We start from the raw sequence: 41,720 nt of genomic DNA on the forward strand, positions 1-41,720 counted from the left end.
AAACCACGCGGATCAAGCCACCGCTTCATTCGAGCGACCATGGCGATGACGGGGTCGGGCGGAGCCCGAGGGAACGAAGGGGCTGAGTGGGTGGGGAGAACCAGGCCTGGCAATCCCCACGTACCACTCAGGCTTCTCGGTGACCCTCGAAACGCATCGTTCTGGACACACCGATGCGGACGGTGGTGCCGGGGACTATGGGGACTGGCTCGTTGGGGGGAATGTCGTAGTAGTTGGGGTCGCCCGGGGGTTGGATTTGGGTGCCGTTGACGGAGCCGAGGTCGACCAGGGTGACGTCCCAGCCCTCCAGGGCCACGCGGAGGTGGCGGCGGGAGACCGAGCCGTCGGGGCTGGTGACCCTGGCCGGGCGAGCCTGTCCCGCCTGAACCTCGGACGCGCGTTCCGGATCCCGGCCGAGAATGTAGTCGGAGTCCAGCCGCAACGCGAGCCCATCGTCAAGCAGCAACACCCCGAGCGCGGGCCGGGTCCCCTTGTACGGCACCAGCGTGCTCTGCACCAAAGGCACCCCGCACACCGCGCAGTACGGCACCCGCGGATCGTTGAAGTGGTCGTTCTTGCAGTCCACCCCATGCACCATCGGCCCGGCCTCACGGTCCGGCGTGGCGTCCAGCTGGGTGCTCTCGCTCACGTCCCCGGTCCGGGTGACCGACCCGGCCTGGTGCCCGTTGGCCTGCCGGTGACTCTCATCCCTGGTCGCCACCGGCATCGGCTCCTCCATGGGGGAGGGCTGCGGACCGGTCGGCATGGGCGGCGGCATCGGCGGATTGCCCTGGGGCATCGGCTGCGGCATGGGCGGAGGCGGCGGCAGGGGATGCGGCTGCGGCCCGGACGGATGCCCGAGCGGACCGGGCTGCCCGGGCGGACCCGGCGGCATCGGGGGCGGACTCGGCGGCATCGGCGGCGGGCCGGGAGGCATGGGCGGCGGCCCTGGAGGCATCGGCGGCGGCATCGGCGGCCCCCCATACGGGGGCACGACGGGCTCGCGGGGCGCGATCGGCTCATGCGGCAGGATCGACTGGGCCGGTCCGGACTGGCCGGACTGAGAGGGCTGCGGCGGGTACGGATGACCAGGACCAGGCGGCACCGGCCGGTGCACGGTGTGACCCGGCGAAGTGAAGTCGATCTCCACTCCCGCGCCCGCCACCACGCCACCGTCCAAGCGCGCATACGGGCTCGACGCCCCAGAACCCGGCAGGCGGAGCTCCACCTTGGTCACCGGCCCGTTGACCAGCCGATCGGTCCACGTCAGCGAATCCTGGCCCGACAACATCACGTCGCCGTCCGGACCGCCGAGCACGGACGCCATGGCCGCCCCGCACACCAGGACCGCCACCCCGCCACCGGCGGAACCGGCCACCGCGCAGGCGATCGGATCCCCGTTCATGGAACGGGCCAGCACCTGGGCCACCCGGCGAGCCAGCACCCGCCCGTCACCCCCCGTGCCCGCAGTCTCCCGCAGCGCGTCGAGCAACTCCTCCACCACCGGGCCCGCGGGACCGCAGACCAGCAGCAACCCATTGAAGTGGGCCACCACGCCTTCACCCGGAAGCGGACGGACAACCCCCGCGCCCTGATCCGTCACAGACCTCTCCCTCCCCGCACGCGCCACCTGTCCGGCGGCGCCGACATCACACCGCGTCGACGAGTCCTCAAACGTGGCAAATAGAACACTCCTGATCAGCTGACCAGAACACTAGTGGCGGAACGCCAGTAAGACGAGTGGGACAAATGGGTTCGGCATGCCACCACACCCACCACCACGCCAGCCCGCGTCACCTACCGGTCACCTCGCGTCCACATCCCCAACGAGCCCGCATCGCGCCACGAGCACGAGCCCGCGCCCCGACGCCCCTTGCGGTCGCGCCCGAAGCCCGTACCCGAGGCGAAGCCATTGCCGTCACACCCGAAGCCCGTACCCGAGGCGAAGCCTTTGGCGACGCGCCCGGAACTCCACACCCCCCGCTGAAGCCCTGGTTGTAGCGCCACGAGCTCAAACCCTGGGTGAAACGCTCTTCGGCACGCTCGAAGCTCATGCCCCGGCGAAGCTCGGCAACCGACCAACCCGCGTCCGCTCCCGCCTCCACTCGTCGGCGCGCCCAAAGCGCGTACCTCGGTGAACCCTTTGGCGTCACGCCCGAAGCCTGTACCCGAGGCGAAGCCATTGCCGTCACGCCCGAAGCCCGTACCCGAGGCGAAGCCTTTGGCGTCGCGCCCGGAACTCCACACCCCCCGCTGAAGCCCTGGTTGTGGCGCCACGAGCTCAAACCCTGGGTGAAACGCTCTTCGGCACGCTCGAAGCTCGTGCCCCGGCGAAGCTCGGGAACGGACCAACCCGCGTCCGCTCCCGCCTCCACTTGTTGGCGCGCCCAAAGCGCGTGCCTCGGTGAGGTCCCTGTTGTCGCGCCGGAGTTCATACCCCGGTGAAGACCTTGTTGACGTCGGCGGTGACGAGGACGCCGTAGATCTCGCCGCCTCGCTCGACCAGCAGGTACTCCCCCGCCGGGTTGCCGCGCATGGCGTCGATGAGCGGTTCGCCCTCCAGGTCGGCGCCCAGCACTAACGCCGGTTCCAGACTACGCGCGACCGCGCCCGCGGTGACCCAGGGGCGGCGCTGCTCGGGGGTGGCGTTGACGGCGGCCTCGTTCACGATCGCGGTCGGCCGTCCCTCGTGGTCGACCACCACGATCGCGCCGGCGCCGGTCTCGCGCGCGCGGCGCAGGGCCTCCGCCAGGGGGACCTCGGCGGTGACCGGGAGCGCGCGGCGGGCCAGGGTTCTGGCCCGGACCTGGGGTAGCCGGGAGCGGACTTTGGCCACGCGCAGCGACTGGGAGGCGCCGATCCAGATGAAGGAGGCCAGCACCATCGACCAGAGCACCGTGGTGAAGTCCGGATCCTGCCCGGCCATCAGGGGCAGGATCAGCTGGGACAGCACCAGTGCCACGGCCAGCACGCGGCCCACCCAGGCGGCGGCGACCGTGCCGGAGTTGGGGCTGCTGGTGGCCTTCCAGACGCCCGCGCGGAGCATCCTGCCGCCGTCCAGGGGCAGGCCTGGCAGCAGGTTGAAGATGCCGACGATCAGGTTCGAGAACCACAGCATGAAGACCAGGACGCCGGCCACCGAGTTGCCGTCCATCACGCGGTCGGCCAGGAAGAACACCCCGGCCAGGCCGAGCGAGGCCATCGGCCCGGCGAACGAGACGAGGAACTCCTTGCCGGGGGTGTCCGGCTCCTTCTCGATCTCGGAGACGCCGCCCAGCAGGTAGAGCGTGATCCGTTTGACCGGCAGGCCGTAGGCCTTGGCGACTACGCAGTGCGCGAGTTCGTGCAGCAGCACCGACACATAGAGCAGCACGGCGAACATCAGCGCGATGCCATACTGCGCGAGGTCGGAGAACTCCGGCAGTCGATCACCCACCTGCGGCTTGAAGCTGATCGTGATGAACGCGGCGACGATCAGCCACGTCGGCGACACGTACACCGGGATGCCGAACGGCCGCCCCATGCGCAGCCCCGGAGATGGTGTGCTCATAGTGGTGGTGTTCCCCTTCCTTGGCGTCGATCCTACGCTCCGCCAGCCGATATGCGACGCCCCGCAATCATGACCTCCACCAGACCGCCCTCACGGTGCGGAACACCGGCCCCACCAACCACACGCCGACGACGCCGCCAGGACGGTACGCGTTCCAGGGGCTAGGCGAGGCCGGGCCGCGCATCCTGGCGGAGGCGCGGGAGCAAACCGGGCTGCCGATCATGACCGAGGTAAGGCGATCGGGCCGCTCGGTGTACGCCAAATCCCCGCCGATCCACCACGGACAGAAGCCGACCGGGCTGCCGATCATGACCGAGGTAAGGCGATCGGGCTGCTCGATGCACGCCGGATCCCCGCCGATCCACCACGGACAGAAGCCGACCGGAGTCCGGGGCTGACGATACGGCCGGGGTCCGGTCAGCGCTTACCCGACCACGCGGCCCGAGAACCGGCCACCGACGCGGCCCGAGAACGGCCAGCGCGTAGCCGACATGCGGGCCGGGGTCGGCGGTGCAAGCGGGGTTCTGTCGGTCGGAGTCCGGGCCTGACGATACGGCCGGGGTCCGGTCAGCGTGTACTCGACCCCGCGGCCCGAGAACCGGCCAGTGTGTACCCGACGCGGCCCGAGAACGGGCCAGCGCGTAGCCGACATGCGGTCGGGATCGGCGGTGCTGGCGGGGTTCTGTCAGTCGGGTGGCCTACAGTCTGGGCATGACCCTGACCGAGGAGCGCGCGATCATCGGGGCGCTTTCCCCCTCTCGTGCCGGCGATTTCATGACATGCCCGCTGCTTTACAGGTTCAGGGTGATCGATCAGCTGCCGGAGAAGCCGTCGGCGGCGGCCGTGCGGGGCACGCTGGTGCACGCCGTGCTGGAGCGGTTGTACGACCTGCCCGCCGAGGGGCGGACGGTCGTGGCGGCGCAGGAGTTGCTGGAACCGCAGTGGCGGCGGCTGCTGGCCGAGGAGCCGGAGTATGGCGCGCTGTTCGCCGACGACGGCGAGCGGGACGGGTGGCTGGAGCAGGCGCGGGGGATGCTCGGGCGGTATTTCACGCTGGAGGATCCGCGGCGGCTCGAACCGGCCGAGCGTGAGCTCTACGTGGAGGCCGTGCTGGACAGCGGGCTGATGCTGCGCGGGTATATCGATCGGCTTGACGTGGCGCCCACCGGCGAGGTGCGGGTGGTCGACTACAAGACCGGGAGCGCGCCGGGGCCCGACTTCGAGGCCAAGGCGCTGTTCCAGATGAAGTTCTACGCGCTGGTGTTGTGGCGGCAGCAGGGCAGCGTGCCGCGCATGCTCCAGCTGATGTATCTGGGCAACGGCGAGGTGCTGCGCTACCTGCCCGACGAAGCCGACCTGCGGGCGACCGAGCGCAAGGTCCAGGCCCTCTGGGAGGCCATCGACCGCTCGCTGCGCACCCGCGAATGGCGGGCCCGCCGCTCCCGGCTCTGCGACTGGTGCGACCACCAGGCCCTCTGCCCCGAGTTCGGCGGCACCCCACCCCCGGTCCCCGACCGGGAACCCCGCCCATCCCGCCGCCTCCCCCGCAGAGCCGCCACCGACGAACTCTGACGCCCCCACCCGAAGACACCGGACCCAAAGCACCCCCGCCCGAAGAGATCGCCCGAAATAGCGCGGGGGTGGGTGCGCGCATCGTTCGCGGGATCTCGCCGCGAAGACACCGGCATCAAAGGCGCCTCGCCCCGAGACACCGCCCGGTACGGGACTGGCGTGAGTGCGCGCATAATCGCGGGATGCTGGAAGACACCGGGATCAAAGGTGCTTTGCCCCGCAACACCGCCCGGAACGGGACTGGCGTGAGGGTGCGCATAATCGCGGGATCTCGAAGACACCGGGATCAAAGGCGCCTCGCCCCCAGACACCACCCGGACGGGACGGGCGGGAGGGGGCGCATCATTCGTGGGGATGAGGCAGGAGGGGTGGGGAGCGGCCTAAATTTGTTGGGTGCGTAGCAGCTTGCGGTCCTGGCTCCGGGCTTTTCCCCTGATCGGGGACTCAGTGCTCGCGGTCTCGCTGACGGTGGCGTCCACCGTTTTCATCCTGATCACCGACGCCGAGATGATCGCGGAGTGGGACGGGTTCGCGCCGGTCCCGATGCGCGAGCCGAACGCGGGCAGCCTGCTGCTGGCCGGGGTGATGACGATGTCGGTGGTGCTGCGCCGGCGCTGGCCGTTCGTGTTGCTGCTGGCCGTGGCCGTGCCGCAGTTCGCGCTGGACATGCTGCGTTTCAACGCGGGTCTGGCCAGCCTGGCGGCGGCCATCCTGCTCTACACGGTGGCCGCTTACCGGGGCCTCGCGCTGAGCGTGGTCGGCGCGGTGTACACGCTGCTCAGCTATCTGCTCACGGTGGCGCTCACCGACGACCAGTTCGGCTGGGCCGACCATGTCGTGGTGGTGGCCGTGGTCACGCTGTGCTGGGTGCTCGGGCGGAGCGTGCGGCTGCGCCGGGCGTACCTGGACGAGCTGGTGGATCGGGCGGACCGGCTGGAGCGGGCCAGGGAGGCCGACACCCGGGCGGCGCGAGCGGAGGAGCGGTCCAGGATCGCGCGGGAGCTGCACGACGTGGTCGCCCACCATGTCAGCGTGATGACCGTGCAGGCGGCCGCGGCGCGCAAGATGCTCGACAAGGACCTCCAGGTGGCCGAGGACGCGCTGCTGGCGATCGAGCAGATGGGCCGCACCGCGATGGCGGAGATGCGCAACATCGTCGGCGTGCTGCGCACCGACGGCCCGGCCGAGCGCGGCCCGCAGCCGGGCATGCACGATCTCCCGTCCTTGGTGGAGCAGATGCGCGAGGCCGGGCTGCGCACCCAGCTCTGGCTGGAGGGCGAGCAGCTCGACCTGCCGCCGGGCATCGACCTCGCCGCCTACCGCCTGGTCCAGGAGGCGCTCACCAACAGCCTCAGGCACGCGGGGCCCACGGCCAGGGCCTGGGTGACCGTACGGCAGGAGCCCAGCGAGCTCACCGTGCACGTCGAGGACGACGGCCGCGGGCCCGGTTTCGACCAGCGCCAGCCCGGGAGAGGCACGATCCCGGAGCGGAGTCATGGACCGGGTCAGGGGAAAGGGCATGGTTTGGTGGGCATCAAGGAGCGTGTCGCCCTCTATGGTGGAGTCCTGCGGATTGGCCCGCGCCAGGGGGGCGGGTTCGAGGTCCGCGCCCGGTTCCCCCTCAAGGACAGACGATGACGATCAGGGTGCTGCTGGTGGACGACCAGCCGCTGCTGCGCACGGGGTTCCGCTTCATTCTGGAGGCGGAGCAGGACGTCACCGTGGTCGGCGAGGCGGGCGACGGTTCCACCGCGATGGACCAGGCCCGCGCGCTGCTGCCGGACGTGGTCCTGATGGACATCCGGATGCCGGGCATGGACGGGATCGAGGCGACCCGCCGCATCGTCAGGGAGGCGGCGCCGAGCGCGCACGTCCCCCGGGTGCTGGTGCTGACCACCTTCGACCTCGACGAGTACATCGTGGAGGCGCTGCGGGCGGGCGCGAGCGGCTTCCTGCTGAAGGACGTGCCGCCGGACGAGCTGTTGCAGGCCATCCGGGTGGTGGCGGCCGGAGACGCGATCGTGGCCCCCAGCGTCACCCGCCGCCTGCTGGACCGCTTCGCCACCCACCTGCCCACCGCCCACCAGCAGGCCACCCCGGCCCGCCTGGACCGCCTCACCGAGCGCGAGCTGGAGGTCCTGCGGCTGATCGCGAAGGGCCTCTCCAACGCGGAGATCGCCCGCGAGCTGGTGGTGAGCGAGACCACAGTCAAGACGCATGTCGGAAATGTACTGACGAAGCTTGCGTTGCGGGATCGGGTGCAGGCGGTCGTCCTCGCGTACGAGACCGGCCTGATCACACCCGGCGCGCTTCCCTGACGACCGGTGCGGGGCTGACCCGCCCCGACGCCGAGGTCTGATGCCGCCCAGCCAACAGACAGGGCGCGCACGTTTGCCAATTTTTGGTCGTGGGTCTCCCCGTAGCCGGTAAGGAGTGTTTGGGGGGCGTGCGTCTGGTCGCGAGGGGGTGATCAGCCTGAGAGCGTGGCATCACTGGTCCATCCGGACCCGCTTCACCGTGGCGGCCAGCGCGGTCATGGCGCTGATCTGCACCGCCGTCGCGGTTTTCGTCCTGCTGGCCCTGCGGGACGACGCCATCGGACGCAGGACGGAACAACTCGTCGCCAACGCCGTGACCGTGGCCGCGGAGATACGCCACCACGGCGTATCCCCCCGGCCGCCGCCGTGGCGGCCGGATACGGCGGTTCAGGTGTTCGACGCGGCCGGCGCGCTGGTCGCCGCCACCCCGGACATGGCACACCAGCCGCCGATGACGACTCTGCAACCCGATGTCGACGCGTTCGCGACCGCCAGGCAGTGCGACGGCGTGTTCCCCGGCCAGTGCAAGATCGTGATCGAGTACCCCTTCCACACGACCAGCGGCGTCTGGCGGCTCGACATGGCCGTCTCCGATGTCCCCTGGTACGTGGGCCCTCAGCTGCTGCTCCCGCTCGCCGCCGGCTGGCTCCTGCTGGTCGGGGCGACCATGGTGGGCACCCACCGGACCGTGAGCAAGACCCTGGAGCCGGTGCGGGCGATCGGCGGCAAACTCGCCCAGATCACCGAGAGCGACCTCGGCCACCGGGTGCCGGTGCCGAAGTACCAGGACGAGTTGCGGGATCTCGCCGAGATCGCGAACAAGACCCTGGACCGGGCCCAGGCAGCGGTCGAACATCAGCTCCGGTTCGCCTCGGACGCCTCCCACGATCTGCGCAGCCCGCTGACGGCGATGCGAGCGGAGATCGAGGAGGCGCTCATGTACCCGGAGCTGAGCGACTGGCCGCAGACCGCCAACACGCTGCTGGACAGCGTGCAGCGCATGCAGGACCTGGTCACCGACCTGTTGCGGATCGCCCGGCTGGACGCGGGCGTCCGCGGCCGGCGCGAGCCCGTCGACCTGGCCGACCTGGTGCGGTGCGAGCTGGATCGGCGCCCGCGCGGAGTCGCCGTGATCCGCAAGCTCACCCCCGGCGTCGTGATCGACGGGGAGCCGATCGCCCTGGGCCGGGTATTGAACAACCTGCTGGACAATGCCGAACGGCACGCCGACGCCACCATCACGGTCACCGTCACCCGGCAACCGGGCGCGGCGGTGCTGGAGGTGTGCGACGACGGCGAGGGCGTCGCGCCCGGCCAGCGGGAGGTCATCTTCGAGCGGTTCGCCCGCCTGGAGGCCTCCCGGAGCAGAGACGCCGGCGGCACCGGGCTCGGCCTGCCCATCGCCAGGCAGATCGCCGAAACCCACGGCGGCACCCTCACGATCGAAGACAGCCCCCGCGGCGCGCGGTTCGTCCTGCGCCTGCCCGTCCAGTCCGATGCCCCGTAGCCTCAACGGCGCGGTCCCGCTCCGGCTGAGCGGGACCGCACCGGGCGGGAGGCGTCAGGTCTGAGCGGCCACCTCGGGTTCGGCGAGAGCCGGGGCGTTCTCCGGGAAATGGCAGGCGACCTGGTGGCCGGGGGCCAGCTGCAGCAGCGGCGGTTCCTCGGTCTTGCAGATCTCCTGCGCCTTCCAGCAGCGCGTGTGGAACCGGCAGGCGGGCGGCGGGTTGAGCGGCGACGGCACGTCGCCCTGCAGGCGGATACGCTCGCGCCCGGCCTTGCCCTTGGGGTCGGGGATGGGGACCGCCGACAGCAGGGCGTTGGTGTACGGGTGCATGGGCGACTCGTACAGACCCTTGCGGTCCGCCAGTTCGACGATCTTGCCCAGGTACATGACCGCGACCCGGTCGCTGATGTGCCGGACCACCGACAGGTCGTGCGCGATCACCAGGTAGGTGAGGTCCAGCTCGTTCTGCAGGTCCTCCAGCAGGTTGACCACCTGCGCCTGGATGGACACGTCCAGCGCGGAGACCGGCTCGTCGGCGATGATGAGCTTGGGCTTGAGCGCGAGCGTGCGGGCGATCCCGATGCGCTGCCGCTGGCCGCCGGAGAACTCGTGCGGGTAGCGGTTGTAGTGCTCGGGGTTGAGGCCGACCAGGGCGAGGATGTCCTGGACGGCCTTCTTGACGCCCTGCTCGGTGTGCACGCCCTGGATCTTGAAGGGCGCCCCGACGATCGCCCCGACCGTGTGCCGGGGATTGAGCGAGCTGTACGGATCCTGGAAGATCATCTGCATGTCGCGGCGAAGCGGGCGGATCTTGCCCTGCGACATGTGGGTGATGTCGTGCCCCTCGAAGATCACCTTGCCGCCGGTGGGCTCGATCAGCCGGGTGATCAGCCGCCCGGTCGTGGTCTTGCCGCAGCCGGACTCGCCGACCAGGCCGAGGGTCTCCCCCTTGCGCACGTCGAAGCTGACGCCGTCCACGGCCTTGACCGCGCCGACCTGGCGCTGCAGCAGGCCCTTGGTGACCGGGAAGTGCTTCTCCAGCCCCTGGACGGAGAGCAGTGGTTCGGTCATGCGGACTCCAGGTTCGGCTTGATCTCGGTCGCCCAGATGGCGCGCCGCTCCTCCCGCGGCAGGTGGCAGCGGACCAGATGGCCGCCCTCGGTCTCGACCAGATCCGGGACCTCGGTGTTCGCCTTCCCGCCGGTACGGCCCTCGAAGGCGCAGCGCGGATGGAACGCGCACCCGGCCGGGACGTTGATGAGCGAGGGCGGGGAGCCCTTGATCGGCAGCAGCCGCTCGGTGGGCTCGCGGTCCAGGCGGGGCATGGAGCCCAGCAAACCCCAGGTGTAGGGATGCTCGGGCCGCTCGAAGATGTCCTCGGCGGAGCCGTACTCGATGGCCTTGCCGCCGTACATGACGAGGATGTCGTCGGAGAGCTCGGCCACCACGCCCAGGTCGTGGGTGATGATGATGAGCGCGGCGTTGAAGTCGCGCTGCAGGTCGCGCATCAGGTCCAGGATCTGGGCCTGCACGGTGACGTCCAGGGCGGTGGTGGGCTCGTCGGCGATGAGCAGCTCGGGGTCGCAGGACAGAGCCATGGCGATCATCGCGCGCTGCCGCATGCCGCCGGAGAACTCGTGCGGGTAGCTGTCCACCCGCCGCTCCGGCTGCGGGATGCCGACCCGGCCGAGCAGGTCGACGGCGTGCTTGCGGGCGACCTTCTTGGTGACCTTGTTATGGATCCGGTACGCCTCGATGATCTGGGCGCCGACCGTGAAGTACGGGTGCATGGCCGACAGCGGATCCTGGAAGATCATCGACATCTTCTTGCCGCGCAGCCTGCGCACGTGCTCGGGGCTCGCGCTGACCAGTTCCTCGCCGTCCAGCCAGATCTCGCCGGAGATCCTGGCCCGGCCGCCCTTGTGCAGGCCGAGGATGCCGAGCGAGGTGACGCTCTTGCCGGAGCCCGACTCGCCCACGATGCCGAGCGTCCTGCCCCGCTCCAGCTTGAAGGAGAGCCCGTCGACGGACCTGACCAGGCCGTCGTCGGTCGGGAAGTGGATCTTCAGGTCCCGGACGTCCAGGAAGTGCTCGCTCATGTCAGCCTCACCCTCGGGTCCACGACCGCGTACAGCAGGTCCACGATCAGGTTGGCCATCACGATGAAGAAGGCGGCCAGCATGGTGAAGCCCATGATCTTGGGCAGGTCCTGGGTGGAGATCGCCTGGGTGGCGTACTTGCCGAGCCCGGGCAGCGAGAAGACGTTCTCGGTGAGGATGGCGCCGCCGAGCAGGATGCCGACGTCCAGGCCGAAGATGGTCACGATCGGGGTGAGGGCGGCGCGCAGGCCGTGCTTGGTGATGACCGTGGACTCGCGCAGGCCCTTGGCCCGCGCGGTGCGGATGTAGTCCTCCCCCATCGTCTCCAGCATGCCGGCCCGGGTGAGCCGGGCGTAGGCGGCGGCGTTGAGGAAGGCGAGGGTGAGCCAGGGCAGGATCAGGCTGTAGGCCCATTCCGCCGGATTCTCGGTCAGCGGCGTGTACGCCCCGCCGGGCGCGGTTATTCGCAGCCCGTAGCTGAACAGGGACAGCGCGATCAGGCCGGTGAAGAACGGCGGCAGCGAGACGCCCGACAGGGCGATCACCATCGCCGTCCGGTCGAAGATGGACCCGCGTTTCAGCGCCGACAGCACGCCGACGGCGACGCCGGCCAGCAGCCAGATGATCGACGCGCCGGCCGCGAGGGACAGGGTCACCGGCATCCGGTCGACCAGGTCCGGCCAGACCGGGTTCTTCGTGACGAAGGAGTAGCCGAAGCAGGGGGCGGGGCAGTGCTCGACGCCCGCGCCGTAGTCGTACTCGGCGCCGACGAAGATGCCCTTGATCCACCGGGCGTACTGGACGACCACCGGGTCGTTGAGGCCGAGCTTGTTCGCCACGGCGACGACGGTCTCCTGGGTGGCGGCCCGCCCGACGTAGCGGTTGGCGAAGTCGGTGGCGGTGACCCCGGCCAGCCTCGGCACCACGAAGAAGATCGAGAAGGTGACCATGCTGACCACGGCCAGCATGAGCAGGGCGCCGATCAGGCGCCGGATGATGTATGTGACCACTGTCCCCCCTCGGCTGGAGGGGGACCGGCTCGGTCGGAGCCGACCCCCCTTTTCGCCGCCTGCGGCTGGCTACTCGACGCCGAGCGCCAGGTAGTCGTACATGTCGAAGGCGCCGGTGATGAACTGGTTCGTCACACCCTTGCCGCGGAGCAGCAGGCCCTTGGAGTAGACGGTCGGGAGGACGTAGGCGCCCTCCATGACCTTCGCGTCCGCCTGACCCCAGATGGCGTCACGCTTGGCGGTGTCCAGCTCGGCGAACGCCTGGTCGACCAGGGCGTCCACGGCCGGGTCCTTGACGCTCAGGTTGTAGTTGCCGGCCTCGCGGATGGTGCGGCTGTCGATGATCTGGGACAGGAAGCCGAAGCCGTCGTTCCAGTCCGCGCCCCAGCCGTTGGTGGCCAGGCCGATCCCGTTGGCCTTGGTGTAGGCGGGCTTGCCGGCGTACGCGGTGAAGTACTCCGAGGTCGGGAAGCCCTTCAGGGTCAGCTTGATGCCGACCTTGGCGAGCGCCTGCTGCATCGACTCGGCCACGGCCTGCTCGCGCGGGCGGTCCGAGCGGAAGGTCATCGTGGTCTCGAAGCCGTTGGGCTGGCCGCAGGCCGTGAGGGCCTCCTTGGCCTTGGCCTCGTCGCCGGTGCCGAGCGGGAAGGTCTCGATCTTCTTCCAGCCGCCGATGCCCGGGGGCATCAGGGAGGTGGCGATGTCACCGGCCAGCGGGCCGCCCATGGCGGTCTGCAGGCCCACCCGGTCGGCCCCGTAGATGACGGCCTTGCGGCACTCGATGTTGTCCAGCGGCGGGTTGTCGTTGAGGATCGAGACGTACCAGGTGCGGGCCGAGATCGGGTTGTCCGCGCGGGCGTTCAGCTCGGGGTCCTGCTGGACGGTCGCGATGGCGGCCGGCTGGACGCCGCTGCCGGCGATGTCGACGTGCAGGTCGCCGGAGATGATCCGGTTGTCCAGGTCGTCGCCCTGGACGCCCAGGGTGATCTCGTACGAGTCCGGCAGCGCCTTGCGGATCGGGTCGGTCGCCGGGTCCCACTGGTCGTTGCGGATCAGCGTGTACTGCTTGCCCGGCTCGACCTTGTCGAACTTGTACGGCCCGGACGCGAGCACGTGGTCGCGATACTTGATGCCGGTGTCCTTGGCCTGCGGGATCGGCACGGTGGCCGGCAGCGCCGCGAAGTTGTCGAAACCGGCGTAGGCCTTGTTGAGGTGGAAGACGATCGTCTGGTCGTCCGGCGTCTCGATGGCCTGGTCGGTGTTGACGTCCGGCGTCTTGTAGACCGACTCGAAGTCCTTCGGCAGGTCCAGCCAGTCGTTGAAGTACGTCGGGCCGTTGACGAAGGTGGTCTTGTCAAGCTGGCGGAGCACGGCGTACTTCACGTCCTTGGACGTGATCGGCGTGCCGTCCTCGTACTTCAGCCCGGCCCGCAGCTTGTAGGTCCAGGTCTTGCTGCCGTCGCTGGACACGCCCAGGCTCTCGGCCAGGTCGGGGACCAGCTCGCGGCCCTTGGCGCCGGGCGCGGGGTTGTAGGTCACCAGGGGGCGGGCGTAGATCCGCAGCAGGTTCCACGACATGCCGTAGTAGGTGTCACCGGGGTCGACGGAGTCCCAGTCCTCGGTGACGGCCATCTTCAGCACGCCACCCTTCTTGTCGGACGGGTTCACCACGTTTTCCAGGCCGGCGTTGAAGCCGGTCGCCCCGGCGGCCGAGGCGGACGCGGCCGGAGCGGCGGTTCCGCTGGGCTCCGTGCTGTCACCTCCGCCACAGGCCGACAAGGCCAAGGCCAAGGCCGCGCCGGAGGCCACGACCGCCAGTGTTCTCTTCTTCATTTACGTAAACCCCTTGTTGGTAGGAGCTGGGGAACGGGACGAGACTCGGGTGGTTCAGCGGCTCGACTTGGGGTCCAGCGCGTCGCGCAGACCGTCACCGAACAGGTTGAAGGCCAGCACGGTGATGAAGATCGCCATGCCGGGGAAGATCATGAAGTGCGGGACGGTGTAGTACTTGGTGGCGGCCGAGAGCATGGCGCCCCAGGTCGCGGTGGGCGGCTGGATGCCGACGCCCAGGAAGGACAGCGCCGCCTCGAACAGCACGTTGGCCGGGACCAGCAGGGTGGCGTAGATCAGGATCGGCGCGATCAGGTTCGGCAGGATCTCCCTGAACAGGATGTACGGCCCGCGCGCGCCCAGGCTCCTGGCCGCGTCCACGAACTCCCGCTCCCGCAGGGAGAGCGTCTGGCCGCGGATGATCCGGGCGATGTAACCCCAGTTGAAGAAGCCGATGACGAAGATCAGGAGCAGGATGCGGAGGCTGTCGCCCTTGACTCCGAGCTGGGTCTCGAACTGGCCGAGCACGCCGACCAGGGCCAGCGCGAAGACCAGGATGGGGAAGGCCAGGAAGATGTCCATCAGGCGGCTGATGATGGTGTCCACCCAGCCGCCGAAGTAGCCGGCCACGACCCCCATCACGGTGCCGATGAGCACCGAGATCAGGGTGGCGAAGAAGGCGATGAGCAGGGAGATGCGGGCGCCGTAGACGACCCGGCTGAACAGGTCGCGGCCGTTCTGCGGTTCGACGCCGAACAGGAAGTCCCCGCTGATGCCGCTGCCGCCCTTGGGGCGCATCGTCATCGTGTCGATCATTTCCTGGTGGAATTCGTTCGGCGGGTGGCCGAACCAGCTCACGATGAGCGGGGCGAAGATCGCGACCAGGACGAGGAAGATGACGACACCCGCGCCGGTGAGGGCGACCTTGTCCTTCTTGAGGCGCATCCACGCGATCTGCCCGAGTGACCGGCCTTGGATCGCTTTGGGTCCACCCACGCCGGAAAGGACTGCCTCCGGCGTCGCCTTCGTCTCCTCTCCGGAGACGTCGAGCGGTGCGGTCATGCGTTGAGCCCCCTGGGTTCCAGACGACGTCGTCCTATGGGCTGCGCCCGTTAACGTCGCTCCCATATCTTGCGGGTCCGCGTTGTGAGCGGGTCCCGGAGGCAGAATCTATGGGCTGAACTGGGTAAACAAGACCTAGTAGGCGCTATGTGGCCCAACTGTGATTGACGCGCAATGCATTCGTATCGATCTTGTCAAGAATGTCAGAGGCCGGTTCCGGTTACGTCTCGGAACCGTGACATTGCACTGACAAGCGACTTAACATCCCATCATCCGAGATTTCGTGGCTTGGCCGCGCCTGTGTCTGGACTGAGGAACGCAGGTCGCGAAGCGGCCGGAGTGACGAGGGAAGACACAGGCTGAAGGCGGCCGAGCCCGCCGTGCCGGAGGCGCGGCCATGGACACAGTGCTCAGCTGATGCCGTGCTTCTTGAGGATGTCCTCGACGTCGGAGAAATCGTCGGAAGCGGGCTTGTTCGCGACGGGCTTGGGGGCGTCCTTCTTCGCGGCCGGCAGCGGGCGGGTAGGCGCCTCCGCGCCCGTCGCGCCGCCGGGCGCCTGCTTGCCCGTCCTGCCCATGGCCCGGAACTTCGCGAGGGTACGGCCCCGGATCCCGCCGCTCACGAAGAACAGCAGCACCGAGATCCCCGCCAGCGCCACCCCGGCCCACACGGCGGGCGAGAAGACCAGCCCGGTGGCGAAGCTCACCAGCGCGGTGCCGATGTTCCAGATCGTCTTCAGCGCGCCCGTCAGGTAGGCGGCGAGCGGCAGCAGCGCCCAGGCGGTCATCCGCAGCCCGGCCGAGACTCCCCGGCGGCGAAAGGCGACGTAGGCCATTGCCACCCCGGCCGCGGTCAGACCCGCGCAGAGCGGAAGCCAGGCAATCTGTTCGAACGACATGATGGGCCCCCTTTATGCGACTTGATCCCATCCTGGCACGTGCACGCTTGGTCCGCGCTCCTCCTGTAGGAGGGCTCTACCCCTAGGGGTACCCCGGGCTAGCCCTGTAGAGCTCGGGGGTTCACACGGATCCGCCGGAAACGCGGGATTCCTACCGTCGAGAGCAACGACAGGGTCTCTCGGAGGTAGATCATGTGGCCTTTCACCGGCCGTACGGCGGAACGCGATCGGGTCCGGTCGGCGCTCCGCGCGGACGGCGGAATTCTGATCTCCGGCGACGCGGGCTCGGGGCGGACCCGCCTGCTCGCCGAGTCTCTCGCGGGCGCGCACGGGAGCAGCGCCCGCGTCCAGGGCATCGGGCCCGAGGTGCCGTTCGGCGCGTTCGCGCACCTGCTGGGCACCCCGCGGTGCCCGGTGAACCCGCTCGGCTGGGCGATCCAGGCGCTCGGCGAACCCCCGGCGATCCTCGCCGTGGACGACGCCCACCTGCTCGACCCCTGCTCCGCCGCGCTGGTACGGCACCTGGTGACCCGCTCGGGCACCCGCCTGGCGGCCACCGTCCGCGCCGGCGCGCCCGTGCCCGAGCCGATCCAGGCCCTGTGGCGGGAGGGCGTGGCCGACCGGCTGGACCTGGCGCCGCTCAACCCGCGCGAGACCGGCCTGCTGCTGGCCGCCGCGCTGGGCGGCCCGGTCGAGGTGACGACGGCCCGTCGGATGCACCACGCCAGCGGCGGCAACGTCCGGCTGCTGACCGAGCTCGTCCCCGGCGCGACGCTGGCCAAGGTCGCCGGCCAGTGGCACTGGCAGGGCGAGCTGACGATCACCCCACGCCTGCGCCAGCTGGTCGAGGCCGAGCTCGCGAGCCTGGACCCGGCGGAGACCGAGGCGGTCGGCCTGGTCGCGCTGGGCGAGCCCGTCGACCTGGACGTGCTGCTCGACCTGGCCGACCGCGACGCCGTGGCCCGGCTGCAGCAGCGCGGCCTGATCGTCCTGACTCCCCCGCGCGCCCGGCTGGCCAACCCGATCGTGGCCCGGGTCGCCCGGGATCGCGCCCCCGCGCGCACCCAGGAACGGCTGGCCCGCCTGGTCCCCGCCCCCGACACCCGCGCCGAACGCTGGAGCGCGGAGCTGAGCGCCCGCGAGATCGAGGTGGCCCGGCTGGCCTCCTGGAACCTGACCAACCGGGAGATCGCCGACTGGCTGGTCCTGTCCCCCCGGACCGTCGCCAACCACCTGTGCCGCGTCTACACCAAGTTAGGCGTGCACGACCGCGGCGACCTGGCCCCGTTCCTGGCGACGGCCTAGAACAGGGCCCGCAGCACGCTCAGGTCGACTTCGAGCAGGGACGGCACGACCAGGCGTCCCGGCACGGCCGGGATGGGCACCACGCTGGGCACGGCCACCACCCGGCAGCCGGCCGCCGTCGCCGCGGCCACCCCGTTCGGCGAGTCCTCCAGCACCGCGCAGCACTCCGGCCGCGCCGACAGCAGCCGGGCCGCGGTCAGGTACGGCTCCGGGTCCGGCTTGGTCCTGGTCACGTCGTCGGCGGTCACCACGATCGAGAACCGGTGCCGCCCGACCACCTCCAGCACCGCGTCGGCGACCGGTTTCAGCGAGGAGGTGACCAGGCCGGTCCTGACCCCGGCCCCGTTCAGCTCGGCGAGCAGCTCCAGCGCGCCCGGCATCGGCTCCACCTCCACGGCCAGCCGCTCGATCATCCCGTCCAGCAGCCACGCCCCGACCGTGCCGGGCGGCACGTCGGCCCCGGTGAGGGCGAGCATGTAGGTGATCGTGCGATCCCATGAGCCGCCGACCATCGCGGCCCCGTGCTCGGGCCCCCAGGAGCCGCCGAGGCGCTCCACCACCTCGGTCTCGACCTCGAACCACACCTTCTCGGTGTCGACGAGCAAGCCGTCCATGTCGAACAGAACCGCGTCCACGGCGTTGATAACCCTTCGGTAGCTCAGACGTTGAAATATTTCGCCTCGGGGTGGTGAGCCACCAGGGCGGACGTGGCCTGTTCGGGGTGGAGCTGGAACTCCTCCGACAGCTCGACGCCGATCCGGCCGGGGTCGAGCAGCTCGAACAGCTGAACCTGGTCTTCCAGGTTCGGGCAGGCCGGGTAGCCGAAGGAGTACCGGCAGCCGGTGATGTTGACCTTGAGCATGTCCTGCAGCGACTCCTCGCCGCCGATGCCCAGCTCGGATCGCACCCGGGCGTGCCAGTATTCGGCGAGTGCCTCGGTGAGCTGGACGGACAGGCCGTGCAGCTCCAGGTAGTCGCGGTAGGCGTTTTTGGCGAACAGCTCGGCGGTGGCCTCGCTGATCCGGCGGCCCATGGTGGCGACCTGGAGGGCCACCACGTCCACCTCGCCGGAGTCCCTGGACTTGAAGAAGTCCGACAGGCACAGGTGGCGGTCGCGGCGCTGGCGCGGGAAGGTGAACCGGGTCCGCTCGCCGCCCGCCTCGTCGAGGATGATCAGCGAGTCGCCGTCCGCCACGCAGGAGAAGTAGCCGTACACGACGGCGGCCTCCAGCAGGCCCTCGGTCTGCAGCCGCTCCAGCCACATGCGCAGCCGGGGGCGGCCCTCGGTCTCAAGCAGTTCCTCGTAGGAGGGTCCCGCGCCGCCGCGGGCGGACTTCAGACCCCACTGGCCCATGAAGGTGGCGCGCTCGTCCAGGAACGCGGCGTACTCGTGCAGGGCGATGCCCTTGACGACGCGATCGCCGAGGAACGGCGCGACCGGCACCGGATTGTCGGCGGCCACGTCCGATCGGGCGGGCAGCCGCTCGACCGGGGTGCGCTCCAGCACCGCGCCGGTCCTGATCCGGCGCTCCCGCAGCGGGGGGAGCTCGGCCCCGGTCTCGCCGCGCTTGACCTTCATGAAGGCGTCCATCAGCCGCAGGCCCTCGAACGCGTCGCGGGCGTAGCGCACCTCGCCGTCGAACAGCTCGGCCAGATCCTGCTCCACGTACGCCCGGGTGAGGGCGGCCCCGCCGAGCAGCACCGGATACCTGCCGGCGATCTTCCTGGAGTTCATCTCCTCCAGGTTCTCCTTCATGACCACCGTGGACTTGACCAGCAGCCCGGACATGCCGATCACGTCGGCGCGCTCGTCGTCGGCGGCCTCCAGGATGGCCGACACCGGCTGCTTGATGCCGAGGTTGATCACCTCGTAGCCGTTGTTGGACAGGATGATGTCGACCAGGTTCTTGCCGATGTCGTGCACGTCGCCCTTGACCGTGGCCAGCACGATCCGGCCCTTGCCCGCGCCCTCGACCTTGTCCATGTGGGGTTCCAGGTAGGCCACGGCGGTCTTCATCACCTCGGCCGACTGGAGCACGAACGGCAGCTGCATCTGGCCGGAGCCGAACAGCTCGCCGACCGTCTTCATGCCCTCCAGCAGCACGTCGTTGATGATCTCCAGAGCCGGGCGCTGCTGGAGCGCCAGGTCCAGGTCGGCTTCCAGGCCTTTCTTCTCGCCGTCCACGATCCGCCGCTTGAGCCGTTCCCACAGCGGCAGGCCGAGCAGCTCGGCGGCCTTGCCCTCCCGCATCGAGGCGGCGTCCACGCCCTCGAACAGGTCCATGAACCGCTGCAGCGGGTCGTAGCCCTCGCGGCGGCGGTCGTAGACCAGGTCCAGCGCGACCTGGCGCTGCTCGTCGGGGATGCGGGCCATCGGCAGGATCTTGGACGCGTGTGCGATGGCCGAGTCGAGCCCGGCGTTGACGCACTCGTTGAGGAAGACCGAGTTGAGCACGATCCTGGCCGCCGGATTGAGGCCGAAGGAGATGTTGGACAGCCCCAGCGTGGTCTGTACGGCCGGGTAGCGCCGCTTGAGCTCGCGGATGGCCTCGATGGTCTCCACGCCGTCCCTGCGGGTCTCCTCCTGGCCGGTGGCGATCGGGAAGGTGAGGCAGTCGACCACGATGTCCTCGACCCGCATGCCCCAGTTGGCGGTCAGATCCTCGATGGTCTCGCCGGCGATCCGCACCTTGTCGGCCTTGGTACGGGCCTGCCCGGCCTCCTCGATGCACATCACGACCACGGCGGCCCCGTGTTCCCGGACCGCCGTCATGATCTTGTGGAACCGGGACCCCGGGCCCCGGCCGTCCTCGTAGTTGACCGAGTTGACCACCGCCCGGCCGCCCAGCATCTCCAGGCCCGCCTCCAGCACGGCCGGCTCGGTGGAGTCGATCATGATCGGCAGGGTGGAGGCGGTGGCGAACCGGAACGCCAGCTCCTTCATGTCCCGCACGCCGTCCCGGCCCACGTAGTCCACGCAGAGGTCCAGCAGGTGCGCGCCGTCCCTGGCCTGGGCCCGGGCGATCTCCACGCACTCCTCCCAGTTCTGGGCCAGCATGGCCTCCCGGAACGCCTTGGAGCCGTTGGCGTTGGTGCGCTCGCCGATGGCCAGGTAGGAGGTGTCCTGCCGGAACGGGACGTGCTGGTAGAGCGAGGCGGCCCCGGCCTCGGGGCGCGGGCGGCGCTCGGCCCGCGGCCGCCCGCCCACCCGCTCGACCACCTGGCGCAGGTGCTCGGGGGTGGTGCCGCAGCAGCCGCCGACCAACGCCAGCCCGTAGTCCCTGGCGAAGGTCTCGTGCGCGTCGGCCAGTTCGGACGGGCCGAGCGGGTAGTAGGCGCCGTCGGAGGTGAGCTGGGGCAGCCCGGCGTTGGGCATGCAGGACAGCGGCAGCCGGGAGTGCTTGGCCAGGTAGCGCAGGTGCTCGCTCATCTCGGCGGGCCCGGTGGCGCAGTTGAGGCCGATCAGGTCGACGCCGAGCGGCTCGATCACGGTGAGCGCGGCCCCGATCTCGGAGCCGAGCAGCATCGCGCCGTTGGTCTCGATGGTGACCTGGGCGATGATCGGGATGTCAAGACCGGCCGCGGCCACCGCCCGCTTGGCGCCGATCACGGCCGCCTTCACCTGGAGCAGGTCCTGGCAGGTCTCGATGATCAACGCGTCCGCGCCGCCCGCGATGAGCCCGGCCGCGTTGTCCCGGTAGGCGTCCCTGAGCGTCGCGTACGGCAGATGCCCGAGTGTGGGCAGTTTCGTCCCTGGCCCCATGGACCCCAGCACGAACCGGGGTTTGCCCGGCGTGGACCAGTGGTCGGCCCGCTCGCGCGCGATCCTGGCCCCGGCCTCGGAGTACTCGGCGATCCGGTCGCCGATCCCGTACTCCCCGAGGGCGGCCAGGTTGGCGCCGAACGTGTTGGTCTCGACGCAATCCACGCCCGCCTCGAAATAGGCGTCATGCACCGCCTGGACGATGTCGGGGCGGCTGACGTTGAGAACCTCGTTGCAGCCCTCGTGCCCCTCGAAGTCGTCCATGGTCGGGTCCTGGGCCTGCAGCATCGTTCCCATGGCTCCGTCGGCGACGAGGACTCGCTCGGACAGGGCCACACGGAAGGACGGTCTGCTGGTCATGCGCCAAAGCCTATCGAGACGCGAATTGGACACCCTGTCCAATTGCTGGGATGTATCTCCTGATTCCTGTGTGAACAGATGGACCAGGTCAAGCATTCCTGCGGTCCCGGCACGGCTCCCGCAAACCCGGTGGACACCGGGATGTGCGGTCCTTCCCGCGCGAAGATAACGCTTTGGCCGTCACTCCGAATAGTCTTAGCCTCACGACTACGTGAGGAGGCGGCTTGATCGAGCTCGAAGGGCTCCCTGAGCTCGTCGATCCGGTGCTCATCGCCGCGTTCGAAGGGTGGAACGACGCGGGCGAGGCGTCCAGCGGCGTGCTCGCCCACCTCGAGACGGAGTGGAAGGCCACCCCGCTGGTCGAACTGGACCCGGAGGACTACTACGACTTCCAGGTCACCCGCCCCATCGTGGAGCTGGGCGAGGGCATGACCAGGTCCATCACCTGGCCGACCACCCGGCTGCTGGTGGCCCGCCCGCCCGGGGCCAAGCGGGACGTCGTGCTGCTGCGCGGCATCGAGCCGAACATGCGCTGGCGCAGCTTCTGCGCCGAGATCGTCGGGCTCTGCCACGACCTGGGCGTGGAGCTGGCGCTGCTGCTGGGGGCGCTGCTGAACGACTCCCCGCACACCCGCCCGGTGCCGATCGTCGGCTCGGTCAGCGACCCGGGCCTGGCCCGGGTGCTCAACCTGGACCTGACCAAATACGAGGGCCCGACCGGCATCGTCGGCGTGCTGCAGCACTCGCTCGGCAGCGCCGGGCTGCAGGCGGTCTCGCTGTGGGCGTCCATCCCGCACTACGTGGCCCAGCCGCCCAACCCGAAGGCCACCCTGGCGCTGCTCCGCAGGGTGGAGGACATGCTGGACATTCCCATGCCGTACGGGGATCTCACCGAGGAGGCGCGGGCCTGGGAGACCGGGGTGGACGAGCTGGCCTCGCAGGATTCCGAGGTGGCCGAGTATGTGCGGGAGCTGGAGGAGCGCAAGGACGCGGCCGAGCTCCCGGAGGCCAGCGGCGACGCGATCGCGGCCGAGTTCGAGCGTTACCTGCGCCGCCGCGACCGGGGCACCGACGGGTAAATCCCGAGCATGACTCGGAAAACCCCCATTCAAACCTAATTGCCGGTGTTTCTCGTATTGCATCGGGATTTGCGGTAATAATTGGCGGCTACAACCGGTCTATGCATGTCCGGGCCCGCTGTTCGGCAACGGTTCGGTCACCAGGAGAAACACGAGTCTGTAACACGCATGACCGGAGTTCTCGCCGCGTTGAACCTGACCATTGTGACTGCTCTTACCTCCACACCTTAGGCACCGTAGGGCGACCATGGCGACTGCCCAACCCGATCCACACGAGAGAGCACAGGAGACGCGCCAGCGCGTTCTGAAGATGGCCGTATTGATGAAATCGAGCACCGCCGCCGACGGGGGCGCCGCGTATCCGCACCTGCGGGGAACCACGCCGCAGCAGGCGGTGGACACCTTTCTCGCCCTGCTCCAGGACCGGCTGCCCGGCTGGCTGCGGACCCTGCACGATCTGATGCACCACGCGGGCCGGGGCCGGGTGGGCGACAACCTGCTGCCGGTCGCCAAGGCGGGCATCGAGTACTACGCCGAGGTGCAGGCCGCGGCCATGCCCGCGTTCGTGTCGCCGTCGCTGACCGTGCGGTTCCGGCAGGCCATGCGGGACAGCGAGCTCGGCCCGCAGGCGGAGATCGAGCCGCTGGCCGCCTACCTGGCGGCCGAGCAGGGTCTCGGCCGGATCGGCCCCGGGGTGAACCCGGAGGCCACCGCCCGGCTGCTGCTGGCGGGCTGCTTCCGGCACGCCTACTACGAGACGTTCACCGGCGCGGACTCCGAGCCCTCCCGGGACGAGAGCGCGGGGGACATCGTCAGGGAACTCCGGCTGGAAGCCTGAGCCTCGTCGAACCTGGTCCATACGAGGGCGGCCAGGTCGTCGTCGGCGCCGAGCGGAGCGGACACCAGGTCGGCGCTGCTGTCGGCCAGCCGGCCGTGGAAGTGCCCCGGGGCCAGCAGGTAGGAGGCCACGGCCACCCGGGGGGCCGTGCGCGTCGTGCGCGCCCTGGTGAGGGCGTCGGCCAGGGTGGGCGTGCCGCCGGCCGCGAAGGCGGCGGTGACGGGGCGCGAGAGCCGTACCGACAGCAGGCGGGCGGCCGCGCGGACGTCGTCCAGGGCCGAGGGGTCGGCCGAGCCCGCGGCGCCGAGCACGACCGCGTCGCCGGGCCGCAGCCCGGCGGCGTCGAGCCGCCGGGCCAGGACCGAGGTGAGCAGCGGGTGCGGGCCGAGCGGCCCGGCCACCCGGGCGTCGGGGCGCACCCCGGCGATGATCGCGGGCAGGTCGACGTGGGCGTGGTAGCCGCCCGCGAGCAGCAGCGGCACGACCACCACCGGGCCCACGCTGGCGGCCAGCACGTCGGCCAGCGGCGGGGTGCTCAGCTCCAGGAAGGCCAGCCGGACGCGATGCCCGGGGCGGAGCCTGCGGACCCGGCCGGCCAGGTCCGCCAGCACCGCCGACCACCGCTCGTCGCGGGCGCCGTGTCCCGCCATCACCAGGGTGGTCATGCGTCGTCCCGCTCGCAGGCCAGCCGGTAGCCGCGTTTGACCACGGTCTCCACGATGCCGCTCGGGCCGAGGGCGCGGCGGAGCCGGGTGATCGCCATCTCCACCGCGTGCTCGGCCGAGTCCCTGGACGGCCCGCCGGGCAGCACCAGGCGCAGGTCGGAGCGGGCCACCACGTGTCCCGGCCGGTCGGCGAGGCGCTTGAGCACGGCCATCGGCGCGGGCGGCAGCGGCTTGAGCTCGCCGTCCACGGCCACCGCGTGGCCGCGGATCTCCAGCCGGTGGCTGCCGGCGATCAGGCGGGTGACGCTGTGCTCGGGCAGGTGCCGGGCGAGCGTGCGGGCCAGCGAGCCGAGCCTGGCCCGTTCCGGCTGGATCGCGGGTACGCCCCGGCTCACCAGCGGCTGCGCGGTGACCGGGCCGACGCAGGCGGCCACGACCGGGCCGGAGAAGGCGGCGATGAGGGCGTCCTCCAGGCCGTCGGCGCGGGCCGCGTTCAGCATGGCCAGCACGGCGGGGGCGCTGGTGAAGGCCACCGCGTCCACCGAGCCGGAGACGGCCTGGCTGACCAGGCGGCGCAGCGGCGAGGTGTCCCGGTAGGGCAGCCAGCGGTAGACGGGCACCTCGGTCACGTGCGCCCCGGCCGCCCGCAGCTCGGCGATGAAGCCGGTGAGCGGTTCGCCGTGCAGCTGGACGGCGATCCTGCGGCCGCGCAGGTCCTGGGCGAGCAGGTACTGCTTGACCTCCTCGCAGGACTCGGTGGCCGGGGTCCAGTAGTCGGTCAGACCGGCCGCGCGGACCGCGCCGCGCGCCTTCGGGCCCCGGGTGAGCAGGCGGGCTCCGTTCAGGTGCCCGGCCAGGTCGGCGGACAGGCCCCAGCCCTCGGCGGCGGCCATCCAGCCGCGGAAGCCGACCCCGGTGGTGACCACCACGTCGTCGACGGGGGCGGCCAGGCACTCCCGGGTGGAGGCGAGCAGGTCGGCGTCCTCGGCCAGCGGCACCAGCCGGATCGCGGGGGCCCGGACCACGCGGGCGCCGCGCCGTTCCAGCAGGGCGGCGAACTCCTCGCGGCGACGGGTGGCGGTCACCCCGATGGTGAAACCGGCCAGCGCGTCGGGCGCGGTCTCGGGGGATCCGAGCTCGACCGGAGACCCCGGCGGGGCCTCAATCGGGGCTTCCGCCGGAGCTTCTTCGAGTAGCGCGGTCACAGAACGCTCACCTCTACCATCCCACTGGAGACACGAATCGGAAATATCGGGATAAAGGTCGCCGGGTCGTCCAGGCAGGCTCCGGTGACCAGGGAGAACACTTGCTTGTGCATCGGGGAGGCCACGGTGGGCTCCCCGTTCCTGGTGCCGACGATGCCCCGGGACAGCACGTACGCCCCGCTGTACGGGTCCCGGTTGCCGGTGGCGTACAGGCGGCCGTCGAAGGTCCGGAAGAGCGCGACCTGCTCGGATCCCAGCAGGGCGCAGGCGCCCCGCTCCGGGAGCAGGTCGGCGTAGCCGCAGACGGACGTCCATTCGCTCATGAGCTCACCCCCACGGGTCTGATCTGGTCGCGTTCGGTGACGAAGGAGATCGACGGGTCGGGCACTCCGGGCGCGTTGACGAAGCTGGTGAAACGCCGGAGTTTGTCGGGGTCGTCGAGAGTGGCCCTCCATTCGTCGAAATATCCGGCGACGTGCCGTTCGATCTGGGCGTCCAGGTCGGCGCACAGCCCGAGCGAGTCGTGCACGATCACGTCGCGCAGATGGTCCAGGCCGCCGTCCATGGCCTCCAGCCAGGCGGACGTGCGCTGGAGGCGGTCGGCGGTGCGGATGTAGAACATCAGGAACCGGTCGATGGTGCGGATCAGCGTGTCGGTGTCGACGTCGGAGACCAGCAGGTCGGCGTGGCGGGGTTTGAAGCCGCCGTTGCCGCAGACGTAGAGGTTCCAGCCGTTCTCGGTGGCGATGACGCCGAAGTCCTTGGAGCGGGCTTCCGCGCATTCGCGGGCGCAGCCGGAGACGGCGGATTTGAGCTTGTGCGGGGAGCGCAGGCCCCGGTAGCGGGTCTCCAGCATGATCGCGAGGGCGGCCGAGTCCTGCACGCCGTAGCGGCACCAGGTGGAGCCGACGCAGGATTTCACGGTGCGCAGGGCCTTGCCGTAGGCGTGGCCCGACTCGAAGCCCGCGTCGACCAGGCGGCGCCAGATCTGCGGGAGCTGCTCGACGCGGGCGCCGAACAGGTCGATCCGCTGCCCGCCGGTGATCTTGGTGTAGAGGCCGAAGTCGCGGGCCACCTCGCCGATCACGATGAGCTTGTCCGGGGTGATCTCGCCGCCGGGGATGCGCGGGACGACCGAGTAGGTGCCGTTCTTCTGGATGTTGGCGAGGAAGTGGTCGTTGGTGTCCTGGAGGGCGGCCTGCTCGCCGTCCAGGACGTGCGTGTTGTGCAGGGAGGCGAGGATGGACGCGACGGCCGGCTTGCAGATGTCGCAGCCGCGGCCGGAGCCGTGCTCCTCGATCAGCTGAGTGAAGGTGGTGATGGCGCGGACCTGGACGATCTCGAAGAGCTCGGCGCGGCTCTGCGTGAAGTGCTCGCACAGCGCCTTGCTGACCGGCACGCCGGATTTGACGAGGATCTGCTTGAGCAGCGGGACGCAGCTGCCGCAGGTGGATCCCGCCCGGGTGCAGGCCTTGATGCCGGGGACGTCGGTGAGGGCCTTGTCGAGTACGGCTCCGCGGACCGTGCCCGCGGTGACGTTGTTGCAGGAGCAGACCTGGGCGTCGTCGGGAAGGTCCAGGGTGACGCCGCCGGTGAACAGCAGGTCGCTCGGGAGGCCGGGCAGGGGTTTGCCGACGTAGGGGCGCAAGGTGTCGTACGGACCCGCGTCGCCGACGCAGATACCGCCCAGGAGGGTTCTCGCGTCGTCGCTCACGAACAGCTTCTTGTAGACGCCGCCGACCGGGTCCATGTACGTGACGTCCAGCGCCCCCGACATCTGGCCGAACTGGGCGACGGCCACGCCGAGCAGCTTGAGCTTGGTGGACAGATCCGCGCCGGAGAAGCCCGACGTGCCGCCCATGATCCGGTCGGCGGCCACCTCGGCCATGGTGAAACAGGGTCCGACCAGGCCGTAGATCTGGCCGCCCACCAGCGCGCACTCGCCGATCGCGTAGATCGACGGATCGGAGGTGCGCATGCCCTCGTCCACCACGATGCCGCCACGCTCGCCCACCGCGAGGCCGGACGCGCGGGCCAGCTCGTCGCGAGGCCGGATCCCGGCGGAGAAGACCACGATCTGAGCGGGAATGACCTCGCCGTCGGGTTTCACCAGCCCGGTCACCCGGTCCGGTCCCGCGATCTCCTTGACCCCCGCTCCGGCGTGCACGGTCAGGCCGAGGCGTTCCACGTGGTCGCGCAGGACCGCGCCGCCGCCCTCGTCGACCTGGCGGGGCATCAGCCAGGGGCTCATCTCGACCACGTGGGTCTCCAGGCCGAGCCCGCGCAGCGCGTCGGCGGCCTCCAGGCCGAGCAGCCCGCCGCCGACCACGATCCCGGCCGTGGCGGTCGCGGCGGCGGCCCTGATCGCGTCCAGGTCCTCGATCGTCCGGTAGACGAAACACCCGGCCAGGTCCTTGCCGGGCACGGGCGGCACGAAGGGCGCCGACCCGGTGGCCAGCACCAGCACGTCATATTCCGAAATTTCGCCATCGGCGGTGATGACCGTACGGGCGGCGCGGTCGATGCCCGTCACCCGGGAGCCGAGCCGCAGCGTGACCCCCTCCGGAACCGGATAAGTCAGATCCTCGGCGGTCTTGCCCGCCAGATACGAGGTCAGCGCCACCCGGTCGTACGCCGGTCGCGGCTCCTCCCCGACGATCGTGATCGACCCGGCGAACCCCCGCAGCGACTCCACCAGCCGGTGGGCCGAAGGCCCGTGACCCACTACCACGACCCGCGTCATGCGCTTACCCCTTCCTGCTCGCACAGCCAGCTCACGATTCCCTCGACGGCGTCGGCGCAGCCGCCGCACCCGGTCGTCGCCCGGGTCGCCGCGGCCACCGCCGCCAGATCCCGGGCTCCCTCCTCCCAGCAGGCCCTGATCTGGCCCTTCGTCACGTTGTTGCAGCGGCACACCTTGGCCGAGTCGGGCATGCGCACCGGGCTGTCGGCCACCGGCGCGGCCGACAGGCCGGGGAAGAGCAGGCTGGCCCGGTCTCCGGGCAGCGGCCCGCCCCGGTCGTAGAGCTGGGTGAGCGTGCCGACGGCGGCGCTCTCCCCGACCAGGATCGCGCCGACCAGCCGGTCGTTCCTGATCACGAGCTTGCGGTAGATCCCGGTCCGGCGGTGACTGAAGCTGACGATCTCGGCGTCGGCCTCGGTCAGGTGGGTCTCGCCCATCGCGGCGAGTTCGACGCTCCTGGCCTTGAGCCGGGTGACCAGCCGGGATCCCCGGTAGCGCGCGGCCGTGTCGGCGCCGGTGATCAGGTCGGCCACGATGGCGGCCTGCTCCCAGCAGGGCGCGACCAGCCCGTACACCTGGCCGTCGTGCTGGGCGCACTCGCCGACCGCGAAGATCGACGGGTCGTCGGTGCGCATCTCGTCGTCGACCACGATCCCGCGTTCCACGTGCAGCCCGGCGTCCCTGGCCAGGCCCACGACCGGCCGCACGCCGCAGGCCAGGACGACCAGGTCGCCCTCGACCAAGCCACCTTCGACACTGCCGCCGGTGACCTCGACCCCGGCCTCGGTGATGGCGGTGACCTCGGCGCCGGTCCTGATCTCCACGCCGAGCGCGGTCAGCGTCTCGCCGAGCACCAGACCGGCTTCGGCGTCCAGCTGGCGTTCCATCAGGTGCCCGGCCACGTGCAGCAGCGTCACCGGCAGGCCGCGCCCGGCCAGGCCGCGCGCGGCCTCGATGCCGAGCAGCCCGCCGCCGACCACGACCGCCCGCCGGGCCCGCCCGGCGGCTTCGACGATCTTCTCGCAGTCGTCCAGGGTCCGGAACGGGATGGCCCGCTCCACGCCGGGGATCGGCGGCACGAACGGCCGGCTGCCGGTGGCCAGCACCAGCACGTCGTACGGCTCCCGCCGCCCGTCGGCCGTGATGACCGTGCGGCAGTCCCGGTCGATGGCGGTGACCTCGGTGCCGAGCGCGGCGGTGACCCCGTGCTCGGCGTACCAGGCCTTGTCGTGCAGCCGGACGATCTCCGGCGTGGCCGTGCCCGCGAGCACGTTGGACAGCAGCACCCGGTTGTACGGCTGCCAGGTCTCGGCCCCGAACACGGTCACCCGGATGCGCTTGTCCCGGGCCCGCACGTCGCTGACCACGCGGGACCCGGCCATGCCGGTGCCGACGACGACCAGCCTCATGACGCGCCCCCTTCGACCCGTACGGCGCAGACCTTGAACTCCGGCATCTTCGAGATCGGGTCCAGTGCCGGGTTGGTGAGCCGGTTGACGCCCTCCCAGTGGAACGGCATGAACACGGTGTCGGGGCGGATGTCCTGGCTCAGCCGGGCGGGGGCCTCGGTGGAGCCGCGGCGGCTGGCGACCCTGACCCGGTCGCCGGCCGCCACGCCGATGCGCTCGGCGAGTTCGGGATGCATCTCCACGAACACCTCGGGCGCGGCTTTGGTGAGGGCGGGGATCCGGCGGGTCTGCGCGCCGCTCTGGTAGTGCGCGAGCACCCGCCCGGTGGTCAGGTAGAGGGGGTAGTCATCGTCGATGTCCTCGACGGGGGGCCGGTGCTCGACGGGGACCATCCTGGCCCGGCCGTCGGGGGTGGCGAAGCGGTCCAGGAAGGGCCGGGGCGTGCCCGGGTGGTCCTCGGCGGGGCAGGGCCAGAAGACGCCGGTCTCGGCCGCGATCCGCTCGTAGGTGATGCCCGCGTAGTCGGCGACGCCGCCCGCCGTGGCACGCCTGAGCTCGTCGAAGACCGTACGGGGATCGTCGGGGAACTCGTACCCGAGGCGGCTGGCGAGGGCGGCGAGGATCGACAGGTCGCTCCGCACCCCCGAGGGCGGAGCGACGGCTTGGCGGCGCAGCAGCACGCGCCCCTCCAGGTTAGTTAATGTGCCTGCCTCCTCGGCCCACTGGGTGGTGGGGAGAACGACGGTGGCCAGTTCGGCGGTCTCCGACCTGACCAGATCCGACACCACGAGCAGGTCGAGCGCGGCCAGCCGGGCGGTGATGTGGCCGGAGCGCGGTGCGGAGACGACCGGGTTGGAGCCGAACAGCAGCAGGGCCTTCGGCCCGGCGGGGGTGCCGAGCGCGTCGAGCAGTTCGTAGGCGGAACGCCCGGGTCCGGGCAGATCGGCGGGATCGATCCCCCAGACGCCCGCGACGTGCGCGCGGGCGGCCGGGTCGTCGATGCGCCGGTAGCCGGGCAGCTGGTCGGCCTTCTGGCCGTGCTCCCTGCCGCCCTGGCCGTTGCCCTGCCCGGTCACGCAGCCGTAGCCGGAGCCCTCGCGCCCGGGCAGGCCGAGGGTGAGGGCCAAGTTGATGAACGCGGTGACCGTGTCGGTGCCCTTGGCGTGCTGTTCGGCGCCCCGCGCGGTCAGGATCACGGCCCTGCGGGCGGTCCCGAGAGCCCGGACGGTGTCGCGCATCCGCGCCACCGGCACGCCGGTGATGCGCTCCACCCGCTCCGGCCACCAGGCGGCGACGCTGTCCTGGACGGCCTCGAAGCCGTTCACCCGCTCGGCCAGATACGCCTTGTCCGCGTATCCCTCGGCGATCGCGAGGTGCAGCAGCCCCAGCGCGAGCGCCAGGTCGGTGCCCGGCGTGAGCTGCAGGTGCAGGGTCGCGAGCTTGGCGGTCGGGGTGACCCGGGGATCGGCGACGATCAGCTGCCCCGCCCGGTTGAAGTGCCGGACGAACGGCGGCATGGTCTCGGCCACGTTGCCGCCCGCCAGCAGCACCACGTCCGCCTGGGCGAGATCGGTGATGGGGAAGGGCAGGCCGCGGTCCATGCCGAACGCCCGGTTGCCGGCCGCCGCGGCCGACGCCATGCAGAACCGGCCGTTGTAGTCGATCTGGCTGGTCCGCAGCGCCACCCGGGCGAACTTGCCCAGCTGGTAGGCCTTCTCGTTGGTGAGCCCGCCGCCGCCGAACACGGCCACCCCGTCGGGGCCGTGTTCGGCTTGGATGCTCTTAAGCCGGTCGGTAATGAAATCGAGGGCTTCGTCCCAGCCGACCGGATTGCCGTACAAGAGGGGGGTGGTCAGCCGGTGCGGGGAGGTGAGCAGATCGCCCGCCGTCCAGCCCTTCTGGCAGAGGCCGCCCGCGTTGGCCGGGATGTCGTCGCGTGGGGTGATCCCGTCCGGCCGCACGTGCATGCCGCACTGCAACGCGCAGTACGGGCAGTGTGTGGCCGTTCCCACCGGCAGCCGCGACATCACAGGCGGCGCGGCGGGAAGTGAGACGGGCATGGGTCCGATGGTGCTTTCAGGCCGTTTCACGGCTGGGTCCCTTCTGTTACCGCTGTGCTACAAGGCACTAACCGCCGCTCACGATCGCCTCCGGCCACCGGTGAGGACCCTCACACCCGGGCGGCGGCGAGGCTCGGCGCCAGGCGGACGCCGACCGTGCGCAGGTAGCAGAACCAGGTCAGCGCGCAGCAGATCGCGTAGAAGACAGCGAAAGCCGTGATCGCCGCGCCCGCTCCCCCGGTCGACGCGATCGAGGTGCCGAAGCCGCGATTGATGAAAAATCCACCGAAGGCGCCGATGGCGGAGATGAACCCGATCGCGGCGGACGCGTCCCGCTTGCCGACGCGGACGGCCTCCTCGTACTCATCCGTGCCCGGCTCGAGCCCCGCCACCGCCTTGGCCCGGAAGATCGCCGGGATCATCCGGTAGGTGGAGCCGTTGCCCACGCCCGCCGTGCCGATCAGCAGCATGTAGGCCGCGAAGAACAGCACGAAGTTGTGCTGCGCCAGCCCGGCGTAGACCAGCAGCACCGCGCCCGCCATGGCGACGAAGTTCCACAGCGTCACCGTCGCCCCGCCGAGCCGGTCCGACAGCCACCCGCCCAGCGGCCGGATGAGCGAGCCGACCAGCGGCCCCAGGAAGGCCAGCGTGATCAGATCCGCGCGCTCCGCGAACTGCGACTTGATCAGCAGCGGGAACGCGGTCGAATACCCGATGAACGACCCGAACGTCCCGATGTAGAGCACCGACATCACCCAGGTCTGCGGATCTCCCGCCGCCCGCGCCATCTCCCTCGGCTCGGCCTTGGCCGAACTCAGGTTGTCCATGAAGAAGTACGCCCCGACTGCCGCCGCCACGATGAACGGCACCCAGAACAGGCCCGCGGCGGCCAGCCCGAACCCGCCGATCACCAGCGGCATCACCAGCTGCACCGACGACACCCCGATGTTGCCCCCGGCCGCGTTCAGCCCGAGCGCGGACCCCTGCTTGGCCTGGGGGTAGAAGTAGGTGATGTTCGCCATGCTGGAGGCGAAGTTCCCGCCGCCGAGCCCCGCCGTCGCCGCGATCACCAGGAACATCCAGTACGGCGTCGCCGGATCGTTCACCGCCACCGCCAGCAGCACCGCCGGGATCAGCAGCAGCAGGGCGCTGGCCACGGTGAAGTTGCGCCCGCCGTACCGGGCCGGGCCGAAGGTGTACGGGATGCGCAGCGCGGAGCCGACCAGGTTGGGCAGCGCCACGATCCAGAACAGCTGGTCGGTGGAGAACTTGTAGGCCCCCAGCTTGACCGCGACGATGCTCCACACCGTCCACAGCGTGAAACCCAGATGCTCGGCGAAGATCGAGAAGATCAGATTGCGGCGGGCGACCTTGCGGCCGGACGCCGCCCAGAACGCGGGGTCGTCCGGACGCCAGTCACGGATCCAGGCCATCGCGTGTCCTTTCCTTGGGGGATGTCCCGAGAAAAGTAAGCGGCGGCCGTTACGCACTTTGACGATTAGTAACGGTGCGCCCGTTACGTGTGACGCACCGAGGAAACACGCAACTCATACGACGCACAGCGGCAACATGGAATTAACCAGGGTTGGCGAAGTCCGCGGCGGGGAATTCCAGAACCGGTGTCGCCGTCGCCGCGGGGAGCGTGCATGACTGCCCGACAGATTCGTCCTTTCACCGATCCGGTGCTGCGCGGAGTGGCCGAACCGGTCACCGTCTTCGACCGCGCGCTGCGCGATGTGGTGAAGGCGCTGACCCTCACCATGCGGGCGGGCGCGGGCCGGGCCGGGCTGGCCGCGCCGCAGCTGGGCCTGCCGCTGCGGGTGGTGGCCTTCGACTACGACGGCAAGGCGGGCCACGTGGTCAACCCCCGCTTGGAGCTGTCCGAGCGCCGCATCGTCGCCGACGAGGCCTGCCTGTCGGCCCCCGGCGTGTGGTGGCCGTTGGAGCGCTCCTTCTCCGTCGTCGCGCGCGGCCGCGACATGTACGGCAAGCCGGTCACGGTCCGCGCCATCGGCATGCTCGCGCGGGTGCTCCAGCACGAGGTGGACCACCTCGACGGCGTGCTCTTCAGCGACCACCTGGCCCCGGAGGAACGCGAACGTTTCCTGGCCCGCGTCTGACCGCACCGGGAGATTACGGAAATACGACGTGTATCGGTTACGGAGGGTAACCGATCTCCGGGCTGGGGATAGACACTGGTGGACGGCCTCCCGTGACGTGTGGGGTCCCCGAGGTTCCACATCACTCGGGAGGTCGCCACCATGTCCGTGGGACGCAGATCGTTCCTGACGATCGGCGGAGGGCTGGCCGGAGCGGTGCTCCTCACCGCTCCCGCCGAGGCCTCGGCCGCACCGGCGGCCATACCGAGGCCGCCGCGAATATATCTCCGTGAGGAATGGGAGGCCCGACCGCCGAAATCCAAGGCCGTGGTGCTCAACCGCGTCCCCGACAAGCTGATCGTGCACCACACGGCCACGCTGAACCACGATGAGACCAGCCTGAAGGCGGCCTTCGGGCTGTCGCGCGCCATCCAGCGCTACCACATGCGCCACAACGGCTGGGACGACATCGGCGAGCAGTTCACCATCAGCCGCGGCGGCCACGTCATGGAGGGCCGCAACCGCACGATGCGCGCCGTCCGCCGCTGGCGGCACGTGGTCGGCGCCCAGGCCGCCGACCACAACCGCCACACGCTCGGCATCGAGACCGAGGGCACCTACATGGACGAACTGCCGCCCCAGCGCGCCGTGGACGCCCTGCTCCGCCTGCTCACCTGGCTCTGCTGGCACTACGAACTGGAACCCGACACCGCCATCATCGGCCACCGCGACGTCAACGCCACCTCCTGCCCCGGCGACAAACTCTACGAACTCCTCCCCGAAATCCGCGAAAAAGTCACCCAACGCCTCGACCGCGGCTACCAGTCCTACTACAGGTACCGCCTCACCGACTGGGGCCCCCTCCCCGCCCCCGCCCATTACTTCGACCACGGCCCCACAGTCGGCCCCAACGACCACATCCCCGACCCCCACCAACCAACCCCAGACACCACCCAAACCCACCCACCGGCGGCAGACCCGCCTGACGCCACCGAAGCCCACTCACCGACCGCGGATTCCCTTGACGCCGATGGACCTCAGCCACCAGCCGCCAGCCCGCCCCCGACAACGGATGCTCCTAGCGCCGGAGAAGCCCAACCACCGGCCGCAGGGCCCATCTGACGCCAGCGAAACTCACCCTCGGACTCCGCCGCCCTGGACACCACCCAAACCCACTCACCAACCGCAGGCCGCCGCCCGCGAAGCTCACCCACGGACTGCCGACCGCCCAAGCCCACTCATCAGGCGCAGGCCCGCTTGACGCTAGCGGAGCTCATCGACGGACTGGAGGGCACGGAACTAGGACGTATCGCTCTTTACTCCGGTGAAGCTCGCCCACCGGCCGCAGGCGCTTTTGGCGCCGGTGCGGCGAGAAGTGACGCGGTGGTGAACGGCGCCGGATAACGGCGAGCAACCCTACAAAGCGATGCCGAGGAGGGCGTCGGCGGTGTCGCGGACGAGGTTGGGGGCGTCGGGGTCGGTGCCCTCGTTCGACGCCCATTCGTCGATGGCCGCCAGCGCGCCTGGGGCGTCCAGATCGTCGGCCATACGTTCCCGTACCCGGTCGAGAAGGGTGAGTCCGTCAGGGCCCGACGGGCGGGCGACGGCGGTGCGCCAGCGGGACAGGCGGGCCTCGGCGCGGGTGAGGTCGGCGGGGGTCCATTCCCAGTCGGCGCGGTAGTGGTGGGCGAGGAGCGCGAGCCGTACCGCCATGGGGTCGTGGCTCTGCCGGAGCTTGGAGACGAAGACGAGGTTGCCCCGGGACTTGGACATCTTCTCGCCGTCCAGGCCGACCATGCCCGCGTGCACGTACGCCCGCGCGAACGGCCACTCGCCGGTCGCCACATGCCCTTCACTCGCGCCCATCTCATGATGCGGGAACACCAGATCGGATCCCCCGCCCGCCACATCGAAGCCGCTGCCCAGATTGTTCAGCGCGATCGCGGTGCACTCGATGTGCCACCCCGGCCGCCCTGGACCGAAAGGGGACGGCCAGGACGGCTCTCCCGGACGTTCGGCCCGCCACAGCAGCCAGTCCAGCGGATCACGTTTGCCCGGCCGGCCGGGGTCGCCGCCGCGCTCGGCGAACAACTCCAGCATCCGCTCCTCGCTGTAACCGGACACGGCCCCGAACTTGGGCGCGGCCGAGCGGGCGAAGTAGACGTCGCCGTCCACCCGGTAGACGGCGTCCCCGAGCCGCTCGATCAGCTGGGCGACCTGGCCGACCACCTCGGTCACCCCGACGTACTCGCGCGGCGGGATGATCCGCAGCGCCGCCATGTCGGAGCGGTAGAGCTCGATCTGGTCCGCCGCGAGCTCCCGCCAGTCCACCCCGGTCTGCTCGGCGCGTTCGAGCAGCGGGTCGTCCACGTCCGTGGTGTTCTGGGTGTAGTGCACCTCGTGGCCCGCGTCCCGCCAGACCCGGTTGACCAGGTCGAACGCGAGATAGGTGGTGGCGTGGCCGAGATGGGTGGCGTCGTAGGGGGTGATGCCGCAGACATACATCCGGGCTTCGCCGTCGGGAGTTGTCGCTGAGACCTGTCGCGCGGCGGTGTCGTACAGGTGCAGGGGGCGCCCGGAACCGGGTAGCCGCGGGATGTTCGGTGCAGGCCACGATCGCATGACCCGAGCCTATCCGCGCCCCTCAGCCGGGATCTCCACGGTGTGCCAGGTCCGCGGATCCTCGGGAAACGGCAGGAAGTCGTAACGCACGCCGTTCTCGGCGAGCGCCACCAGCGTGACCGACAGGCTCGCGTAGACGCGCCGCTCCCCGACCTCGTGGCGCACCAGCAGGGCGCGCGGATCATCGGCGGGCACGCCGTCGCCACTGGCCAGCTCCAGCCAGTCGCCCCAGAACCGGTCCGGCGCTCCCCCGGTCACCCGCTCCGGCCGCGCCGCCCGCGCGAACCTCGGCCGGAAATATCCGACCCGCGCGTTCTCATCCTCCCCCGGCATACCGGCGTTGACGATCACATGCAGCCCGCGCGGCAGCTTCTCCTCAGCGATCCGCTCCCCGTTCCAGGTCCACAACCGCACACCATCCAACCCGGCAACGACCAGATAGAAAGGGTCATACCTCGACAAATCCACGTGCGGCATCTCGCCCGCGTCCGCCGCCAGCAACGGCAGATCACCTCTCGTCAACCGGACATCCAGGCCCGCGGGACGACCCTGGCCGTTGAGCAGCGCCGCCACCCGCCGCGCCGCCGGATTCACCGCCAGCCACGTGCCACCCGCCAGCAGATCCCTGCCACCGATCAGCCCCGGATGCTCCGGCCAGTACGCCCCCGGCGACATCCACGGCCGGGCCACGAACTCGTCACGAACCCCGGCCAGCAGGACCGGCACCTCCGCGTCGGGTTCGACACTCACGATCACCGTACACAATGCCCGTTCCCTCCATTATCGGTAGAGACTCATGCAGAGTGCCCGAAATAGTGCGGCCCGTCTAGATCGGCGGCCAGGGGATGGCCGGCCAGTCCTCCGAGGGGTAAGGGTGAACGCCGGTGTCCAGGAGTTTCCTTACCCGGTTCCAGGTCGCCTCGACCTCGGCGACCGTGAGCAGTTCACGCAACCTGCGCCCCAGGCGTCCCCTTTCTATCTCCCGCTCCAGCGTCACCAGCACGCTCACCGCCTCGCGCGGCAGCGGCTTGCCCCGCCACTGCCACAGCACGGTCCGCAGCTTGCCCTCCTCCGAGAAGCAGACCCCGTGATCCACGCCGTAGATGTGCCCGTCCGTCAGCGGCAGCAGGTGGCCCGCCTTGCGGTCGGCGTTGTTGACGACCGCGTCGTACACCGCCATCCGGCGCAGCGCGGGCTGGCGGCTGCGCACCAGCGCCATCAGGTCGGCCTCCGGGTCGGCGTCGATCCACAGCTGCACCATGCCGGGCCCGAACGGCCCGTCCCGGTACACGGTGGGCGGCACCAGGCGCCAGCCCGTGGCCGCGGCCACCTCGTAGGCGGCCACCTCGCGGGCGGCCAGCGTGCCGTCCGGAAAATCCCACAACGGCCGCTCCCCGCGGACCGGTTTGTAGACGCACGCGGCGAGTTGCTCGCCCTGGCTGATCGTGCAGTAGAGCGTCATGTTGGTGGCCTCGACCAGCCGGCCGGCCACCTCCAGCCTGCCTTCGCGCAGCAGGCGCATGGCCGCGGCGTCGTCGAGACCCGGGCCTTCCTCGGCGCTCTCCGCTGTCATGCAGTCAAACCCCCGGGGTGGTGACCGTTGAGACGAACACAGATGTGGCCCTCCGCGTCCAGCGGCTGGGCGCAGAGCGGGCAGGGCGGGCGGCCCGCCGCCACCACGTCGAGGGCCCGGCGGCTGAACGCGCGGGCGAGGGCGGGGCTGATCCGGACCCGGAGCACGGCCGGCGCGGGACGATCCGGGTCGGCGAAGAGCGGATCCTCCTCCTCATCGTCCTCAGCGGTCGCCTCCTGCGCCTCGATGATCACCTGGGCGGTCTCCGGGTCCCAGGCCAGGGCCATCGTGCCCACCCGGAACTCCTCGTCGATCGGCATCTCCAGCGGTCCCATGTCGGCGAGCTCGGCGGAGGCCGCGGCCGGGACGGGGGCCCGCCCGCCGCTGCGGCGCAGCACCTCGTCGAGCAGCTCGTCCAGACGATCGGCCAGCACCGCCACCTGAAACTTCTCCAGCGAGACCGTCGTGACCCTGCCCTGCCCCCGGGCCTGCAGAAAGAAGGTTCGCGCGCCCGGTTGCCCCACGGCACCGGCCACGAACCTGTCTGGCGGATCGTAGTCGAAGACCGGCATAAGCAGACCCTACGTGGTCCCAGCTCCGCCGCCGACGGCGGCATCGCTCCCGGTGATGTTTTCTCCCCCATCTTTGTCCGCCGAACCCTGTTCAGGCAGAGCGATATTTCCGGTCTCGTTAAGTTTGAGCAGGAAGGGGCGTATGGGGGTGTATCGGATGATTGTGACCGAAGCCGGGTCCGCTGTGACGCGCTGGAACTGGTCCAGATGGATGCCCATCGCGTCCGCCACGATCGCCTTGATCACATCGCCGTGGCTGCAGACCAGATAGGTCGCCTTCTCCCCCAGCCGCTCGTTCCAGTCGCGTACGGCCCGCACCGCGCGGTGCTGCACGGTCGCCAGCGCCTCCCCGCCGGGGAAGACGACCGCGCTCGGATGCGCCTGCACGACCTGCCAGAGGGGTTCCTTGGCCAGTTCGGCGAGCTTCCGCCCGGTCCACTCACCGTAGCCGCACTCGATGAACCGCTCATCGCTGTGGATCTCCAGCCCCCGCCCGGCGGCGACCGCCTCGGCGGTCTCCTGGCAGCGCTCCAGCGGGCTGGAGACGATCGCGTCGAGCGCTATCCCGGCCAGCCGCTCCGCGACCCGGTCCGCCTGCTCCCGGCCGCGCTCGTCCAGGTGCACGCCCGGGGTGCGCCCGGCCAGGACCGGGCCGGTGAGTTCGGTCAGCCCGTGCCGCAGCAGCAGGAGCGTGCTCATGCGGTGATCACGCCGAGCGACAGCAGCGTCAGCAGCAGCGACCCGGCGAACACGCGGTAGACGACGAAGATGTTGGTGGAGTGCTTGGCCACCCATTTGAGCAGCCAGGCGATCGAGGCGTACCCCACGATGAAGGAGACGACGGTGCAGATGATCGTCGGCACCAGCGGCGGGCCGCCGCCGTCGCCGACGTGGCGCATCTCGAAGATGCCGGACAGCACCACCGCCGGGATGGACAGCAGGAAGGAGTAGCGGGCGGCCGCCTCGCGGGTGTAGCCGAGGAACATCGCGCCGGTCAGCGTGGACCCCGAGCGGGACGCGCCGGGGATCAGCGGCAGCATCTGCCAGGCGCCGATGATCAGGCCGTCCTTCAGCGTCAGGTCCTCGATCTGTTTGCGCTTGGACCCCCACTGCTCGGCCACCAGCAGGATCAGGCCGAACACGATCAGCATGCTCGCGTTCAGCCACAGGTTGCGGGCCGGGCCCTCGATCAGGTCGGCGAACAGCAGCCCGGCCACCGAGATCGGGATCGTGCCCAGGATGATGTACCACCCCATCCGGGCGTCCAGGCTGTCGCGCAGCTCCTTGTCCCGCAGGCTGCGCAGCCAGGCCCAGCTGATCCGCACGATGTCGCGCCAGAAGAACAGCAGCACCGCCAGCATGGTGCCGAGCTGGATCACCGCGGTGAAGGCGGCCCCCGGGTCGGGCCAGTTCAGCAGCTTGGGCACGATGAGCAGATGCGCGGAGCTGGAGATCGGCAGAAACTCGGTGAGTCCTTGCACGATGCCCAGCACGATGGCCTGGAGAACGTCCACGATCGGCCAGCTTAGAGCCTTCGACGCGATACTCTGGCTCACAATGGATCAGCGATTTGTCGGGCGCAGCGGGCTCTCTGTGTCCCGGATCGGTCTGGGCACGATGACCTGGGCTCGCGACACCGGCGCCGAGGAGGCGACGGCTCAGCTCACCGCGTTCGCCGACGCGGGCGGCACGCTGATCGACACCGCCGACGTGTATGCCGGCGGTGACGCGGAACGCCTGATCGGCCGCCTGTTAGCCGAGGTGGTCCCGCGCGCCGACCTGATCGTCGCCACCAAGGCGGTGCTCACCCCCGGCGGCAAAGACGGCTCCCGCCGCCACCTCATCCGCGCCCTGGACGCCTCCCTCGACCGGCTCGGCCTGGACGAGATCGACCTGTGGCAGTTACACGCCTTCGACCCCGACGTCCCCCTGGACGAGACACTCGCCGCCGTCGACACGGCGGTCTCCTCCGGCCGTACGGCCTACGCCGGCGTCTGCAACTACACCGGCTGGCAGCTGGCCGCGGCCGGGACCTGGCAGCGCGGCGTCCCGGGCCGGGCCCCCCTGGTCTCCGCACAGGTCGAATACTCCCTGGTCGCCCGCGAGGCCGAGGACGAACTGCTCCCCGCCGCCGCCCACGTGGGCGCGGGGGTCCTGGCCTGGTCCCCGCTGGGCCGGGGCGTGCTCACCGGCAAGTACCGCACCGGCATCCCCGCCGACTCCCGGGCCGCCACCCCGCATTTCGCCGACTTCGTCCAGCCGTATCTGGACGAACGTTCCCGCCGCATCGTCGAATCGGTGACCACCGCCGCCGAGGGCCTGGGCGTCTCCCCGCTCGCCGTCGCCCTTTCCTGGATCCGGGACCGCCCGGGCGTGTCGGCCGCCATCGTCGGCGCGCGCACCCACGCCCAGCTGCTCGGCGTGCTCCAGTCCGAGAAGCTCACCCTTCCGTGGGAGATCAGGGAAGCCCTGGACGACGTGTCGTCCTGAGTCCCGCCCGGCCTCCGGGGAAAACGAGAGGGGGCCTCGCGTATTACGCATCGATACCGAATCGCAACTTTCTGCGGAATTCGCTGGCGCGCCGGAAAAACTTGAGAGAACCAAGTAAGCGTTGCGCTTATTGGGGTGGGGAGGGACTTTCTATGGGGATGGGACGTCGCGCGTCCGCCATCTCCGCCGGTGCGCTGGCGCTCGCGCTCGGCGGGGGAATACCTCTGCTGGCCGCGGGGTCCGCGCGGGCGGCCGACTGCAACTCCCAGGGGCTGCTCTCGGGGGTCGCCAACAGCCTGTGTCAGGTGGTGGACGGGGTCACCGACGTGGTGGACGGGGTGACCGGCGGCACGCTGTCCACGGTCACCGACACGCTGGACAGCACCGTGAGCGGGGTGACCAACACCGCGGGCAACGCGGGCCGCTCGGCCAGTGCCAGCCCCGCCGCCACGCCGAGCGGCGGCTCGCCGGAGAGCTCGTCCCCCTCCACTCCGCCAAGCCATAGCGGCGGCCTCGGCGAGACCGTGCGCGCCACCTGCCTGCCGTTGCTGGCCGGTCCCGAGTGCGACGAGAAACCGTCGACGCAGCCCCGGCCCCGGGCCAGCAAGTCGCCCCGGCCGCGGCCCACCGCGTCATCCGACTCCGGGGGCGGAACGCTTCCGACCAACCCTCCCAAGCCGCCGGAGAACCGCCCGCAGTTCCTCGAGGACGGCGACGGCGATCCCGTCCCGTCTGGCGAGCCCGACGGCGACGGGATGGTCATCAGGATCGAGGACGCCGAGGTGCCGCTGCTGTGGCCCGGGCAGCTCGTTCCGGCGCTGACCGGCGAGACGCGGGGGGCTGCCGCCCGGCCGCGCCAGCCGTACGACCCGGTGGGCACCGCGCTGACGGCGGTGCTGCTGCTGTCGGCGGTGCTGGCCACGCGCGTGGTCGCCTCCCGGCGCGCCCGCGAGGAGAAGGACGAACCGGACGGCCTGCCACTGTCCGGCCTACCCATGACCACCGGCCGCCATCACCGCCTGGCCTGAGGCTCCACCTGACCCGCAGCATGGTCTGGCTTGAGGCACCGCCTGGCTTGACGCATGGCCGT

Annotated in this window: 34 protein-coding genes and 1 pseudogene; 12 read left to right on the forward strand and 23 right to left on the reverse strand. The window is 70.5% G+C overall.

Annotated elements, in window-relative coordinates; genetic code table 11:
* Positions 1 to 127 precede the first annotated feature (127 nt).
* A complete protein-coding gene (locus Amac_RS57560; protein ID WP_155360106.1) occupies positions 128 to 1,603 on the reverse strand; it encodes an FHA domain-containing protein in 1,476 nt (491 codons plus the stop codon).
* A gap of 828 nt (positions 1,604 to 2,431) precedes the next feature.
* A complete protein-coding gene (locus Amac_RS42455) occupies positions 2,432 to 3,550 on the reverse strand; it encodes a site-2 protease family protein (RefSeq protein ID WP_246269058.1) in 1,119 nt (372 codons plus the stop codon).
* 119 nt (positions 3,551 to 3,669) lie between these two features.
* Between Amac_RS42455 and Amac_RS58190 the strand changes: the two are divergent.
* From Amac_RS58190 to Amac_RS42480, 5 genes and pseudogenes are all read left to right on the forward strand, one after another.
* A pseudogene (locus tag Amac_RS58190) lies at positions 3,670 to 3,783 on the forward strand (3-deoxy-7-phosphoheptulonate synthase); the annotation flags it as partial.
* Between the two features lie 478 nt (positions 3,784 to 4,261).
* Positions 4,262 to 5,122 carry a RecB family exonuclease gene (locus Amac_RS42465; protein ID WP_155360108.1) on the forward strand — a complete coding sequence of 287 codons (861 nt, stop codon included), beginning with the start codon at positions 4,262 to 4,264 and terminating at the stop codon, positions 5,120 to 5,122.
* Between the two features lie 393 nt (positions 5,123 to 5,515).
* Positions 5,516 to 6,760 carry a sensor histidine kinase gene (locus Amac_RS42470; protein WP_155360109.1) on the forward strand — a complete coding sequence of 415 codons (1,245 nt, stop codon included), beginning with the start codon at positions 5,516 to 5,518 and terminating at the stop codon, positions 6,758 to 6,760.
* Positions 6,757 to 7,440 carry a response regulator gene (locus tag Amac_RS42475; RefSeq protein ID WP_155350719.1) on the forward strand — a complete coding sequence of 228 codons (684 nt, stop codon included), beginning with the start codon at positions 6,757 to 6,759 and terminating at the stop codon, positions 7,438 to 7,440. Before Amac_RS42470 ends, Amac_RS42475 begins: the two co-directional genes overlap by 4 nt.
* Before the next feature lie 148 nt (positions 7,441 to 7,588).
* Positions 7,589 to 8,947: a sensor histidine kinase gene (locus tag Amac_RS42480; protein WP_155360110.1), complete on the forward strand. Its 1,359-nt coding sequence runs from the start codon at positions 7,589 to 7,591 to the stop codon at positions 8,945 to 8,947.
* A 54-nt stretch (positions 8,948 to 9,001) separates the two neighbouring features.
* Here the strand turns inward: Amac_RS42480 and Amac_RS42485 are convergent, their stop codons facing one another.
* The 6 genes from Amac_RS42485 to Amac_RS42510 form a co-directional block, all read right to left on the reverse strand.
* Positions 9,002 to 10,018 (reverse strand): ABC transporter ATP-binding protein, encoded by a 1,017-nt coding sequence (locus Amac_RS42485; RefSeq protein ID WP_155360111.1) that lies wholly within the window; start codon positions 10,016 to 10,018, stop codon positions 9,002 to 9,004.
* Positions 10,015 to 11,046, reverse strand: a complete 1,032-nt coding sequence (locus Amac_RS42490) for an ABC transporter ATP-binding protein (protein WP_155360112.1) — start codon at positions 11,044 to 11,046, stop codon at positions 10,015 to 10,017. The genes Amac_RS42485 and Amac_RS42490 overlap by 4 nt, the downstream gene beginning before the upstream one ends.
* Positions 11,043 to 12,056 carry an ABC transporter permease gene (locus Amac_RS42495; RefSeq protein WP_155360113.1) on the reverse strand — a complete coding sequence of 338 codons (1,014 nt, stop codon included), beginning with the start codon at positions 12,054 to 12,056 and terminating at the stop codon, positions 11,043 to 11,045. The genes Amac_RS42490 and Amac_RS42495 overlap by 4 nt, the downstream gene beginning before the upstream one ends.
* Before the next feature lie 69 nt (positions 12,057 to 12,125).
* Positions 12,126 to 13,889: an ABC transporter substrate-binding protein gene (locus Amac_RS42500; protein ID WP_155360114.1), complete on the reverse strand. Its 1,764-nt coding sequence runs from the start codon at positions 13,887 to 13,889 to the stop codon at positions 12,126 to 12,128.
* 54 nt (positions 13,890 to 13,943) lie between these two features.
* Positions 13,944 to 14,948: an ABC transporter permease gene (locus Amac_RS42505; protein ID WP_155360115.1), complete on the reverse strand. Its 1,005-nt coding sequence runs from the start codon at positions 14,946 to 14,948 to the stop codon at positions 13,944 to 13,946.
* 410 nt (positions 14,949 to 15,358) lie between these two features.
* Positions 15,359 to 15,847 carry a cellulose synthase gene (locus tag Amac_RS42510; protein ID WP_155360116.1) on the reverse strand — a complete coding sequence of 163 codons (489 nt, stop codon included), beginning with the start codon at positions 15,845 to 15,847 and terminating at the stop codon, positions 15,359 to 15,361.
* A 192-nt stretch (positions 15,848 to 16,039) separates the two neighbouring features.
* On the opposite strand from Amac_RS42510, the gene Amac_RS56800 reads away from it, so the two are divergent.
* Complete coding sequence (locus tag Amac_RS56800) at positions 16,040 to 17,152, forward strand: helix-turn-helix transcriptional regulator (RefSeq protein ID WP_155360117.1); 1,113 nt, start codon at positions 16,040 to 16,042, stop codon at positions 17,150 to 17,152.
* On the opposite strand, the gene Amac_RS42520 is transcribed toward Amac_RS56800, so the two are convergent.
* Both Amac_RS42520 and metH read right to left on the reverse strand, forming a co-directional pair.
* Complete coding sequence (locus tag Amac_RS42520; protein WP_155360118.1) at positions 17,149 to 17,787, reverse strand: HAD family hydrolase; 639 nt, start codon at positions 17,785 to 17,787, stop codon at positions 17,149 to 17,151. The genes Amac_RS56800 and Amac_RS42520 overlap by 4 nt on opposite strands.
* Before the next feature lie 23 nt (positions 17,788 to 17,810).
* Complete coding sequence (gene metH, locus Amac_RS42525; RefSeq protein WP_155360119.1) at positions 17,811 to 21,275, reverse strand: methionine synthase; 3,465 nt, start codon at positions 21,273 to 21,275, stop codon at positions 17,811 to 17,813.
* Positions 21,276 to 21,499: 224 nt separating this feature from the next.
* On the opposite strand from metH, the gene Amac_RS42530 reads away from it, so the two are divergent.
* Both Amac_RS42530 and Amac_RS42535 read left to right on the forward strand, forming a co-directional pair.
* Positions 21,500 to 22,354, forward strand: a complete 855-nt coding sequence (locus Amac_RS42530) for a PAC2 family protein (protein WP_155350706.1) — start codon at positions 21,500 to 21,502, stop codon at positions 22,352 to 22,354.
* A 322-nt stretch (positions 22,355 to 22,676) separates the two neighbouring features.
* On the forward strand, positions 22,677 to 23,192 hold the full coding sequence (locus Amac_RS42535) for a TetR/AcrR family transcriptional regulator (RefSeq protein WP_155360120.1): 516 nt from the start codon (positions 22,677 to 22,679) through the stop codon (positions 23,190 to 23,192).
* On the opposite strand, the gene Amac_RS42540 is transcribed toward Amac_RS42535, so the two are convergent.
* From Amac_RS42540 to Amac_RS42570, 7 genes are all read right to left on the reverse strand, one after another.
* On the reverse strand, positions 23,105 to 23,857 hold the full coding sequence (locus Amac_RS42540; protein ID WP_155360121.1) for a sirohydrochlorin chelatase: 753 nt from the start codon (positions 23,855 to 23,857) through the stop codon (positions 23,105 to 23,107). The genes Amac_RS42535 and Amac_RS42540 overlap by 88 nt on opposite strands.
* Positions 23,854 to 25,023, reverse strand: coding sequence for a uroporphyrinogen-III synthase (locus Amac_RS42545; RefSeq protein WP_246269061.1), 1,170 nt, complete (start codon positions 25,021 to 25,023; stop codon positions 23,854 to 23,856). The genes Amac_RS42540 and Amac_RS42545 overlap by 4 nt, the downstream gene beginning before the upstream one ends.
* Before the next feature lie 35 nt (positions 25,024 to 25,058).
* Positions 25,059 to 25,385, reverse strand: coding sequence for a nitrite reductase small subunit NirD (gene nirD / locus Amac_RS42550; RefSeq protein WP_155360122.1), 327 nt, complete (start codon positions 25,383 to 25,385; stop codon positions 25,059 to 25,061).
* The gene (gene nirB, locus Amac_RS42555; protein WP_155360123.1) at positions 25,382 to 27,805 is read right to left on the reverse strand and encodes a nitrite reductase large subunit NirB; all 2,424 of its coding nucleotides are present in this window, start codon (positions 27,803 to 27,805) and stop codon (positions 25,382 to 25,384) included. The genes nirD and nirB overlap by 4 nt, the downstream gene beginning before the upstream one ends.
* Positions 27,802 to 29,214 (reverse strand): FAD-dependent oxidoreductase, encoded by a 1,413-nt coding sequence (locus tag Amac_RS42560; protein ID WP_155360124.1) that lies wholly within the window; start codon positions 29,212 to 29,214, stop codon positions 27,802 to 27,804. The genes nirB and Amac_RS42560 overlap by 4 nt, the downstream gene beginning before the upstream one ends.
* Complete coding sequence (locus Amac_RS42565; RefSeq protein WP_155360125.1) at positions 29,211 to 31,274, reverse strand: molybdopterin oxidoreductase family protein; 2,064 nt, start codon at positions 31,272 to 31,274, stop codon at positions 29,211 to 29,213. Before Amac_RS42565 ends, Amac_RS42560 begins: the two co-directional genes overlap by 4 nt.
* Positions 31,275 to 31,384: 110 nt before the next feature.
* Entirely contained in the window at positions 31,385 to 32,707 is a 1,323-nt protein-coding gene (locus Amac_RS42570) for an MFS transporter (protein WP_155360126.1), read from the reverse strand.
* A 213-nt stretch (positions 32,708 to 32,920) separates the two neighbouring features.
* Here Amac_RS42570 and Amac_RS42575 point away from each other — a divergent pair, with 213 nt between their 5' ends.
* Entirely contained in the window at positions 32,921 to 33,394 is a 474-nt protein-coding gene (locus Amac_RS42575) for a peptide deformylase (RefSeq protein WP_155360127.1), read from the forward strand.
* A gap of 141 nt (positions 33,395 to 33,535) precedes the next feature.
* A complete protein-coding gene (locus Amac_RS57565; protein ID WP_155360128.1) occupies positions 33,536 to 34,495 on the forward strand; it encodes a peptidoglycan recognition protein family protein in 960 nt (319 codons plus the stop codon).
* Positions 34,496 to 34,789: 294 nt separating this feature from the next.
* Here the strand turns inward: Amac_RS57565 and mshC are convergent, their stop codons facing one another.
* The 6 genes from mshC to Amac_RS42610 form a co-directional block, all read right to left on the reverse strand.
* Complete coding sequence (mshC, locus tag Amac_RS42585) at positions 34,790 to 35,995, reverse strand: cysteine--1-D-myo-inosityl 2-amino-2-deoxy-alpha-D-glucopyranoside ligase (protein ID WP_155360129.1); 1,206 nt, start codon at positions 35,993 to 35,995, stop codon at positions 34,790 to 34,792.
* A 9-nt stretch (positions 35,996 to 36,004) separates the two neighbouring features.
* On the reverse strand, positions 36,005 to 36,745 hold the full coding sequence (locus Amac_RS42590) for an NRDE family protein (protein ID WP_246269059.1): 741 nt from the start codon (positions 36,743 to 36,745) through the stop codon (positions 36,005 to 36,007).
* 76 nt (positions 36,746 to 36,821) lie between these two features.
* A complete protein-coding gene (locus tag Amac_RS42595; RefSeq protein ID WP_155360131.1) occupies positions 36,822 to 37,568 on the reverse strand; it encodes an SCO1664 family protein in 747 nt (248 codons plus the stop codon).
* Positions 37,565 to 38,140: a DUF3090 domain-containing protein gene (locus tag Amac_RS42600; protein WP_155360132.1), complete on the reverse strand. Its 576-nt coding sequence runs from the start codon at positions 38,138 to 38,140 to the stop codon at positions 37,565 to 37,567. Before Amac_RS42600 ends, Amac_RS42595 begins: the two co-directional genes overlap by 4 nt.
* Before the next feature lie 9 nt (positions 38,141 to 38,149).
* Entirely contained in the window at positions 38,150 to 38,839 is a 690-nt protein-coding gene (locus Amac_RS42605; protein ID WP_155360133.1) for a histidine phosphatase family protein, read from the reverse strand.
* On the reverse strand, positions 38,836 to 39,654 hold the full coding sequence (locus tag Amac_RS42610) for an undecaprenyl-diphosphate phosphatase (RefSeq protein WP_218041629.1): 819 nt from the start codon (positions 39,652 to 39,654) through the stop codon (positions 38,836 to 38,838). The genes Amac_RS42605 and Amac_RS42610 overlap by 4 nt, the downstream gene beginning before the upstream one ends.
* Before the next feature lie 43 nt (positions 39,655 to 39,697).
* Between Amac_RS42610 and Amac_RS42615 the strand changes: the two genes are divergently transcribed.
* Both Amac_RS42615 and Amac_RS42620 read left to right on the forward strand, forming a co-directional pair.
* The gene (locus Amac_RS42615) at positions 39,698 to 40,630 is read left to right on the forward strand and encodes an aldo/keto reductase (protein ID WP_155360134.1); all 933 of its coding nucleotides are present in this window, start codon (positions 39,698 to 39,700) and stop codon (positions 40,628 to 40,630) included.
* Between the two features lie 152 nt (positions 40,631 to 40,782).
* Entirely contained in the window at positions 40,783 to 41,658 is an 876-nt protein-coding gene (locus Amac_RS42620) for a hypothetical protein (RefSeq protein ID WP_155360135.1), read from the forward strand.
* The last annotated feature ends 62 nt before the right edge of the window (positions 41,659 to 41,720 follow it).

The sequence above is a fragment of the Acrocarpospora macrocephala genome, assembly GCF_009687865.1.
GTDB classification, from domain to species: domain Bacteria; phylum Actinomycetota; class Actinomycetes; order Streptosporangiales; family Streptosporangiaceae; genus Acrocarpospora; species Acrocarpospora macrocephala.

Excerpts from the sequence above, each read along its gene's own strand:
- Amac_RS42615 (WP_155360134.1), top strand. The coding sequence starts at position 39,698 with ATGGATCAGCGATTTGTCGGGCGCAGCGGGCTCTCTGTGTCCCGGATC.
- Amac_RS42600 (WP_155360132.1), bottom strand. The coding sequence starts at position 38,140 with ATGCCGGTCTTCGACTACGATCCGCCAGACAGGTTCGTGGCCGGTGCC.
- Amac_RS42560 (WP_155360124.1), bottom strand. The coding sequence starts at position 29,214 with ATGAGGCTGGTCGTCGTCGGCACCGGCATGGCCGGGTCCCGCGTGGTC.
- Amac_RS42510 (WP_155360116.1), bottom strand. The coding sequence starts at position 15,847 with ATGTCGTTCGAACAGATTGCCTGGCTTCCGCTCTGCGCGGGTCTGACC.
- Amac_RS42475 (WP_155350719.1), top strand. The coding sequence starts at position 6,757 with ATGACGATCAGGGTGCTGCTGGTGGACGACCAGCCGCTGCTGCGCACG.
- Amac_RS42465 (WP_155360108.1), top strand. The coding sequence starts at position 4,262 with ATGACCCTGACCGAGGAGCGCGCGATCATCGGGGCGCTTTCCCCCTCT.
- metH (WP_155360119.1), bottom strand. The coding sequence starts at position 21,275 with ATGACCAGCAGACCGTCCTTCCGTGTGGCCCTGTCCGAGCGAGTCCTC.
- Amac_RS42500 (WP_155360114.1), bottom strand. The coding sequence starts at position 13,889 with ATGAAGAAGAGAACACTGGCGGTCGTGGCCTCCGGCGCGGCCTTGGCC.
- Amac_RS42605 (WP_155360133.1), bottom strand. The coding sequence starts at position 38,839 with ATGAGCACGCTCCTGCTGCTGCGGCACGGGCTGACCGAACTCACCGGC.
- Amac_RS42620 (WP_155360135.1), top strand. The coding sequence starts at position 40,783 with ATGGGGATGGGACGTCGCGCGTCCGCCATCTCCGCCGGTGCGCTGGCG.
- Amac_RS57565 (WP_155360128.1), top strand. The coding sequence starts at position 33,536 with ATGTCCGTGGGACGCAGATCGTTCCTGACGATCGGCGGAGGGCTGGCC.
- Amac_RS56800 (WP_155360117.1), top strand. The coding sequence starts at position 16,040 with ATGTGGCCTTTCACCGGCCGTACGGCGGAACGCGATCGGGTCCGGTCG.
- Amac_RS42570 (WP_155360126.1), bottom strand. The coding sequence starts at position 32,707 with ATGGCCTGGATCCGTGACTGGCGTCCGGACGACCCCGCGTTCTGGGCG.
- Amac_RS42490 (WP_155360112.1), bottom strand. The coding sequence starts at position 11,046 with ATGAGCGAGCACTTCCTGGACGTCCGGGACCTGAAGATCCACTTCCCG.
- mshC (WP_155360129.1), bottom strand. The coding sequence starts at position 35,995 with ATGCGATCGTGGCCTGCACCGAACATCCCGCGGCTACCCGGTTCCGGG.
- Amac_RS42485 (WP_155360111.1), bottom strand. The coding sequence starts at position 10,018 with ATGACCGAACCACTGCTCTCCGTCCAGGGGCTGGAGAAGCACTTCCCG.
- nirD (WP_155360122.1), bottom strand. The coding sequence starts at position 25,385 with ATGAGCGAATGGACGTCCGTCTGCGGCTACGCCGACCTGCTCCCGGAG.
- Amac_RS42535 (WP_155360120.1), top strand. The coding sequence starts at position 22,677 with ATGAAATCGAGCACCGCCGCCGACGGGGGCGCCGCGTATCCGCACCTG.
- Amac_RS42455 (WP_246269058.1), bottom strand. The coding sequence starts at position 3,550 with ATGAGCACACCATCTCCGGGGCTGCGCATGGGGCGGCCGTTCGGCATC.
- Amac_RS42575 (WP_155360127.1), top strand. The coding sequence starts at position 32,921 with ATGACTGCCCGACAGATTCGTCCTTTCACCGATCCGGTGCTGCGCGGA.
- Amac_RS42505 (WP_155360115.1), bottom strand. The coding sequence starts at position 14,948 with ATGACCGCACCGCTCGACGTCTCCGGAGAGGAGACGAAGGCGACGCCG.
- Amac_RS42540 (WP_155360121.1), bottom strand. The coding sequence starts at position 23,857 with ATGACCACCCTGGTGATGGCGGGACACGGCGCCCGCGACGAGCGGTGG.
- Amac_RS42565 (WP_155360125.1), bottom strand. The coding sequence starts at position 31,274 with ATGCCCGTCTCACTTCCCGCCGCGCCGCCTGTGATGTCGCGGCTGCCG.
- Amac_RS42595 (WP_155360131.1), bottom strand. The coding sequence starts at position 37,568 with ATGACAGCGGAGAGCGCCGAGGAAGGCCCGGGTCTCGACGACGCCGCG.
- nirB (WP_155360123.1), bottom strand. The coding sequence starts at position 27,805 with ATGACGCGGGTCGTGGTAGTGGGTCACGGGCCTTCGGCCCACCGGCTG.